Source organism: Mesorhizobium sp. (assembly GCF_005063415.1).
GTDB lineage: Bacteria > Pseudomonadota > Alphaproteobacteria > Rhizobiales > Rhizobiaceae > Mesorhizobium.
Genome location: NZ_SUEG01000002.1, coordinates 45,317 through 102,987, shown reverse-complemented (window position 1 = coordinate 102,987; position 57,671 = coordinate 45,317). Strand labels below are relative to the sequence as shown.

Sequence of the window (57,671 nt, the reverse complement as noted above, 5' to 3'; positions counted from 1 at the left end):
TTACCGATCCCCGGCGCGGCTGGTCGAAGCCATCGACACCCTGGGCGCGGGCGACACCTTCATCGCCAGAACGCTGTTCGGCCTGCTCAGCGAAGAGGCACCTCAAGACATTCTCGGCCATGCCGCGGAGGCCGCGGCGGCTACCTGCCAGTACTACGGGGCGATCGGCCATGCGACAGCAATCGATATAGGAAAGATGACGCCGGAGGTCCTCCGCGCAGCTCGGCACGTTCAAGACAGGAAAACCGTCTAGCTGCGAAATTCTGCGAAACAATTGACGCGAGAAATCGACGATGCTAGATAAAGTGATAACGTTCTCAGTCATCTAACTAAGCGCCACGTGAGAGCGTTTTGATGGATGAGACGTCGAGTGGGACCGCAGGCCGAGTTCGGCCAATCGTAAGAGGAGAAGACATGCAAACGAATTCGAGCAGGCGCCAACTGGTGAAATCCGGTCTGGCGCTGACGATCGCCCTGGTGACAGGACTTGGCACGCTAGCAGGATCAACGCAGGCAAAAGCGGCCGACAATCCTTATAACCTCATCGACCCGACAACGATCAGCGTCGGAACCATGGGCGATGCGAAACCCTATGTGTTCACCGACGCCAATGGCAACTTCACCGGCTTCGACGCTGAGCTCTTCCGCGATGTGGCGCGCCGGCTCGGGTTCAAGGAGGAGCAGGTTGTTTTTACTGGCCAGGAATTCTCGGCGCTGCTGCCGTCCGTCGCCAACGGTCGCTTCGACGTCGCTGTCGCCGCCATTGGCACGACCGCGGAGCGCAAGAAGACCGTGGATTTTGGCGACGGCTATCTCGCTGGCTACCTGTCGATCATTTCGGCTGATCCGGCTCTGACGAGCAATCAGAGCACCGCCGGAAAGCGCATCGGCGTGATCCAGGGAACGCTGCAGGAAATCTATGCCGAGAAGAACCTGAAGGGCGACATTGTCAAATTCCCGGACAACAACACTGCGGTGGCGGCGCTGAACAACGGGACGATCGATGGCCATTTCACCGACTATGAGTCGGCCAAGCAGTATGTGGAGCGCTATAAGAACCTGAACATAACAATGAACGTGCCGTCCTTCGATGCGCCAGCCGGTTTCGTAGTCAAGAAGGGCAACGACGCCTTCCGCGAAGCGCTCAACAAGGCACTGCGCGAGGCCATGGACGATGGCACCTGGAAACGACTGCACGAGAAATGGTTCCCGGGTACCCCGATGCCGGATCAATATCTGCCCAAGAAGTAAATTCGCGCGTATTCGTTGTCGTTTCCGGCCGGGCCCGTGAGCAACGGTGCCCGGCCGAGTTATAGATGGACTTGATATGAGCTGGTTCGACAACTTCGCCCGCAGCTTTCTTGATTTCCAGGCGATGGCAGAAGTTCTGCCGAACATGGTGATGGTCGGCCTCAAGAACACCTTGATCCTGGCCCTTGCCTCGACGTTTTTCGGGACGCTGATCGGTATCGTACTCGCCGTGATGGGGATTTCCGAGAACCAGCCGCTGAAACTCCTTGCCAGAGTCTACACCGATATCTTCCGCGGGCTTCCTGCCATTGTCACAATCCTGATCATTGGCCAAGGCTTCGCGCGGTTGGGCCGAGATCTGTTCGGTCCATCGCCGTATCCGCTTGGCATTCTGGCGCTCAGCCTGATCGCCGGCGCCTACATCGGGGAGATTTTCCGCGCCGGCATTCAGAGCGTCGAGCGTGGTCAGATCGACGCCACGCGCACCCTCGGCATGACATATGGCCAAGGCATGCGCCTTGTGGTGATCCCGCAAGGCATCCGCCGCGTCCTGCCTGCACTGGTCAACCAGTTCATCGGCAATGTTAAAGACTCCAGCCTGGTCTATTTCCTTGGTCTGCTCGCCTCCGAACGCGAACTGTTCCGCGTCGGCCAAGACCAGGCTGTGCTGACCGGCAACTTGTCGCCGCTCTTGCTGGCCGGCGTGTTCTATCTCGTGATCACGGTGCCGCTGACCCATCTCGTCAACTATATCGACGCGCGCATGCGTGTCGGCAAACGAATCACCGCCGTGCAGAGTGGCCTCAAGGAAGTCGCCGAGCTTGCCGAAGCCGTCGTGCCGGGCGCAGCGACGTCGCCCGCAGCACAGCCCATTCGCTTCAAGGGTGGCGGCATCGAGGTGAAGAATATCGACATGGCCTACGGCGCCGTCCAGGTGCTCCATGAGGTCAGTCTGAAAGTGCAACCCGGGACGGTCACCTGCCTCATCGGTCCGTCCGGCTCGGGCAAGTCCACCTTGCTGCGTTGCCTCAACCGCCTAGTAGAGTGTCGAGCCGGTGACATTCTGCTCGACGGCGAAAGCATCTACAAACAGACCCCTGACCAACTCCGGCGGCGCGTCGGGATGGTTTTCCAGCAGTTCAATCTGTTCCCCGACCGCAGCGCGCTCGCCAACATCACCCTGGCTCTGCGCAAGGTGAAACGCATGTCGCGCGAGGAGGCTGAGGGCGCGGCCTTGGCGAGGCTGCATGAAGTCGGACTGCTGGAGCGCAAGGATCACCGGCCAGCCAATCTCTCGGGCGGGCAACAGCAGCGGGTGGCCATCGCGCGTGCGCTCGCCCTCGAGCCCGAAATCATGCTGTTCGACGAAGTCACCAGCGCGCTCGATCCAGAATTGGTCAAGGGTGTGCTCAATTTGATGGCCGATCTCGGTCGCGGCGGGATGACGATGGTGGTCGTCACCCACGAGATGAACTTTGCTCGCAAAGTCGCGAACCAGGTCGTGTTCATGGACGAGGGGCGGATCGTCGAGGCAGGACGGCCAGAGGACCTTTTCGACAATCCGCAGAGTCCACGTCTTCGGCGCTTTCTGTCCGAGGTACTGTGATTGCAATGGTGTGCGCAACCGCGGGGGTTGCAGTGTTCGGCCTTGCTGGACGGGCTTAACTGCCGCTAGGTCGCCGTCACAACGCGCGCATTGGCGGCGGGGTTTGCCGAGTGACTGAAAGATCGTCGAAAAACGCAACCATCATAGAGGTCGCTCGCCGGGCCGGGGTGAGTTCCGCCACGGCGGGGCGTGTGCTTGGTGACTACGGCTACAGCAGCCCCGAGGTCCAGGAGAAGGTGCGCGCCGCTGCAGCTGAGCTGGGCTATCGCCCCAATCGCCTGGCCAAAGGTCTGATCACCGGTAAGACGCAGACTATCGGAGTTGTGGTTGGCGACATCGAAAGCCCGTTCTACGCGAGCGTGCTGCGCGGAATAGGGGATATGGCGCGCCGTGGCGGCTTCGGGGTTATCGTTACGAATAGTGACGAAAATGCCGAACTCGAGCGAGAGGCGGTGCAGCTGCTGCTGGAAAAGCAGGTCGACGGTTTAATTGTCTCATCGACTTTCGTGGACGAACCGGATCATCTTCGTGAGGCAGTCGCAGCCCGCTGTCCCGTCGTGCAGTTCGACCGCATGGTTGCGGGCCTGGAAACCGATTCAGTCGTGGTCGACAATGTTTCCGTAACGCGTAGCAGCATCGCGGCGATGATCGGTGCCGGACACAGCCGCATTGGAATTCTGGCGGAGCTCGGGCCGGGCCAACGCGATGATGTTGGCTCGTTTGTGGCAAACGCCGATCTCTCCAGCGCTGATATTCGCTATCATCATCCAAGCTGGCAAAGGCTATTGGGTTACCTCGAAGCCCATCGCGCCGCGGGCATTACGCCGGATCCGCAGTTGATCCGCCGCGTGGCGATCTATTCTAGCGAGGCGGCCCGCAAGGAGGCACTCGATCTGCTGACAATGCGCAATGCGCCGTCCGCCCTGTTTACCGCCGATGGCGTGATGTCGACAGGTGTTCTGGAGGCGACATCGGCACTGAAGCTTGCGATCCCAGGAGACCTTTCGCTGCTTTGCTTCGACGATCTCGACTGGATGCAATTCGTGGCCCAGGGTATCACAGCCATCGCGCAGCCGGCGCATTTGATCGGAGCGGCGGCGGCGGAGCTTCTCTTGAGGAGGTTAGGGGAGGCCACTTTGCCTTTCGAGCATTGTGTGCTGGCGGCCCGCTTGGTGGAGCGTAACTCAATTGCGGTCCATCGCAACCGCGAGGCCGTCTGATCTCCGGCCGCGACGGTCCGGCTGGAGCTGAATTGCAGCGCCTCTACGCCGGGGTCGATGCCATGCAGGGAGATTGTGACTGCCTTGTCTCTCTTCGCTTACCTACAATAACACCGGCCGGTGCGGATCGGCTCGGCTGAATGACAGCCCAGGCGGACTGCAGGGCACGACTACTACTGCTTACGATGCCCCGGCGTGAGCTGCGCAAGAAAACGGGTGAGAACATCCGGGTTCCCGTTGCGGATCTCGATGTCGTTCTTGCGCCGGATAGCGCCGCGCACAAGTCTGGCGCCGAGATAGCGGAACGGCTCTGGAGGCAATGCCAGCCTCCGGTCGATCCCGACCAGACCGCTGGCGCTCCACCGGTCCTTGGGCTCGAGCACCAGACTGGCCAGGACGCGGCCGCCGATCGGCGTCTGTGCAATGCCGGTTCCGTTGAACCCATGCCATAGAAGATGTTGGGATGACCCCGCAGGCCTTCCAGGGCGAGAGCCAGTTGATCGAGTTCGGGGCCCTCTGTCGCTTTCACCCTGCAGATGCCATATTTCTACAGCTTGATCTGGCTTTAACAGCCTTCCGCCCTTAGGGATCGCACCATTCGCACCACGACGGGATCGTACGGGATTTTTTCGGATCTGCTGTAGTTCATTGTAAAGAGCGCCGCACGGTCATTGCAGATCGCAATGACGCGTACATAGCGGATTTGCCCGTCCCTGAGGCCGGAATAACTGGCCCAAGCCGGCTTAACGCGCCGATAGGTCACTTTCCAGCCCGCCTTTTCGTCCTCGACCATTCGATGCTCTATCTCGGCGCGGAAACTGGCCTTTCCGAGCCTTGCGCCCCAAACAGCAAGAAAGGCCCCGTTTTTGCCCTGAAAAGCTGCCCCCCTGGTCGGAACGCTGAGTCAGAACAAAGCCAGGGGGCACATCGAATACAAAGCCAAACTGCTTGACGCCGAAGGGCTGCCACTCTTGCGCATAAAGAAGCGTGGTGGAAAATAACAACGAGACGAAGCTAAGCAGCAAACGGCTCATAGTGTTGAATTAGGGTCGCGTAATATACCGTCCATACCTTGCCGGATCCTGGTCGCCAATTTTTTGCCAACGCGACCTAGCAATCGGCAAGCTGTCGCAGTCGTAGGCACCGGCGGCGTTAACTCTTCCCAAAGTCTTTCGCCGATATGGGGCAGTTAAGCCGACGAGAGGCAATTGCCCGCTGCGCAGCGCCTGCGCGACGCGTTTGGCCCGATAGCCCAACCTGTCGGCTGCCTCGACCGCGCGAAGCGCGGTTTCGTCGCCGACGTAACCATAACTGTTGAGCGCCCGCGCAGCCGTCGCCCGCGATACGTTTGCCGCGGCGGCCACCTCTTTCAGAGTGATCCCCTTCTGCGTCAAGGCTATCGGTCCTCCGGCGACCTGGGCGGCATGCCAGGAGCATCTGGCCCCCCAGCATTGCAGCCACCCTTCCGCATATCGGCGCGTTATCGAATGCCAGGGCCTCTTGTGCCCGTTTTTTTGCGCAAACAGGATTTTTCCGTGTTGCCGGGCCGACTGGGGTCAAGCACCTCTGGGCACAAAATGCCTTCCTGGCCAGATGGCGCCAGGTCGTTGTCGGTCAAAGTTCGGCGAGAAAATCGCGGCGGTCCAAGGGCAGCCCGGAATCGAGAGCGTCGAAGGCTTCGGCACGTCGAACAACATAGGCAGGTGGTCGAGCGAAGAGGTCAGTTTCCATTCGCGAGCGGCCCGAGAATTCGGATTCCCTGGCGGCGCGCGGCAAGTGCGAGCTTGCGATCGAGGGTGGCCAGCGGCAACTCGGTTTCGATTGCCAGCGCAAGATAGGTGGCGTCATAGGCGCTAAGCCCGTGCGAAGCTAGCGTCAGCACTGCGCCGTCCGACCCGCCGCCGGCGTCCTCCAGCGGCAATCGGCGCAGCCGTGCCATGGTGGTGGCAGCTTCGCCCGCCGCGGTGCGGCCACGCCGCTCGGCCATCAGTACGACGTTACGGGCCTCGTGCCAGAACAGGGAAGGGACAGGCGCCGTTGTTCCCGGCAATCCTCGCATCAGGGCGGCCGCCGCCTCGCTGTCTTCATCAGGAAGAATCCAGGCAGCCGCCATGGAAAGGTCGACAACGAAAGGCATCAGACGATGATCGCCATCAAGCGCGGCGCCCTTCATCGCGCCAAGCCCGAATTTCGTCCTGCGTCACGGGCTTGGCACGGGCGCGGGCAGCGCTGATCTCTTCGATCACGGCCTCGACATCGTTGCGCCGTTGAATCCGCGACAGTTTAGCGATGGGATCGTTGCCGCGCGAAATAATCACCTCCTCGCCGGCTTCGACCCTTGAAAGCAGTTCCGAGAGATGCGTCTTGGCCTCGCCAACTTTCACCGTGATGGGCATTTCCCTGTCCTTGTCCGCGTCGGGGCCCTCGTGGCGAGCCGTGTTCATTGCCGTTGAGCTGAGTGCGGATTGCCCAACAATCGCTGTTCTGCCTGAGATAGGCGCAATCCTGGCCCTTGGTCAAAGCTTGGTCAAGTCACTGGGCCGGGACACTGCCGATCCCTCGGTTCGCCTCGCTATAATGAGTGGATCGCGCCTCAACCCAAAGGGCATCACAAAGCAAAATTGCCCCTCAGTCGCCGCGCTACACCCGAGCCGACATGCCGCCTGGCCAGCACAACTATCCGTTTTGCGTCGAGCCGATAAGGTGGTCCATGACCGGTGGCCCTTTCTAGACGCTACTGTCCCTGTGCCAGCTCTCTCGCTCCAGACGTTTCAGATCGGCGGCCACCATTTCCGCCACGAGGTCGCTGAACGTCCTCTTTGGCGACCAGCCGAGCATTGAGCGGGCTTTCGCGGGATTTCCCATCAGGAGATCGACCTCCGTCGGACGGAAATGGCGTGGGTCGACTCGGACGAGAATCTCTCCTGTCTTGCCATCTCGGCCGATCTCGTTCACCCCCTTACCTTCCCAGACGATGACGCGGCCGACTGCCCGAAAGGCACGCTCTACGAACTCTCGAACCGAGTGGGTTTCGCCCGTGGCGAGGACGAAGTCGTCTGGCTCGGCGTGCTGAACAATCCGCCACATGCCCTCCACATAGTCGCGAGCATGCCCCCAGTCGCGTTTCGCATCCAGATTTCCAAGATAGAGGGCGGACTGGAAGCCTCGCTCGATACCGGCAACCGCACGTGTGATCTTGCGGGTCACAAACGTCTCGCCGCGCGTGGGGCCTTCATGATTAAACAGTATGCCATTGGAAGCGAACATTCCGTACGCTTCACGGTAGTTGATCGTGATCCAATAGGCATAGAGTTTGGCCGCCGCATAGGGAGAGCGCGGGTAGAACGGCGTCTTCTCCGTCTGAGGCACCTCCTGGACTTTGCCGAACAACTCGGAGGTTGACGCTTGATAAAAGCGCACCCGCTCTCCCATCTTCAGGATGCGGATGGCTTCAAGCAGCCTGAGTGTGCCAAGGGCATCGGCGTTGCCGGTATATTCAGGCGTCTCGAAGCTTACCTGGACATGGCTTTGGGCCGCCAGGTTGTAGATTTCGGTGGGGCGAGTCTCCTGAATGATGCGGATGAGATTGGTCGCATCGGTCAGGTCGGCGTAGTGGAGAAAAAAGCGTGCGTCTGGTTCGTGCGGATCGACGTAGATGTCGTCGATGCGTTCGGTATTGAAGGAGGAGGATCTGCGTTTCAGTCCGTGGACAGTATAGCCGTTCTCCAGCAGCAGTCTGGCAAGGTAGGCACCGTCCTGACCGGTCACACCAGTTATGAGCGCAATGCGATCTGTCATCGGGTCCCATCCAATCGTTTGAGGGCTGTGGTGGCGCCGTCGACCGACGATCTGCCCCCACACTCCTCTAATGAAGGGCGAAAGCGCCTTGTTCGACCAGAGTGTCATTGTGGGAGGCACGCCAGCAAAAGGAGGTAATCCCCACCGCTCAATGCCCGTCACAGCTACTTCCCGTGCGTCCCCTTTCTGCTTGGCTGGCCTCTTCAGCCTATGCTCCTATGGCATGGACGTAGCCGCCCTGCCGCGAACCGTCAGTTCACAAGCGCTTGCGCCACTGCTTCTCCGCGAGCTGCTTGCCGGCCATGCTGCCGTCGGCAATGCCGAACATGTGGGTCGGCTGACCAGTCCGGCGCGGGCGATGCCTGCTGAGAAACGGTTCGTGTCCGGCCTGCATCTCGGGTCACCTGGCAAGCGTGGCGTCAGGTTGTTGCCGACGATCCCCCCCACCGACGGCGGCTTGTCGAAAGTTCTCGAAAGGCTTGTTATCGCGTCAGCAAAAATGACAATTCGTGGCCCGCAGGAGAAACATGGAACAGGGTGTAACCCTGGCTCTTTATCGCTTCCACTGTTCGGTAGGTTTGCTCCACCGGAGTGCGGTGCCACCAGTGGTGAAACTCGACGAGAATCTGTCTCGGTAAAACATCAGATCCAAGCACCTCTGGAAGAACGTCGTGCTCTGCCCCCTCAACGTCGAGTTTCAGCACATCTATAGTTGCCAGTCCGAGCATATCAAGGATAGTAGAGTAACGCCTCACGTTGCAGACAATGCTCTTGCCTGTAACCATCTTCGTGGAAAAATTGCTGCGTGTATCATCTTCGGATACAGAAAACGTCTGCTCCCCGTCGAAATTAGATATTCCCAAGGGGTAGATCCGCACAGTCGGGGGTAATTCCTGAGCGGCAATCCAGTCAAGACTGGCCGGAGTCGGATCAAACCCAAAGACCTTTGCACCGAATACTTTGCTGATTTCCTGATCAAATGAAATGTCGTCCCCTAAGCCAAATGAAAGAACAATAGGGGCGGGAGTACCTAGAAGAGGCTCGACCGCTACCACCCAACCTCCATATACGGAGCCGAGTTTTTGTGTAGGAACAGAGCATTCGGGCCGGAGAAGATGATCGAATCCTAAGGCCGCTCTTACAACGCGCTTACAATACCGGAGCCAATCTGGATTGTACATCAATAGTGCCTTTGGCTTATTTATAGTAGCTGTTCCGCTTGACTGCGCCGTCCTCACCGTGTCCAAAATGGACCAGAGCGCCAGATAGGTTCAGTCTGGCCTAACGCGGAGCGGCTATCCCCCTGTGAATTTTACATCAATTCCCTCACGCGACCAGAGCGCCATTGTGGCAGGCGCTCCCGCAAAAGGAGGTAATCCCCATCGCTCGGCGTTCGTAACAGATGCCGCGGGAGGGTCGCGTTGGGCTGGGCCAACGTCTTCGCCCTACTGCATAGGAAGTAGCCGCTCCGCTGCGAGCGCCGGCTCACGAGTCCCTACGCCGATACGCCGATGCCTCGTCCGTGGGCTGTGCCGGCTACTGCGGAGCCGAAGAAGTGGTAATCCTGTCGTTGCGGAGCTGAACGCAGGAAGGGCGGGCAGTTCGAATCGGCCTTGGCGGTTGCAACGAAATTGACCTGGGTTCGCCGAGCGGAGAGATCGGGCTTGTTGAACAGCGCGGCGCGCGCAATGTATTTGGGTACCTCAAAATGGCAGAGGTGATAGGGCCAGTGGAAGCCGTAGAGGGGCCTTCTACAGCTTGCCGGATGCTTATGTTTTGATCCCTTTGCATTGAGGTAATTCGCCGCTGTTGCGAACACCCCTCAGCATGGTTGTTGTTGTTTGGCCAAGATGACGCTTCCAGCCCGGCGATGCACGCACGATAAATTCGAGACCATCGTGTCGCTGGCCGGCTTCACATCAGTTCCTACTGGAGAAGCCCTTTGGCAAGTTCGCGCAAGTCCTGGAACGCAACAACAGCGTATGAGGCCAGAAAGCTGCACAGATAGAAGCTTGGTGGGGCGCCGTGCTCCCACCGGAGAACCAGGGCGCCGAGTTCAAGGCTCGGTCGCGTTTGTGCTAGCCATGCCAAGGTCGCGGCCAAGGCGAGGCTACCCAGAGCATTGGTCGGGTAATGCAGCCCCAAGTAGACTCGCGCAAGCTCTACCACCAAGGTGCAGGCCAGGGCGAGGAGTCCGAGTTCGAAGTGAACGAGAAGAATGGCGATCGCTAGACCCGCGAACAGAACCGCTCGCTCGCTGGGGAACCCGGGGGTGCCGGCGAACGGCGCTGAGCGCAGAACGGCAGCGTCGCCCAGAACATTCGGGATATGAAGCCCAAGTGCGGAGTCAAAAATCGGCTTTGGCGTCGTCGGCAGATTGCGCTGCAGGAAATGCGCTACGAGCGCCGCGAGGACAGCTGCGCAGACGCCGCTCACCAGCCTTGCCCTCGATTCCGGCCCGTCATGGGCGAACCAGCAATACCAAAGCAAGGACACAGCTATAGCGCCCTCGGTTGTTGGGTAGACGGCACCGAAAGCGAGCCGGCTGGCGAAGGGCTGATTGCTCGCTACGGTGTTGACGGCCTTTGCGAGGGGCCTGTCGATCCAATCCGGGTTAAGGGCCAGGAAAGTCGTACCCACAAAGAGGAGGCAAAGCGCGGCAGCATGCGTCAGGCAATGTAAATCGGATAACGTTCGCGCCATCGGTTCGGCCATCTCAACTCTCGGGGTTCGGTCGGCGGAACAACTGGAGTCCTGCTAACTAAGCGGTCGCAGAAACCTCGCGACGCAGGGAGGCTACAGAGCGGCCGAAGAAGGCAAGATCCTGCTCCCGGCGCAGTGCGTCGCAAAGCCGCCCGACCGGAAGCTCGATGTCGTCATAGCCGAGCACCTCGTCCCGCTTCACGTCGTGCAGCAGCCGGCAGCCCTCGGCGAGCCCGATCGGCACAAGCCGCTCGGCGTGCACCGTCCGCGCGTTCTCGCAGAGCCCGTAGGTCATGTAATGTCCAAGGCCATCGAGGATCTCTCCGGCACTAAGATCCCGCTTGGCGGCGGCCACCACATCAACGGTCGGCGCGCCCAGGGGCGCAATCGCAGCATCGCGGAATATTGCGGCCCTCGCCACCGTGGATGGCACCTCGAAATGACACAGATGATAAGGCCAATAGAAACAGTAGAGCGGTCCGGGGCCCATCTTGTAAAGTGAGAGATAGTGCTTCTCGACGGCATCCTCTGTGGTGCCAAGAACGAAGATACCGGGGTTGGGCATGGCGCCGACACAATAATCAACTATCCCCGGCCCCTCGAGGAGCTGATTGAGCGGATACCAGCCGACCGCCCCCTGGATCGGGCTACCAGGCTCGACCACAGGCCCGTACATGCCGCGCTTCGCCACCCGCATGCCTGTGGCGTTGGCTACGATGGCGTTCTCGAACGAGATCTTCGTGCCGTCCGCGAAGGAGGTGACCATCGGGGCCTTCATCCCCCACTTCTTGGCAAAACCCTCCTGGGTCGTCGGATTTCGGTAGGGATCGTGCAGGCCCTTGATGTTCCCGCAAAGCACCGGACGTATGCCCAGGCCCCTGACCCAACGGTAGAGGTTCATGATTACACCGGGCTGATCCCCCTCCACGTTGGTGAGGACCACTCCTGCCCGGTCGGCATACACTTTCAGGATCGGTCCGATCGTGCCGTCGAGCTCGGCATTCATCAGGGCGACATGCTTGCCGTGCCGGATCGCGCGCATTGTGACGTGGGCAGCGAACTCGATCGCGCCTGTCGCCTCGACGATGACGTCGATGCCGTCGGCCTCGCAAATGTGCATCGGGTCCGCCGTGATCGCGCGGCGACCGCGCGCCACGAGATCCTCAAGCGCTTTGGTGCTGGTCGCCTCCGTCACATCGTCTTCGCCTGCAGCGGCATAGGCATCTCGCGCCTTTTCCACGTGCCTGTTGGAAATCGCCGCGAGCTCCATGCCTGGCACATATCGCAGCATCTGCAGCGCGATGCCTTGGGCCATGAACCCGGCCCCCACCAAACCCACGCGAATTGGCCGCCCCTGAGCCTGGAGCCTCTCCAACTCCCTGTCGACAATGAACATTTACGTTCCCCTGTGCTGCTCCCGAAAGTCGGGCGGCGAAAGGTTAGCGGTCATAATCCGGCCAGCTTCGGTCCTTGTCAGAAATCTGCGCCGGCGCATCCACCGGCCACATCACGGCGAAGGCAGGATCGTTCCAGCGAACACCGCGCTCGGCAGCCGGTGTGTAGAATTCGGAGACGAGATATGTCGCCTCGGAGTGGTCCTCCATGGTGAGAAAGGCGTTCGCGCAGCCCTTCGGTATGACCAGCATCCGTTGGTTCGCCGCTGAAAGTTCCACCGTGAGGTGCTCCTTATAGGTGGGCGATTGGGGCCGCAGGTCGATCAGCACGTCGTACAGGCTGCCCCGGATGCAGCGAAGCATCTTGTCCTCGCCATGGGGAGCCAGCTGGTAATGGAAGCCGCGCAGTGTGTGCTTGTGCCTGTTGTATGAAATATTCATCTGCACGACACGATCCGGAAGCCCCTGCTCGGCAAACTCCCGCGAACACCAGCCGCGTGCGAAAGAGCCCCGCTCGTCTTCGAATTTCTGCAGTTCCACCAGGGTGGCGCCGGGAATATCGGTCTTTATGAAAAGCATCGTAGATCCATTAGTCAAATGAGTGTCACGTCGGGTCGCATCTCCGACGATCTCTCCTGAGGGTTGCTCGCGCCGGCGGTCCGCTTGTGCGATCGCGGGACGGCATCAGACTTGCGCCGGATGCAAGAGGCGCGAGCCGTGGACTTCATAGCCAATAGGCACATAGGCTAGGTGTGAGAGTGCGCGCCGTACACTTTCCCGGCGTTCCGGCTTGACCGCGAACATAAGAAATCCGCCGCCGCCGGCGCCACACAGCTTGCCGCCTTCCGCACCTGCATCCCTGGCGAGGTCGTAGTGGCCGTTGATCTCCGCGTTGCTCACGCGGGACGCCAAACTCCGCTTCATCTCCCACCCTGCGTGAAGGACGGCACCGAAGCGTTCTATGTCGATGACGGGCTCCGAAAAGATCTCCTGAAGCATGAAGGCATCGTCCCGCATCCGCCTAAGCGTATCGAGATTGCTTGACGTTTTCGCCTTCTGCTCTGTCAGCACGGAACTGGCCGGTCGCTGATGCGATGTCCAGAACATCATCAGGTTGCTGAAGAGATGTTCGACGGCGCCATTGCGCACCCGCTGTGGCTCGACCGTTACCGCGCCGCCCGGCTGGAAGCGGAACAGGTTCATGCCCCCGAACGCGGCGGCATACTGGTCCTGCTTGCCAATCGGTTCCTTGAGGATGTCCATCTCGATGTGACATGCCTCTTCGGCCAGTTGGCCAGGGGTGACACGTTCTCCCCGGAATGCATGCAGGGCGTTGAGCAGTCCCACCGTGAACGAGCTCGACCCCCCCATGCCCGTCGAGGCCGGCATGTCTCCGACCGTCGAGATGTAAATTGGCGGTTCGATCTCCAGGAAACGCAGGCATTCGCGAGCGATGTTGTTCTTGATCTCCCCTATGGTGTTTACCTGCTCCGTCTGTGAATAGTTCAAGCGGATGGGTTCATTAAAGATCACGCTGTGACGCTTAACGGTGACATAGATGTACTTGTCCACTGCTGCGCTGAAGACCGCGCCGCAATCGAGATTGTAGAAATCGGGCAGATCAGTACCGCCGCCAGCAAAACTGACGCGCAAAGGGGTGCGCGTCAGGACGAGAGACGGTAAACGCTGTGCAGCGCGATCGATGATGGTCGGAAGGTCCAGTCCTGAGCGACGCTCCACGACTTTGGTCCCGTCTAGCTGTTCCATATTTTGCCCTCGAAAATCGACAGAATGAAAATTAGGCAACACGCGGCTGTGCGGTTCGCCAGCGCAACTGATCATCGAGCATCCCCGCCTTGAGCAAATGATCGAGCCAGCGCAGCCGCGTGAAGCGCTTGTCGGTAAAGTCTTCAAATGTAAGTGCGATCGAGCGGAACGCCTCGTAAAGCTCCTGCGCTCGCATTCGCGCCGTCCACTGAAACTCGAAATCCGGGAAAGTCCGTGAGAACTTGCTGAAGTCCGCCTTGTAGGTCCTTTGATCCGCGCCCGGCTTCGGTGTCATTGTGAGCTGCGCGCCGGGGACGGCCTCAACGGCGATCTCCGCTATCTCGCTCACCTGGAGATTGAGGCTTTCAACACCCATGTTGAACGCCTCATTGTGGATGTCCTGTAGCGGCGCCTCCAGCATCAATTTGAAATAGCGCGCGACATCCTGGACATGAACCACGGGCCGCCATGGCGTGCCATCGCTATGGACTTCGACACGTCCAGTGGTGAAGGCGCTGCCCATGAAATTGTTCAGCACGGTGTCGAAGCGCATTCTCGGCGAGAGACCATAGACGGTGCCGTTGCGGCAATAGACGGGCGAGAACCGGTCGTCCGCCAGCGCGCGCAGCGCTTCTTCGGCAACAGCCTTTGATCTTGCGTATTCTGTTTGCGGCGCCAGCGGGGCGGTTTCGTCGACGACGGCGGCTTCCGACATGCCATACATGATGCAAGAGGAGGAAAATAGGAACCGCCGGACGCCGGCCGCCTTGGCCATCGTGGCCAGACGAACTGTCCCGTCCGCATTGATCTGCCTCGTCCAATCCGCGTTGAGATTTCCGATCGGGTCGTTCGAGAGTGCCGCCAGATGGATCACCGCGTCAAAGCCCTGCAGATCCGGGGGTTCGATGGCGCGCAGATCCTTTGTGATCTCGGGCACACTGGTATTGTCCGTTCCCAGGGTGCACGCACGAAAATATCCGATGTCCAGCCCGACCACCTCATAGCCCGCCGCCTGCAACACGGGCACCATGACAGAACCGAGATATCCATTGTGTCCGGTGACGAGAACGCGTGTTGATTCATTCATGTCTGCCGTGCTCCGCTTTCGAAAGGAGTTGACGGGTGAGGTCCAGAAGCGAGCATTGCTCGCTTACTTGCGCGTATAGGCAGTCTGCGGCTTCGGCCGCTTGACGGTCACAATCGTCATCGCCGACAAACAGTGTGCGTGTGAGGTCGAGATCAAAGTCGCGCTGTGCCTGATACAGCATGCCGGGTTTGGGCTTGCGGCAGTCGCAGCCGTCGTCCCAGCCATGTGGGCAGTGGTAGATCTCCGCGATCTTGCCGCCGACGGCTTCGGCCTCGGCGCACATGCGCTGGTGAAGCGCCTCGAGATCAGCGGCGGTCATCGCTCCGCGCGCTATCCCTGCCTGGTTGGAGATGATGACTATGCGGTAGCCGGCCTCGTTCAGAAGGGCCAACGCCTGCTTTGCACCCGGAACCCACTCCCACTGGTCCCATGAACACACATATTGAGCCCGTGGCGGTCTGCAGTTGAGTACGCCGTCCCTATCTACGAGCATGGTTTTTTCGCGGCTCATAAAGCGCTCCGTCGCGGGTAGACGCTCGATCGAGCCCACGCTGTAGTAGCGGTGCTCGCTTACGAAGCCGGCGAGGCGATGCTGCGTCGCGAGCGGCGTGTAGATGGCCTCCTCGAAGAGGGTGTCCTCGTCGGGCAGGAGTTCGAGGGCGAGATCGGTCAGTATGGCATAGCTGATCTCGACTCCCTGCAGCCCGGGCGTGGTGCGGAGCCGATCGAAGACGGTCACATTGTCGTTCGCATCAAGGATCACGCTGCCGCGTGAATAGCCGTCCTTGTTGCTGTAGACCGTGATCATTCCAGGCTTGCCGGCCGCACAGAAGCGTTGCCACAACCGCTCCATGCGCATCGGCCAGTAATTGTCGCAATACAGCAGCAGGAAGCACGGATCTATGAGGTGACGGCCATTGGATACCCGGCTGCTGGTGAGGTCGTCGGGACGGGTGACGGCATATTCGATACTGAGGCCGAACCTGCTGCCGTCGCCAAAATGGTCCATCACTACATGGGGCAAATACCCGAGTAGAAGAAGAACCCTTTCGAACCCCTCCTGCCGCAGCTGTTCGATCTGGTATTCCAAAAAAGGGCGGCCGCGCACCGGCACCATTGGTTTCGGGCGATCGATTGTGATCGGCCGCATGCGCGTGCCACGCCCGCCGGCCAGGATGACCGCCTGGCGCGGCCGGCTGTAGGTGCGGCCTTCGACATCTGCCTTTTGCAGGCAGGGAGAGCTCGGCAGGACAATATTCATTGACCGCGCTCCGGTCGGTCGGCGATGAGGTATCGCGTGATGGCATGACAGATCGCGGCGTGGACGTCCTCGACGAGTTCGTAGGTGCCTTTTTCGGACCTCACCCATACTGGCTGGTCGACGAGCTCCTTAAGCGTGCCGCCGTCAAAACCGACAATGCCGATGGTGGCTACCTTCCTTTCGCGAGCGAGTTCGACTGCCCGCACGAGATTAAGCGAGTTCCCGCTGGCTGAAATCACTATGAGCACGTCACCCGGCTTGGCGAAGTTCTCCATCTGGCCGGCAAAGATACGCTCGTAGCCTTCGTCATTGCCGAGCGCCGTCATCCAGGAGACGTTGTCTGTCAGCCCTATGACCCGGATTGGCTGCCTTCCCGAGCGTTTCGTGGCCTTACCGAGGTCATTGACCCAGTGGGAGGCGGTCGCTGCGCTGCCGCCGTTGCCGGCGACGAAGACTGTGCCGCCCGCATCGCGTACGGCGCGCAGCAACTGTATCGCCTCCTGCACGGCGTCCGTATCGATCTGCGCCAATGCGATGCAAAGCGATGCCAGATAATCCTGCGTGAATTCTTTAGGCTGCAACCAGAGGGCATCATCCCGCGAACATTTGCGATATGCCACCACTCCCTGATCGATCGCGAGCTCTGTCATGCCACCCTCGATTGCTGCAATGGTGAGCCATCATCACAGCGTGCGAGCACTTCGAGTTCAATTGCTATTCCGGACGGGAAGCTGGGGGGCGGCGCTCATCGGAGGTACTTAAAAGGAATATCCCTTGTTCTCTCCGTTGCGGCCGGCACGCCGGCAGGTCGCCATATCGGCGTCAAGATCGTCACGGTGTCGCCCGACAACAATGCCGTAGGCAACCCGCGGCGCTGCGGCGCACCAGCTTCATGCGCCTGGTATCGATGATGCCAAGTGGATGGGCGTGGAAGCGGAGCGCCCATTCACCATCCTCGGTTTCGATGGCGGCGACCGCTTCGCCGGCCAGCGCCTTGGAAACGTAGACGAAGCCGCCGTTCCGCCTGATCTCGCCATGTGGCGCACGCTGCGCGCCGCCGCCTCGGCCGGATAGTCGGGCTCGGGCGGTGTCGTCGGCACGAGTCGAGGCGCGGTAATGCTGCGCCGGGGTGTCCATGGCCAGCGTCTCATGCGGACGCTCCTCATTCTAGGCGTGCTGGAAGGCCTCGAAGGCCTTGCCCTGGGCCATTCTGTCGGCCTCCGGCGCCTCGGCCAGCGGCAGCATAGTCAGGTGGAAGCGCTCGTGGCGGCCGTTCTGCTGCGGCTTGCCGGGCGCGATCCGCTCCAGCGTGATGCCGAGCTTGATGAAGCGCATCGCAAGCGGCGTCAACCCGGTGACGCCGGCCGACGCGAAGGGCGGGCCATTATCGCTTCTGAGCCGATCCGGCAGGCCATGCTCCTCAAACAGCCGCTCGAGCACCGGCCAGGCCTCGTCATGCCGTCGAGCCCGTCGCTTCGAGCGCCAACAGGTAGCGGCTCGACGCATCCATCACCGTCAACGCCTCGCAGCGCCACCCGTCACGGGTCCGGAACCAGCTTTGTGATCGCCCGTCCACACCGCGTTCGGCGCCTCGGCTTGCGGCGATGGTCCGTTGCCGCAGGCCCGCAGCCGTGCCCGCTTGCGGACGCTGACAAGGCCGTGCCGCGCAAGGATCGCCCCAGCCGTCGAGGCCGATGGCCAGGCCAACTCGGGAGCGATGCGCTTCAGCCGTGCAACGATCTTCTTCGGTCCCCACAGCGGGTGCGTCTCCTTGGCCGCAACAATCTGTTTCACCAGATCCAAAGCCGTCGCCCGGCCATGATTGAGCGGCGCCCGCGGCAGTCATGCAAGCCTTCCGGGCCGAGCGCACGATAGCGACCAAGCCATTTGTAGCCGGTCTTGCGCGATATGCCGAAGCCAGCACACAACTCGCTCATCGCCTCATCGCCCGCCAGGCAATCCACAACAAACCGAAGCCGCTCGTCCATGATGCCAGTCTCTTGCCAAACCATCGCTCTCCCGGCGGACAAGAAAACTGTCACCCATGCAATCGGTCCATTCTGTTACCTATCTATCCGGTTGGGACAGGATATTCCTTTTAAGTACCTCCGCTGAGCGCCGCCCCCCAGCTTCCCGTTCGGAATAGCAATTGAACTCGAAGTGCTCGCACGCTGTGATGATGGCTCACCATTGCAGCAATCGAGGTGGCATGACAGAGCTCGCGATCGATCAGGGAGTAGTGCGCGAGCAAGTGCTTGGGGTACCCGTGCACGCTCTGGGCTTGGCGCAGGCAGTCAACTGCGTCTTCGACTGGGCGCTGCGGCGGGAGAGCCGAACGGTTTTCCTGTGCAATGCCCACAGTGTCGTTACCGCCCGCCGCAATCGCGCCCATGCCGAAGCGATAGATAGCGCCGACCTTGTCGCGCCGGATGGAGCGCCGGTGGCCTGGATGCTGAGGCGGCAGGGACACGCGGATCAGCCGCGCATCGCCGGACCGGACCTGATGTGGATTTGTTGCCGGAGGGCATCGGAACTGGGCTCGGCAATGTTCCTGTACGGCGGCAGCCCGGGCACCCTGCAACGTCTCGAACAGTGCATTCGAACCGAGTTTGCCGGCATAAACATCGTGGGCTCTTACTCCCCTCCGCTCCGCCCTCTGTCGGCCGAGGAGGATGAGGCAGTGGTCAGAATGATCAATCAGTCCGGTGCGAGGATCATGTGGGTGGGGCTCGGATGTCCCAAGCAGGAAAGCTGGATGCAGGCGCATCGCGGCCGGATCAATGCGGTCATGTTAGGGGTAGGAGCAGCTTTCGATTTCCATGCCGGAGACGTCAAGCGGGCGCCGCAATGGATGCAGAAGAGCGGGCTGGAATGGCTGCACCGGCTCTTCCAGGATCCCCGCCGCCTGGCGATCAGGTACCTCGTGACGAACAGCCTGTTCATCCTGGCTTTGCTGCAGGCATCGCTGCTTCCCAGGCGCGGACTTCGTGACGGTTAGAGGAAGGCGGAACCAGTGAACACACTTGGACCGCCGTATTGCCGATTTGCGCCAACGCCTTCACGGCCGGCTGTTCTTTGGCGCTGCTGCTGGGAGGCGGCGCTACCATATCTGGACTGTGTGGTTTGCATTGCCTCGACAGGCACCTGACTGGAGGCTACCATGACTCTGAGCAAACAGGCCGCCAGTCTGGCTGTCCTGCATGTCACCGACGTCCTGCAGCCGCTGATCATCTTGCCCTATGCCGGGCGTGTCCTTGGGCCCATGAGTTTCGGGCAGTACGCGTATGCGCTCGCCATCGGACAACTCGCCGCCTCGGTCGTGGCCTATGGATTTCATTGGACCGCGCAGCGCAGGGTTGCTTCCCTTCGATACGAGCCGGCGGCGATCGCGTCACTCGTTGCTCAGGTCATGGCCACTAAGGCAGTGCTGTTCGTTGCCGTATGCCTGGTTGGCCTTGTGCTGGCCGGCGACGTCCTGGCGCTCAGTAGGCCGACATTCCTGTGCGCGATGCTCTCGGCCGCCGGCGGCATTATTTTTCCGGCCTGGCTCTTCGTCGGCCTGGAACGCGCCTGGCAGGCGACCGTCGCGGTGGTTGTTGCTCGCGTTCTGGCGCTCGTCTGTTTCGTCGCCATGGTCGCATCACCTGACCAGGTCGCGCTCGCCGTTGCCATCCAGAGCGCAGTTCCCGTCCTCAGTGGCGTCATCTGCTTACCTTTCATCCTTCCGATTGGGTTCGGCGGTTTCAGGTCCGTGACGCTTTCGACGATTGGAATGCAGCTGCGCAACGGCTGGAGGGGATGCCTCTTCTTAGCCGTGGAGTCTGCCCTCGTCACCCTCCCTGTCGCCCTTGTCGGGCATTTCGAAGGTTATGTCGCAGCCGGACAATATTCTGTCGCCGAAAAATTCCTACTAGCCGCGCGGATATTTTTTAAGTTGCTTATGGATACCTTCATACCGAGGGTTTCATACTACGCTCATTTCGACCCTGCTGCCGGAATACGACTAATAAGGAGATCATTATTCACCATAGCAGGCGGGACGGCGATGACTATTGGAATGTTATTTGTTGCTCCATATATAATATTGATCCTCTTCGGAGATGAATTTTCAGGAGCGATACCTATCGTGCGCGCAATGGCCATTATACCATTGCTGATGAACATAAATACATTCACGTCAAATATATTCATGTTCAGTTACGGCTATGAAAATGAATGGGCCGTCCTTAACGTATCCGGTCTGCTAGTATTCCTGGTGGCCACATATTTTTTGTCTTTCGTCATGGCGGAGCAAGCCATTGTTTACGCGATGGTGGCGAAGGAAGTCGTCGTGCTGGTGGTTTCAGCCGGCTTCTTCCTCATTGGCGGAGCGGCCGTCCTTCGCACGGCGGCGGCTTGCGACGCAGGCCGGGTGCGAGGATATCCCCCTGCGTCCCAATCCGCGCCGTTGGAACACGAGGCGGATCATTTCCGGTCGTAGGAGAGTCTGTATGTTCGCCACCGATCACTTTGTCGTTCAGCCGTCCGGGCCGCCTCACCAGCCGATCCCACCCAAGGATCGCGACGAGCTGACCGCGAAAGACATCTTGAGATTTGTTCGACGCAGTTGGCGCCTTTGCCTCCTCTGGATCGTTGTGAGCCTTGGTGTCGGCGGCGCATATACGGTCCTTTCGCCTGGATATTACACCGCCTATGCGACCATCCTCCTTTCATCTCCGCCGGCTCCGCAACCGGGCGAAGCTCAGGCGGATGAGCGGGTCTATGTAGAGAGCCAGATACAGGTCATTCAGTCGGACGAGGTCGTCGGACGCGTTGTTGACCACACTGGCTTAGCGGAAGACGAAGAGTTTGTGACGGATGACAGCTTGCGCACCCGGATCTCCAGCTATGTGCGGGGCCAATTGGCGTCTCTCTTCGGCACCGAAATGCCGACGGCGGAGCCAAATATTAGGTATGAGGCGATGGTCCTTGTGAGGCGCGCGTTTTCCGTTGTTCAGATGGGTTCCTCCACCGCCGTCGAGATCGGGGTCACCTCTTCCGATCCTCAGTTCTCGGCCATGCTCGCGAACGCGATCGCCGACGGTTACATCGGAAATCAGCGCGAACGCCGGCAGGCGGCTCGCGCGGAAGAAACATCTGATCTGCACAAGCGGCTTGCTGAACTTCGGGAAAAGGCTTTTGTGACCGAATCACTGACGGAACTCCCATCGGATCCTGAATCTGCGGAGAGGGCACAAGTCCTTATCCGCGAGCAGCAGAGCGCGGCCGAGGTTTATCGCTCGCTTTACAATACCCTTCTGCAGCGGACGCACTCCGATTTCAGCGCCTCGTCGCTGATCCCGAGCGCAAGGGTCATCACGCCCGCCGAACCGCCTCGCCAACGCAGTTGGCCGCCAACGGTCCTGATGGTAGCGCTCTCCGTTATGGCCGGTGGGGTTGCCGGTGTTGGTCACGCATTGATCAAGCAAGCAATGAACCACCGCCTGATAACGGTCGAGGATGTGCACAGGTCAACCGGCCTTGATCGGATTGTAGGAATCCGCAGAATTCCCCGCCGCAGGTGGAATGTTGTGGGGCCATGCGAGCAGTCTTTGCAGCCCGTCTACTCAAAGGACGCTCCCGAGCTTCACAGCTCGCTCAGCAAGATTGCCAGCCGTATGCGCGGAGTTCAGGGCCGCCAAGTGAACAAGATTGCCAGCCGTATGCGCGGAGTTCAGGGCCGCCAAGGCGGATTTATAATCGGCGTTGCTTCACCCCTCGCCAAGTCCGGAAGCTCCACGGTGGCGGTTCATCTCGCAAGGGTCATTGCGGCGACCGGGCAAAAGACACTGCTCGTTGATGCCAATTGGCAAAAGCCATCAATGGACCAGCCAATGCTGAACGCGGAGCCAGGCCGCAAGCTCGCCAGGGCGTTTGCCACCATTCCCGCGGATCAGGAAGGGCTGCAGGTTCTGGTTCTCAGGCCCACGGGGTCAATCTCCGAGTTGAATGCCTCGCTCTCCATCTCCGCTGCACTCCAGCATCTGCAGCAAGAATACAGTTGTATAGTGGTTGATTTTCACACCACCGACCGCACCGCTGATCTGGAAGCGGCCATGGGCGTCATCAGCGAGGTCCTCCTGGTGCTGCAGGCACGCCGCACTTTCGCGGATCACCTCGAGGGAATCCTGCGCATCATCCCTGCAGAGAAACTCTCGGCAGTAATTTTGACCAGGATGAACCGTGCGGCTTTCAGTCCTAACCGGGAATACAGGCCATGACCTCGCCAGCGACATTGTCGCGCAGGAAGGGTTCAAAGCCGGTCGATCTCGTTTGCAGCCATTCCCCTGACGTGCTCGACTACACCCTCTTTCTCTCCGGCATTTGGCTGGCCTGCGCCCTCGCAATATCCCTGCGCCTGCTTGGCCTTTTCTTCATAGTGGTCCCGGTCGGTGTCTGTCTGGCCTATGCCTTGCTGCGGCAGACGGTGCCGCCTCGTCTGCTCGCGGTCTACACCGCCTTCTGCCTCTTCATTGCCCTGCTGTCCAGATACAGGCTGATGCCGGATTCCTGGCAGGTTCACTTCCTTCAAGAAGCAGTCATAAGGCAAATCGTCCCGATTGTAGGATTCTTCGCCGTCGCATGGGGGTCCAAGGCTTATTTCCGCCGCAGGCTGATGAGCGGCAATGCCTTTTTTGGTGCACCCGTTTTCCTGTTCCTGTCTCTCGTTGTCGCGCCGGCGGTGATGTTTCAGCAGGACGTGCAATATCCGCGCGCATCTGGGCAAGCCGCGATACTGATTCTTTATGGTGCGCTGATCAACAACATGGTCATTGCCGTGTTTTTCATTGCAGGCGGTATTTTTCTGACGAACGACTGGCGCCGATACGGCGGCATTTTGCTCCTTTTGGGAATAGCCCTCGCCAGCCCCTTGGCTCAGTTCAAGGTGCTTGTGGTCACGATGATCGTCATTCTAATTGGCGTGCCCGGCCGGTTGATGGCCGCAGCTTTGGCGACCGCACTGACTTCGGCCTATGCAGTCGGGTTGAACTTCATACCTCAAACCTTTGCTCTGGACCCGAACTCCGGGATCAGACTCGCGTTCATTTCGGACGCACTCTCATCCCTTGCGGATACATACGGGTTTGGCATCGGATTTGGGAAGGAATCGGTCCGATGGCGATACGAGTTTCCCGGATTCGAGGATATTACCTTTCTTCCCGACACCAGGAATATTACGCATGCCAGAATGCTTGAGATACTCTCGACAGGAATTCACAATTCGTTCTTTCAAGCTATATTGCGGACGGGGGTCATTGGTTTCATTTTGATCGTGTCTGCCATTTTGGTGGCCTTCCCGCCAAATCGACTGCCACGCGGTGTTCGCAATCATGCGTCCACAGTCTTCATCACGATTTTCCTCGCCATGTTCGTCAATCCGGCCCTGGAGAGCCCTCTACAGATTGTGGGAATTGCTTTCTCATACGGCTATTTGATTGCGCTTCGCGCCAGCGTTCCGGCCTTGGCTGTGGAACTTCCTCCAGTTGAACCGGATCGAACGCAGCATTGTGCTTGTTCATACATTGGAACGAACATGGATGCGGCCCACCCGACATAGGCGGGCTATCGGAAGGGAACGCGTTGTACCGATTTTGGCGCGGCAGGAGCAGGAGAGCCGTCCGCTGATGTGCCCGCTCATGCGGCGGCGCCGTGCCGGTTCCATGAGGAGTGCCTCGAAAGAGCCAGCGAGCCAGCCATTTTGCCTCGGCCTCGGCTATGCCTCCTCTGGTAGCATAGGGCCATCCACTGCGCAGGTTCGCCCGCGCCGGAGAAACCCGTGCTATGTCGCCCGTAGAGATACGGGGCAACCCGTTGGGTGACCCATGAAGCTGTTGAGATTCTTGTTGTCGGCGCTGTCGATGACCATGGCTTCGACCCGCCTCGCTTCGCTCGCTGGCGCCATCGCTCTGATTCCGACAGCGGCACTTGCCGACTACACGCTACAGCCCGGAGATACGCTGGAGGTATCGGTCCCCGGTATTCCTGATTTCAGGCAGCGACTGCTGATCGGAGTGGACGGCGAGGTGAGCTTGGCGCTGGTTGGAGCGGTTCAAGTCAGTGGCCTTTCCATTCAACGAGCGCAGGCTCCCCGTCAGCGAAGATCTCGGGCTTGCGCCCGGCGACGTTGTGGAGGTCGTTTTGCCAAAGGCCGACTTTTCCGGGGCCGTCGCGTCGTCGCCACGGGCGTCCGGGATGCCGAATTGAGATTCGGACGGGGCGGACTGCAATGCGCGTCTTAATGGTTCATAATTTCTACCAGATAAGGGCCGGAGAGGATAGCGTGGTTCGGGAGGAGCTCGCGTGCCTCAAGCAGAATGGGGTCGACGTCGAGCTGTTCTCCGCCACAAATGACGATATCGTGCGGGTCGCGCGGAGGATTTCCACCGCCCTGGGGGCTATCTACAACCCTCATTCACGGCGGGCCCTGTCCCGAAAATTGGCGGAATTTTCACCGGATATCGTCCATATCCACAATTTCTTTCCTCTCCTGAGCCCCTCCATCCTGGATGCGTGCCGCGAGGCCGGCATGCCATCGGTAATGACCTTGCACAATTTCAGGATTCTCTGTCCCAGCGCCTTGCTTTATCCCGATGAGAGGCTTCGGGAACGAAGTCTGCGCCACACCTGCTGGTGGACTGTTCCGAAGAAGGTCTACAGGAATTCCCTGGCGGGCACGCTCGCCCTTGCCGCAATGGTCGAGTTTCATAAGAGAGCCGGCACCTGGTCCCGCAAGGTCGACCGCTTCATTGCCCTCACCGACTGGGCCAGGCGCAAGCTTGTGGAAGGCGGCCTGCCGGCCGAACGTATCGTCGTCAAGCCGAATGCCGTTGCCAGGCCGCAAATTTTCGGTGACCTTCGCCGCAATGGAGGGCTGTTCGTCGGACGACTGGATGAGCACCACAAGGGAGTGGCCACGCTGCTCGAGGCGTGGAAGGAGATCGACTATCCGCTGCGGATCATCGGCGACGGGCCGTTGGCTCCGCTCGTCGAGCAATCTGCGGGCGAGCGCGTGGAATATCTCGGGCGTCAGTCGCGCGAGACGGTGCTGAAGGAGATGCAGACTGCAGCATTCCTGCTCTTTCCATCGAAAGGGTATGAATTGTTTCCCATGACCGTCATCGAGGCCTTCGCAAGCCGCCTGCCGGTAATCTGCTCGGAGCTGCCGTGGATCAAAGGGGTCGTGGAGCCAGACGTCACCGGCCTTGTCGTTCCTGTCGGTAATGCCGGCGCCTTGGCCGATCAGGTGCGCTGGGCGCTTTCAAACCGATCTGCCTTGGAGCAAATGGCAAGCCGGGCCTATGCCGCCTATCAGGAGCAGTACACGCCCGAAGCAAACTTCAATCGGTTGATGGCCATCTATGAACCCCTGGTCAGGCGCCCGGTCCGAGCCTTCGCGGCAGTGTCGTGAGGTGAGCCGGAACATGCGCCGGCAGGAGCCGACCACAGGGCGAGACCAAGCTTCACGCGTCAATGAGCGCAGTGCGGGCCGGGTACTCCCATTTGTCGTTTATCGATTTGCTGCGAGGATCGGTCCTGCCGCCTCGCATATTTCGGAGAAGTCCTCTTCCTTTTCATTGCTGAAACACGGTGCCACGGGGGCTGCAGCCGCGCCGGCACCTATTTGTGGCGGTTTGATCGAATGCGCATTGTCTTGACCCGGCGTGAACCTTTGGATTCACCTGATGGCGTGAGCATCTTCATTGTGGCACTTGCCCAGGCGTTGCTCGAATTGGGCCACCAGGTGCAGATCGTGGTCGGCACCTTCGAAAGCCGCGCAAAATTCCAGCGACTTCTTTCGCCTCGCCTCGAGTTGCCGATAATCGGATTGAGCCGCACGCCGTTGACCGGACCGGCTTCAGTCGCGGCATGGCTGCGGGCGATCGGTATCATCGATCGGTTCCGGCCGGATCTTGTCCTCCACAGCGAGGCGATGCCGCTACCGCTGCGTGGCACGATCGTTCAGATCGTTCACGATCTCGAGAGGCGGAAGGGGGCGCTCGCGCCAGCATGGCGAGCCATTAGACGCTCGAGCATGCGGCGCTGCCATTACGTCGTCGCCTCAACGACCGAGCTTCAGGAGGAACTGGTGCGAGATCTTGGGCTGCCAAGCCACCAAATCCTGAAAATTCCCAAATGCATCGATCGCCAGTCATATGCGTCTCGTGGGCTGTCAGAGCGCGAGCGGGCGATCCTCCATGCCGGCACCTCGCCCTACAAGGTGCCGGAGGCGACGATCCGGGCATTCGGCGCCCTCAACGACCCATCCGTAACGCTTTACGTGACGGGTGACATCACAAGACCGGTGCGGGAGGCGGTCGATGCTCTTCCTGAACCGATAAGGGAGCACGTAGTCCTTCTCGGCATGGCAGAGGGAGCACGCGTTCGCGAGCTACACAGCCGCGTTCGCGTCGCCGCTTTCCCCACGCGTTATACGGTTCCTGTCGCCTCAGCAACGGTGATGGAGGCGATCGCCAGCGGCACACCCATCGTCGGGACCTCAAGGCTCAGCCGGGATCTCCTCGCGGATGGCGTGAATGGGGCAGTGGTCGAACCACAGCCCGAGGTGATGGCTGCAACACTAAAGGCGGTCCTGGACGATGATGACCTTTGGTCGCGCTTGTCGGCAGGTGCCCGCCAGTGGGCGGGACGGTTCGATGCACAGGGAGTCGCAAAGCAATATCTCGAGTTCGCGGATCTGTACGGACATGGGAGATGACAAATGGACTGCCGAGCCGCGGCAGCATTCAGGCTCGCAGATTCTCGGCGGCTTAGTCGGGCACCTTGGACCCTCACTGAAAGCTTCTTATGATTGGGGAATGCGATGATCATCGGCTACTGTCGTATCAACACCTTCGAACCCGCTGCCAGACTGGAAGCGCAAAAGCTTTATCTTGCCCGCTTGGGAGCCGAGAACTACTTCTGCGAGAAGACTAGCATATTCGGTTCGACGCCGGAGCTGGAGAGGGCGATCGAATGTGCTAGGAAAGGAGACGTGATTGCGGTCACGAAGCCGTACCGTGTTGCGCGCACAACCCGCGAAGTGCTGGCGCTCATCGAAAGACTTGGCAGCAAGGATGTCGGTCTTCGCATCGTCGACACACCTATCGATACGAGCACGACGACGGGACGCATGATTCTTGCATCAGCGCCTCTCTGGACGCTTGGGATGTCGCCGTCGCGGTCAATGCTGTCAGACCTGCTGCTCTTTTGGCGTCGTCGTCGGTAAGCCGGATTCGACGCACCAGCGCATTCTCAGCTCACTGCCAGTTGAAGGCGAGCCGCAATGCCGGTCTGGGATCAAATACCTTGCGCTCGATGGACCAACCGGCATGCACGGCCGCACTTTGCCAGATGATGTTGCGGGGATTGGCGAGCGCGTAGACGCAGCAGTCCCTAACACTGTGCTTTTCAGCGCCTTCTGATATCCGGGTATGGAACGACAGGCCGTTGGATGTCGGGGCGTCCCTGCCGTCCCGCGGCTCATTGTAGGTGTCCCGGCTCCGGCAGCGGTTGAACTCGCAACCGCCACTGCCGACCTTACCCTGCGGAACGGCCGAGAAGGCGCCGTTGCCCTGTTGAACGGCATCGACGTCATCGACCCGACAATTGAAGCTTCCCTCCAGCATGACGCCAACGCCTGTGGGGCTGTTGTTGTAGAAGACGAGTCCACGTCGAATTGTACAGCGGTCAGAGTGAAAGGCGGAAATGTTGTCCTCGGTCCAGGAGGCGGGACCGTTCTCGGCCGAGAATTCTTCCAGGCTCGAATCAGGAGAGCGGTTGAACTGCACATTCTGTCCACGGGGGAACGGCCCGCGCGCGTCGTGGAGTTCGAGGAAGCTCATCTGGGTGCCTGGAGAGTCGAAGACATAGATATTGGAGGAGCCGCGGGACGCCTTGACACGGATGATGATCGCATCGGGGCAGCTTTCCAGCTCTATATTGTTGCGGTTCTGACTTCGTCCGGTCACCGAGGGGGGAGCGCCGACATGATCGATCTCGAGATCCTGCAAGCGTATTCCGGCGGCTCCGCGGGCGTATATCCCACTGCCCATGGCATGACGAATGCGGCAGCTGCGGACGATGACACCCTGATGGAGTGCCGTGATCCCGTTGCCATAGGGGGCGTAAATGTCCAGATTTTCAATGATCTGCCCATCCGCGCGCGTGAGCACGGGTCCGCTTGGACGCGGAAGGGAGACGGCACCCCCGAACGATTTAACGCCCGATTGCCCTTGGGCCAGAGGCACCGCTGCACCGACGACACCCGAGACAGGCAGCGCCAGCAGCCCGGCAAGGAGACGGCGCCGATTAAGGCGCCGGGGTTCAAGAGACTGCCGGCCGCGCGACATGGAATCTATCAGCCCGCTGTGGCCAACGAGATGCAGATGGACCCCTACCTCTCGGCAAGGCCGCTTCTTCGGCCAGGTTGTCGTCAGGCATCCCCATTTTCCCCTGTGCGCCAGCGGCGCAGGTTCGCGAAGAATGCACATCGGCGGCAGGCTTATGCACGCACAGCACTCCACACACCATCTCTCCATTCCGCCCGCCGCGAAAGCCCTTCATAAGGCTTAATACCGATGGGCAAAGTGCCATCTGCCGGATTTCCTGCCATTGTTTGAAGCTGGCGATAAGCGGAGCGCGAACCGATGTCGGTCGAGGCGGATGTCTTTGACTATGTGATCGTCGGAGCCGGGGCGGGAGGCTGCGTCTTGGCCAATCGTCTGGCGGCTGACGGGACCACTAAGGTCTGCCTGCTCGAGGCGGGGCCGGCCGACAGCAACATCCTTCTGCACATTCCGGCGGGACTCTACAAGACATCCTCGGATCCGAAATATGCTTGGCAGTTCGAAACGGAGCCTAGTCCGGGGACGGCCAACCGTTCTATTCCGATGTCGCAGGGCAAGACATTAGGCGGTTCGACCGCAATTAACGGTATGAACTACAACCGCGGCGCGGCTGCCGACTTCGACGAGTGGGCCCACCAGGGCAATCGAGGCTGGGGCTACGCCGACGTGCTGTCCTATTTCAAGAGAACCGAGCGGAGGCTTGGGGCATGCGATCCCTTCTATCGCGGAACGGACGGACTTCTTCCAGTTACAGATTGCGATTGGCGACATCCACTATGTGATGCATTCATCGAGGCGGCGCTCAATGCCGGTATCCCGCGCAATTCCGACTACAATGCAGCAAGCCAGGCCGGCGTGGGCTACTATCAGCGCTATATCGATAACGGATGGCGCGTGAGCGCAGCGCGGGCTTTCCTACGGCCGATAGCCAGAAAGAAGAACTTGGATGTCCGCACGAACGCGCAGGCCACTGCCGTCCTGTTCGAGGGAAAGCGTGCCATCGGCGTTCGATATGTACGAGGAGGGCCGGGTCATCCCACGAGCTTTGTGAAGGCCCGTCGAGAGGTGATCCTCTCCGCTGGCGCGGCGAACTCACCAAAGCTGTTGCAGCTGTCAGGCGTCGGTGCTGCGAGTATGCTCTCCGGCCTTGGAATTCCGGTTGTGCACGAATTGCCCGGTGTCGGTGCAAATGTTCAGGACCACTACATAGTCCACCTGATCGCCCGGGTGGAGGGCATCGAAACGGTCAGCGGACACGGCTTCGGCCTCCTGCGCGAGGCAGCGAAATGGATGCTGGGCCGCCCGAACTTTCTCGCCGTCAGCCCGTCGCTCGTCTACGGGTTCGCCAACTCGCGGGATCTTCACTCCACGCCCGATATCCAGCTTGACCTTGCCCTGGGCAATTATACCGATCACGGCGGCGCGCGGCGGTTTCCGGTCATGAAGCTTGGCTATTATCAGTTGCGGCCGAAGAGCATCGGACATGTTCGGGCGGTCTCGGCAGATCCGTCTCAAGCTCCGCTGATCCAGCCCAACTATCTCGCCGATGATCAGGACCGACAGGTCGTTATCAACGGCATGAAGACTGTGCAGCAGCTGTTTCGGGCCCCCGAGCTCAGGCGCTACAACTGTACGGAAGAGCTTCCCGGCCCGAAAATAACGGACGACGCGGACCGGCTGCAGTTTGCCCGCGAAATCGGGCTGACAGCCTATCATTTGTGCGGATCGTGCCGGATGGGCCCATCCAACAGTGTTGAGTCTGTCGTGGACGACCAGTTGCGGGTCCACGGCCTCGAGGGCCTGCGGGTCGTTGATGCTTCCATCATGCCATCCGTTCCCTCGGCCAACACTTCGGCCGCTGTCTTTATGATCGCGGAAAAGGCAGCAGACATGATCCGGGGTCGGCAATACCTCCCGGCACTGGAGCACCATGCGCCGGGCCAACCTGCGGCGGCCGAATAGTTGAAAGTCGAATGACAAGTGCCGGGAGAATTCCTTGAAGAGACGTACACTGGTTGCCTCTGAATTCAATGCCAAGGATCGGGCTCACTTTGCCTTGGCGTATGAGTTTTGCCGCATCGTTGCCGAATGCGAGGATGCCGATCTGATCGCCCCTGGCATCGACAACTACCTGACGAGACGCTTTCACGCCATCTTGCCAAAGCACGACCCTCACAACGTGCAGCGTGACTTCAACAGACTGACGAACGCGTTTCGCAAAGGGCTGGGGTTAATGAATGCGCCAAGCATTGAGCATGTTCGGCTCACGCAAGATTATGACCTTTTCTTCTTCGTCGCTTGGAGTCCGCAAAGCCTTGTAGAATTGTCTCGGATCCACGACTGGCGCGGCCGCTGCAAGGTTGCTGTCGCGTATCTGTTCGAGCTCTGGTCGAGCACTCTCGATGAGGACCGCCGATATCTTAAGCTCCTGGACCAGTTCGACCATGTGTTCGTGTTGCACAGCGCGTGCATACCGCGCCTGCCTCAATACACCCGCACGCCGTGTTCCTTTCTTGCCGCGGCTGTCGACGGCCTCATTGCAACGCCGTATCTATCGCCGGTCAAACGCGTGATCGACGTATACTCGATCGGCAACCGAGCCGCGAAGATACACGGACAGCTTCTGAAGCTGGCCGAAGAGCGGGACCTCTTCTATCTCTACGACACGCTCGCAAGCACAGATTCCCGGGTGAAGGCCTGGCATGAGCATCGTTTGCTGCTCGCCAATATCATCAGGCGCACGCGCTATTTCATGGCTTTCAGTCCAGCGACGCTTGCAAACTCCAAGGCCGTCACGATTGCCGGGGAGCAGGTGCTGCCTGCCCGTCTTTTCGAAGGGGCTGCGGGCGGCGCCGTCATGCTTGGGACCGCGCCGCAATGCGCCGAATTCGGCGCGCACTTCGACTGGCCAGACGCCGTGATCGAGGTATCACCAGACTCGAGCCATATCGCAGACGTAATTGGCGAACTCGACGCAAACCCCTGCCGTACGGAATTGTTGCGCCGGACAAGTACGGTCCGTTGCCTAGAGATGCACGATTGGGTCTACCGTTGGGATCACATCCTTGCCACGATCGGCATGGAGCCGCCCCCACGCCTCCACGTTCGCAAGCTCCAGCTGCGACGGATCGCCGCCGATGCAATGGCGCTCGCCTAGACGATCAGGCCCGAAAATGAGACCCGGTTTCGGGTTCGGTGCTCAAGCGGTGCCCAAACAAAGAGAAAGGGCGGCAGTTTCGAACCGGTCGCTTCCGTCGGAGCGTCCGCCGCTCCAGGCCTGCGCGCGAGAGCATATCATTTCGAGGTACTCGAAAGGCTAACAGGCGCCGGAAGCGGGCAAGGAAGGTCGGTGTGTCCGCCGGCTCCACCCTTTGGGGTTAGAGCTTATGCGGAATTGGATTCGCGCAGTGTCGCTGTCATTCTCTGGCCATTCCCCGTGCTACCGCAGCCACCGCAATCGAACTTCGCGTGAAGGGGCAATGATCGCAGGCGACGGGTGCCACGTCACGCTGGGCACTCCGGTGGTTTTCAGCAGAGGAGGGGGATCGTCGCGATGTTGGTCGATGAATGCGGCTTCGAACGCAGGTGAACGTCATGGCACTTCTTCATGAAGGCCCCCGTGCGGGCGCCACGTCAAACGCACCGCGGTGGAACGTGCCCCTCAAGGTCAATGTTCTTCTGCAGTCGTTTCCGCTTCTCGAGGCAATGTCCGTCGTGCTGCTCAGCATCGTCTCGGGAATGGTATATGATCTTGTGAGTTTCGGACATTTCGGCGAGTACGGCCGGAACTTCGGGCTCGGTGTTGTTGTAGCCGCCCTTTTTTCGACTTCCGCATATGCCCGCGGCCTGTATCTGAATCTGAGTTCCGAGCTGCGGTCGCTGGCCTCTCAGATCAAGGAAGTCGCGCTGATCTGGACGGCGGTCTTTCTTTGCCTGTCGGTTGTGGCGCTTGCACTCAGGGTGGGAGACATGTTTTCGCGCCAAGCCGTCATGCTGTTCTTCGTGACGGGACTTGGCGGCATCATCTTCATGCGCTTGGGCGCCGGACGACTGTTTGCCTCCTTGACCAGGTCGGACATGCTTGCCAAACCGCAAGTAGTGATCGTAACGCAATCGGACGTGCGCGTGCCAAGTGGCGTTGTCCAGGCAATCGAGGCTTCCGGATGCGAGGTCTGCCAAACGATTACATTGCCGGCTGCATCCAGCGAGAGCTCGTTCCTTGAGTGTATGGATAAGCTCATTGAACATGTGCGTCGGCGTTCTGTCGACGAGATAGTCCTTGCTGTCAGTTGGGCTGACATATCCCTGATTGAGAAAATCACGGCCCACCTTTGCGTGGTCGCGGTACCCGTAAGGCTCCTTCCGGACCACGTCGTTAGCGCGCTCTTGAAGCGACCTGTCGTCAACCTGGGGGGGACGAGGGCGATAGAGTTGCAAAGCGCGCCCCTGACGGCGCCTCAGCTCCTGATGAAGCGGCTCTTCGATCTTGTGCTGACCACTGTCGCCCTCCCATTTCTTCTGCCCCCTTTGGCCGTTGTAGCGGCGCTGATTGCGCTCGAATCCAGGCCGCCGGTGCTCTTCTGTCAGCGTCGGGCCGGGTTCAATGGCCGCACGTTCAAGATCTATAAGTTCCGAACGATGACGATCCTGGAGGACGGGCCCGTTGTCCCTCAAGCCTGCAGGGGCGATCCCCGCGTCACCCGCGTTGGGCGCATATTGAGAAGGTTCAGTATCGACGAGATTCCACAGCTATGGAACGTGCTGAAGGGCGACATGTCGTTGGTAGGCCCACGGCCGCACGCGCTGGCGCATGACAGCGAATACAGCCAGATCATCTCTCTCTATCCGGCTCGGCACAAGGTGAAGCCGGGGGTCACCGGCTGGGCACAAATAAATGGCTGGCGCGGCGCGACGCCTGATGTCTACATGATGATCAAGCGTGTCGAACACGATATGTGGTACGTCAACAACTGGTCGGTCTGGCTCGACGTAAAGATCCTGCTTCTGACCATCCCCCGCATCTGGACGGGGCGAAACGCCGTCTAGCCCAACTTTGCCAATTCGAGACCGCTGGAGGCGATTTTGTGTGGCAAGTGATTGATTTGCAAGGAGTGGCAGCTGGCCGACGACCCATCGATTAACTGCCAAGCGACACCTCACTCGGAAAAGCGAACCTCTTCTTCGACGTTATCAGTTGAATACGACTTTGGGTGAGGCTCAACACCATGAGATGTGCGGCTCTACTACCAAAGGCGCTGTTACAGAACAACTGAATGCAAGCGATGATCAGTGCGAAAAACAGCGACCGCTCAATGCATAACCTGCGACTTCACGCAAAGTGCCCGCACGGCAACGGCGTTGGCAAGTTACCGCGTTGGGAGCGGAGAGGAATGCTATGACTCTAGCGATTGACGAAGATCGTGTCTGTCTGGTCGTGAGTTCCACTCGAATCGAACGATCTCCACGCCCAAACAAACGAAGATGACGGCTTCTGTGAGTCCGCTACAAACCCGAACTACTGACCGAACTGCGGGGCCTCTCGTTGTCGAGTATGCTACGGCGAGGTTAGTTCCCCAAGGTCGGCTTGCATGCATCAAAGGGCAAAATATCCTCCTCAGTTCAACGCAGGGGCTAGTTTTTGCGCTCAATGACACTGCGGCCGATATCTGGCGCTCGCTTGAAGAAGGAGTGCCGGTCGAGGCTATCTTGGGCGAGATGGCAGCCCGTGGCGTTGATAGGCAAGAGGCCGATGGCTATGTCGAGGCTGCCCTTCAAGACTGGGAACGGCTCGGCCTAATCCAGCCTGCTCCACCGCCGTGCCCAATCGCAGCTCATCAATACATCTGCCAGGTCGTTGCTGTTCCAGGCGTGTGTGTGCGCATACTGTATCCGGCGGCCGTTGCCTGTCCGGCCGCGACCGTGTTTCAGCATCTCGAAGTTCGAAACAGGGCCCCCGACGTTCTATTCCATCTGGTTGAGCGTGGGCAGCGGATCCACCTGTTCCGGGATGGCCACTGGACTGATTCCTGTGGTCGAGACGAGATACCCATTATGGTCAAAGGGCAACTGCTGGCCGAAGTGCTTGGGCACAGTGAATATGAACTCGCCCTGCATGCGGCGGCGCTGTTCAAGAACGGCCGCACGCTCCTCCTTTGTGGTAACCCTGGCTCGGGCAAGACGACCCTGACATTGGCGCTGGTCCACGCGGGTTTTGGCTTCGCGGCAGACGATGTGACACTTCTCGACTCGGCCGGACAGGGTATCGGCCTTGCTTTTGCGCCTTCAGTCAAATCGGGATCATGGTCCATTCTCGGACAATATTTCCCCGAACTCGGCAGGTCTCAGGTTTACCGGCGTCCCGATCGCAGGCGTGTGCGTTTTCTTGTGCCTAGGGATCATGTCCCTCCCGTTCCCCGGCCCGTGGGCTGGGTGGTCTTGCTCTGTCGGACGCAGAATGCCAAACCTTCCCTGCGGGTGATTGACCCGACCGAGATCCTGGGTGGCTTGCTGAACGGCGCCTTTGCGCGGAATAAAGAGCTAAGCAGCACTGCGTTCGACGTTCTTTGCCAAGTCATCCGATCGGCACAGGGCTTTTGCCTGACGTATGCCAAATTGGGTGACGGTTTGGAACTGCTGAAGGCGGCGTGCCGATGAAGCCCACCAGGGATGCGTTCGAGGCCCTGATCGCGGGACTTAACGGCCGCCTGGTGGTAACCGCCGACTGGCTGGCGGTGATTGCACTCGCCAACCACACTCTGCTTACGCCCGTCTTTTTCGCCACTCTTGCGCACACGGGCCAGCTTGACCGGCTCCCCGAAGAGGTGGGCCAGTATCTTCAGTTCATTTACCGCTGCAACCGGGAACGCAATTTGCGCTTGCGCAGGCAGCTGAATGAAGCCGTTGCTGCCCTCAATCAGGGGAGTGTCGTTCCGGTCCTGCTCAAAGGGGCCGTTCCCTTGTTCCTTTCGTCGAGCGGCAGGGTTCCCGACAGAATCATGAGCGATCTCGACTTGGCTGTGGAAACGACCAAAGAAGAGGCTGCTCGGGCTTGTCTTGCCAAGCTTGGCTACGCCGAAGTCACGGTCGCTGGTGGCATGGCGCGCCCGCAAGATGTCGGTCTCCTGGAGCTCCGGCCGTACCGGGAGATTGACCGCGAGCCCCCGAGGCTTGCACGCCGCCACGGCCTTAGGGCGAAAATCCCCGCCCCACAGTCGAGGGCCCTCCACTGGATCATGCATGATCTCATCAAGGAGGCGGATTACTGGCGCGGAAGGACCGACTTTCGCCACCTTTATGATCTGGCACGGCTGGCGGAACAGCATAAGCTGGATTGGGCGGTGCTCCGAACATCCTTGCCCGATCAGAGCGCGCGGAATGCGTTCGATACTCAACTCTTGGCCGTGAGTCACTTCTTTGGCGTCAGAGCACCGGCGCAATATGTGCGGCGTCCATTGGTTCGCTTTCAACACTGGCGGCGCGTCTTCCCCTTGTACCATCCCGTCCTCGGCGTTCCATTGCGCCTGGTCGGCAATTCGCTGTGGGGTATGTGGCGACTCCTACATGGCGATGGCCTGGGCCGACGGAGTCCGCTCGACTTTGGACGCCGCGCAACCAGCATCCTCCTTGACGGCGATCTCGGGTCAAAAGTGTAGTAATACTTAATTTCCTGAATTGTATCCTGACGGCGCCTTGTCTTCACGAAACGCATATGTCATGTTAGCGCGTTAGATTGCGTTAGATTGCGTTAGATTAAAGGTGTTATTCACGGGCTTGGAGTACATTCGATGAAGAGCGGAACGTATTCAAAGTACTCTAAACGAGAGACAGACAAACTTGTCCCCGAAGAACAGGCACGTCGTGAATTTCTAAAGAATGCCGGACGTTTTGCTACTGTAACACCACCCTCCATTGCTCTGTTGCTTGGCACGAGCTTAAACTCGCACGCTATTGCCGCATCGCATGGCGCACGTCCCGGACATGGATGGGGCCGCAACTTTGGTCCTCCTGGCCGCAATCGTTAGAATGATTGCTTTGGTCGTTCTGACCGATCCGCGTCTCTGCGGTCTATCCTGATCCCGTCTAAGGAAGGGTCGACCGCAATTATGCCAGCAGCGCATGCCGAGACTGAACGAGTCCGTTAGAGGTTGCTCAAGTAAGACAGCACGGTCCGCTCGCCGGTAGCAACGATCACCTCCGCCGGCATGCCGGGCCTAAGTTCCGCCGGCAACGGTCTGCACCTCGCCGATCGCGACCGGCGTCGAGCGAGGCTTGAACGAAGGCAGTCGAATCTCGGCAGGAAGGCCCTCGGCTCGAGCTTGGCGACTTGTCTCGGCAGTCGTGACCAGTTGCTGCCGTCGCTCGTCGGCCCGAACGTAGCGCCGGCACCGCGGCGGCCCGTCTGCGGCGGCCCGTCTGCGATGGAGGGCGCGCCGGACCGCCGGCGTCAGAGGCACGCGTCAGGCAATCGTTCCTGGAATATGCGTTCCAGGCGCACATGGGCGCTGCGCGCGGACACGAGCCCTTCCTCGGGGATACCGGTGCACCATGACCGTAACAGCGGGCCTATCCCGAGCCGCCGGCGCTACCGTCGGCCGTTCCCAAAGCGGCCTGCTGGCATGCTACGAACGGCTCGCGATGGCGCAAGATGTCGACGAGAGCCGAAATACGATCGGGTAGGCTGGCGTGGAAAAGGCGGGGCTGTGGGCTCTGGATGCCCGCGCATCTGCCTTCCTGCTGGTTAGGAGAGGGACAGCCCGCCAGGCGGTCAATTGTAGGTTGGCCGACAGACGGGTGCTCTCGCGGCGCAAGCGGACGCGTTTGACTGGAGAGAAGCAAACACCGGTTTCCTGCGGCTATAAGGCTTGCCGCGGCGCATAGCGCAATCGGCGGCTCCTCGCAATGACGATAGAGCTGTTCCCGACCCGCTACGCAGATCTGGCCTTTAGCGATCCGACCGGATCGTAATGCCCGCATGGATGACCTCGGAATTGCACGAACTTATCTCAGTGCCGAAGCGTCCGCTGCTTCGAGGATCAGAGTATCCGTTCCATGAGAAGCCATGTCGCGTAATCGCGACGCCGGCGACCCAGGCGCCGGCAATGACGCAGTCGACACGTCATAGCCCTCGGGCAGCTCCAGGATGAAATCGTGAGCGCCGGCGAGCGATGCCGCACCATGGGCATAGCCGGATCGGCGAGCGCGATGTTCTGGCGAATGGACCGGTTGAAGAGCACGTTCTCTTCAAAACGACGCCGATCTCGCGTCGAAGCCAGGTTGGGTTGACCACCGCCACATCGACGCCATCGACCAGCGTCACAGGCCAGCTCGCTTCGACACACCATAGGCCTGTGCCGCAAGGCTTAGGAAAGACGTCGCTCGATGACCGAAAGAGCCAGTTCCTCTCGACGCCACGGCGTCAGACGGGCATTCTTGTGGATATTCATTTAGTAAGCCTCCGGTGAGTGCTGAAGCTTGGCAACTCCAGTCTCCTCGGTTCGGTCCCATGGACAACTACGGAAAGCTCACAACTCGAGTCTGTTCCATCCCGATGACATCGGGATGGAACTCCATTGAGCGTGTTCTTCTCCGAAACTGGGCTCCCCTTTTGGTACGCTGACCTTCGGTTCGGGATCATGGCTTTGAGGTACTGTGATCCAGTCCTTGTTTGGCCAGGGCAGCCCCTCGCGGGATGTTAGTTCCCCGCGTAGTCCGTCAGGTCACATAGAACGAGGCTGCGGTGAGCGACAGATGTGGAGAAAGGGTGGCGAACTGTGTTTGAGATGCGCCGCCGGCCCCGTCATTGTCAAAAGAGAGAGCCCCGGTTTCACTGTTGTAGATGATATGATCGGAGCTGTCATGCGCGGCTGCACCAACAAAGAAAGCTTTGAACGGAAGCCCTCCCGACTGAAGCCCGGCAAAAACGGTATCGCTGAGATGGAACGTATCCTGAGAGCGCTTGAAGTCGGTGATCTTGTCGACATTGCCGGCTCCAAGGACCGTATTGAACGAGAAGGCATCGTGGCCTCCGTAGCCGGTCAAGACGTCGTCGCCGAGGCCGCCGTTGATGACATTGTTGCCGGCATTGCCCTGGATGGTCTGGGCGAACTCGTTGCCGGTGAGGGTCATTGCCTTCGTGTCTGACGCGTTGTTGGTGGCGAGAAGCTCGATCTCCGAGCCGGCCGAAAGCGCATAGCTCACCGACGCGAGCACACTGTCGTTGCCGCCGCCCACCGCCTCAACCACCTTCTCGTTGGCATTATCGACATAGTAGGTGTCGTTGCCGCCATAGCCGATCATGGTGTGGCCGCTGGTTCCGTGGAGTATATCGGCGCCGCTGGTGCCGTACAACGTGCCATCGCTGGTGCTGCCGGATGGAGCGACAGTCCCGGTCCCATACCCGGTCTCGGTCCCGGTCGTGCCGGTGGTTGTGGGAGTGGCGCTCGCGCCCGTGACAGTGTCGGTCGAGCTATCCCCTGCGTAGTCCCAGGTGAACTGGTTATCTACGTGTGCCACTGGGGTGGCCGTGGGATCCTCGTGCACGTCGGCCACGACCGCCTTTGACGCGTCCCAAATGATGTTGTTGGGATTGCCAGGGTTGGTGTAGCTCGAGTTCAGGATGCTGACCCCACCGGAGCTTACATTCCAGATCAGTCCATTCGACGAGGGAAGCCCGCGGCCTTGATCCTCATCGATACCGTCGAACGATCTCGTGTGATCGAAGGTCACATCGCTCGCGTAGGAAGAGAACGCGCCATTGCCCTGATGGATGGCATCAACGTGATCCACCCTGCCGCCGGTCGATGCGTTCTCGAACATGACGGCCACGCCGGTCTGAGAGTTGTTACCGTCGATCACCCCATTTGAGATCGTCGTATTCGGGCTGCCGTATACCGAGACGATGTCCTCAGGATGCGAACTGCCGGCGTCGTTGACGGCATAGAAGTCGGTTAGCGAACTATTGCCCGAGTTGTTGAACTGGACAAACTGACCGCGCGGCATTGGGCCATGGAAGTCGTAGCCATCGACGTGTGAAAGACTCGCGCCGGGCGAGTTCAGGAGATAGATGCCAGTCGAGCCTTCCCGCACCGTGGTGTTATGAACGGTCAGGTTCGAGGCGTTTTCTGCGTTGATGTTGTTGATGTTCGGGCTCGTCTCGGGGTCGATTCCCGCCGGGGGGGCGGCGTTGATGACCTCGGTGTTCTCGATCGTGACGCCGTTTGCGCCCGATACCATCACCCCGTCGCCTTCGACGTGATGAATAAGACAATTGCGCAGGATGACATTGTCGTGCGTAATCGTGACCGCGTCCCCGTTGGTGACGTAGATGTCAAGGTTTTCAATCACCTGGCCATCATACTCGGATTTGATCGGTGTGGTGGTGTGGGTAAGACCCGCCGACGCGGAAGCGGTGGAAATGGGAGCCTCGGTCGTCATGTGTTTCTCCAGTGAAATATTAATAACATAAGTATCTCGAAGGACATTCATCGACAATAAATGAGTATCTATCGTCTTAACGAAACTCTGGCAATACAACCAGAAATTTCATTTGGAGATATAATGCTAACCTTCATGACCATAATACGGCGCGGATAAGGCTATACTGAGACTCTCCCAGGCGACTGGCGCTGCGTTCAAGTTTGCGCCTACCTCGAATTGCAAATGTCTTCTAGTATCTCGGATCACGTGTGACCTTACCCCCGAAGAGCAGGAGACGAGGTCATGCATCCTAGTCGGCCAACACAGAATGAGCGTTACCGCCACGGCTCGAACTCCTGAACTTGATTGAAATTACGGCCTGACCGACCTGTACGCTGCCATCGGCGTGAGCAGCTGCCATCGGCGTGAGCAGCTGCCATCGGCGTGAGCAACTGCAGCGGCTTCCCGCACTCGTCACGCGGCGGAGGCAGATTGCGGCGCAATATGGTGAGCGCCTTTGCGACATGGCCGAACTGGAAACGCCTGCCGAGCCTTGCTGGACTCGCAGCAACTGGCAAACCTACTGGGTGAAATTCCCGCACTGGTTCGACCAGCGGGCCGTCTGCCCGGAAGGGAACGCGGGCCTTTGCCCTGTTACGATACCGATGCGTGCGGGAGCACCTCGCCGAGATCAGCCGGAGCGTCGATGACGGCGCGCATGCGGTGCTCATCCTGATCAGGCCGGATCGCAGTGACGCCGAAACTGAAGGTGCCGGACAACATCACTCTGATGTTCCTGCCGCCGCGCTCACCGGAACTGAATCCAGTCGAAAAAGCCTTAGGTTGAAGGGTCGGGATACGCCTCGATGATGCTGCCCTACGCCTAAAGAGGGTATTTTGGTGTAAGGTTTTTCTGGCGTAACGTTAAAAAAGAAACTGTGCGGTTGGCGCGTGGAACATCTATTCGACGCGTGTATCTCAATCGTGCCGAGAGAGAAGCGTGATGACAAGACAATCTTTCATGACCGTCCTTGTCGGGCCGAGCGAGTTAATTCGAGAAGGGCTTAGTCGAATCCTGAATGCGGCAGATTTTCGTGTTCTTTTCTCCGCGGCTTGTGTTCGCGATCTTCTGCAGAAGCCGCTACCGAAGCACCGGTGCATCTTGCTCATCATAGATGTCGGCGGTACTGATGCGGATGCTGAACTCGCACAAATTGCAGAATTTAAAGCGATCTATCCGACCAGCCATGTGGTCGCGCTAGCCGATCACTGTCGATCGACCGAGATAGTTTCAGCTTTTCGTGCGGGGGCTGATGGGTATCTGACAAAGATCGCTGCTCACGACACCTTCATCAAGGCTCTCGAATTGGTTATGCTGGGGCAAACGGTATTACCTGCGGAAACTTCGATGGTAATTCAAGATATAAGGCAAGGTTCGAAAGAGGAACGGGTAGCTGAACCGATAGCTGACGAGTTACCAAAGGTGGAAGATAAAGTGGAGAGTGACGATCAAGAAAAGGTAATTTTGTCGAATCGCGAGAACTGTATTCTGCGCCGTTTGATCGAAGGGGAGTCAAACAAAGCCATCGCGCGCGAAATTAACATTGCCGAAGCTACGGTGAAGGTACACGTCAAAGCCATACTTCGAAAGATTCGGGTCCGCAACCGAACACAGGCTGCAGTTTGGGCGATGAATCATGGTATGCTTACTCCAGCCTCTGGCAACGGCGCGTCGAGGGACGATACGGTGGTACCTCAGCGGTCTCACCATCGGCATGATCTACTTGAAGAAAAAAATGGATACCTCGTTTTCGACAATCATCCTCCTACATGACCTGCGACAGATCTTCGTTCTGGCAACGGAGTTTTACTGCCATTTAGAATTCGAGGGGGAATCAAAATGGGCCAAACAAAAACTGTCTCTGGATTGTCGTTCAGCGAAGCCCGCATCGGAACGGTTGAAGGCGGAGAATCCGGGCTCCTGGTGTGGAAACGCGACCAATTGGTGGCGGTCCTTACCCAGATCGACGAGGAAGCCTACTCCACGAAAGGCAAATGGTTTCTCGAAAGTGGGTTCGGGCTGCTGAGCGGGCAGCACAAGAATTTCGATTCGATCGAGGAAGCCATAAGATGGGTAGGAAGACACACCTTCCCCGAGCCAGCTCAGTAGCAGAATTAAACCGCCGATCCGCCTTTCACAATATACACTTGATAAGGATGTAATTGATGATAAGGATGTAATTGATTGGCCGATCAGTCGATGCAGCCGCGGGATCACCAAAGCGGGCTTCGGCTCACTCCTCGGCCAGAGTTCCTTCTGCGATAAGATCGTTTACCTTGTAGGCGACTTCCGTGCGGTTGGTCGCCTTTAGCTTCTTCATGATATTGCGGATGTGGACCTTCACCGTGCTTTCGCGCAAATTCAGTTCGTAGGCGATCACCTTGTTCGCCTTGCCACGCCGGAGCGCTTGCGCAATCTCGGCCTGCCTAAGCGTGAACATGCCCGCCAAGGGCTGCGTGTCGCGGCTGCCCGAATTTATCAGGTGCCGCACAGCAAGGACACTGCTCGCCGGCACGAAGGTGCCTCCCGCCGCCGCAAGGTTGATAGCCTCGACACAGACATCGATTCCAACAGAGGTCGGAATGTAGCCGCGTGCACCGCATTCGAGAGCGGTCAGTATCTGGGCGAGGTCTTCGGTGTCGGCCAGGACGACCACAGGGACTGACTTGAACTCGCACGAGATATGCCTGATTTCGTCAGCAATGCCACGATCGGTGACCTTCCGACTGCCAGGGTTGAAGAGTATGGCTGCAAGGGGAGGGGCCGAGCTCTTTCTGACGCGCCATTCCGTAACGGAACCCAAGGCAGCGACATCCATCCCGAGTTCGTGCTCCACGAGAGCCGATGCGAGACACTCGCGGTCTAGAGCCCTTCCGTCCAGGATGAGGAGGCATTCCCTGCCTGTCGGCCCGTGGACGATTTCCGTTCCGCCCGAAGGGACTCCGGACCGATTGGCCGAAGTGTAAGTATGCAGTCCTTCTGTGGAATCCATATCAATACCCGCTCTTTCCCGCACAAGCCGCCTGGCGCCGGCCGAGATAGTTTTCCGCATTCTCTGGCGTTGAAAAGTTTGGTACTCCGCCTTGTGAAAGGTCGAGGCTCGATTACCCCATTTGAGTCGTTTGCAGCTCCTTGACCCCCAGCGAGACCCAGCTTGGGTAAGTGTAAGATTTATCCATAAGCAGTCTCTAACATAGATTGCTTTTTTCGTAATTTTCAGGGGAACCGATGCCATGCTGGTGCCTCCGGCGATTCAGGTAGCCGTTGACATGGTCTGGGCACAGCAGCACGCCGTCTCGGCGCGCCGTGTTACCGTCGGGCAATGATGATCTCGCTGTGACGCACTTTGCTCAGCACGAACGGGGTTGCGTTCCGCTCGGCCCAACCTTCGACTGCCTCGAGCCGGATGCGGCTGTCCTCGAGATACGAAGCCCCGCCAAATTGTCCCGCGCACCCGCCAAGGACCAGCCCCCCGAAAATGTCTTCTGGACCTGCTCCGGCGACGGCGAACGATCGTTTTTCAGGGGATTGATGGTCCATGCGCTGCCTTGAAGAGAGATAGCCACTACCTGAGATACTCGCCATCGAATCCGGCCATTTCGACCAGCTTCTTGCGGTTGATCACTTCTACATGGCCTGACTTGAAAGAGACGAGATCGGCCTTGCGGAGCTCCCTTAACGTTCGGTTGACGTGAACCGCGGTAATTCCGAGGATGTCGGCTAGTTCATGCTGGGCAAGGGGACACGCATATCTTCCATGGGCCGACAGCCCAACCATGGAGAGCCTCTCCTCCAACTCGAGCAGGAAATGGGCGGTGCGCCTCATCGCGTTCCGCCGCCCGGTATCCATGAGATGTTCGGCAAGGATGGCGTTCAGGCGCCCTAGGGAGCGGGCGATCTTCTTTCCCATTCGGCCTTCCGACAGGATGGCCGCGTCCAGTTCCTTACTGGAAATTTCATAAACAGCGAGTTCGGTTATGGACGCCAGCGACGCAAGGCGGGGTCCGTTCAAGCCACGGAAACCGACGACATCCCCCTTGAGGGGAGTGTCTATGATCTGCCGCTCTCCGTCCGGCAGTGCGTGATAAAGTATGGCCCAGCCCGATTTTACAATGAATATCTCACTGTTGTCGTCCTCCTGGCGGCATATCACCGAATGGGGTTTATAGATTTTTGCGGTAACACCGAGAAAATTGTTGTTCCCCCACTCATTCTTCGACAACGTCCCCCCTATGGGATGAGAGCACATGAACTGCAATAGTGTCTGCATGGAGGATCGCAAGTTTGCTTCCGTTTCCGCAAGACTGACAATAGTATCTCCCGGATAGAATCGACAGAACGACCCCTTACCCTAAGGGCGGGTTGGCCTACTGTCCTCGTGTGTTTGAATGAGGTGACTGCCTCTAACTTAGAGTGTTCGGGGGCGGTCAAGTCTCCGGGTAAGGCCGGACAACATGCTCCGAAATGCCAATCACTTGCGGCGCAGCAGTGCGGCTTGCTTGTGCAACGCAAAGGCTGATCCGATTTGTCCCGCGATGCGATATGTGACAGTTACAGATCAAGCAAAACGTCGCCTTGCGGGCGGCTGCAGCACGCCAGGACGTAGCCTGCCGATTTGTCTTCCGATGTCAGCCCGCCCAGGTCCTCCATGAGGACTTCGCCGGACAGCTTGGCGATCCGGCACGTACCGCAAACTCCCTGCTGGCAAGCGGTGGGGACGTAGACGCCACATTGGCGCGCCGCTTCGAGCAGGGTCTCTCCGGTCGCGCAGTCATGCGCAGTGCCGGAACGCGCGAAGCGGACCGAAGACGAAATCTTTGAATCCGATAGCGAACGCGAGCTGTTGCCGCCTCCGAAGCTCTCCTCATGATACTGTGAAGGGGCGAGGCCGATTGCGTCGAGGCAGCCGCGCGCCGCCTTCATGTAGGGTTCCGGCCCACAGGCAAAAACCGTGCGGCTGTGAAGATCGGGAACCAAGGTCAGGAGCATCTCACTATTAATTCGCCCGGTTGGACCCGTCCAGGCCGGGTCCTCCTGACTGCAAATGCAAGTCACATGAACATTGGGAAAGCGAGCGGCAAGTGCGTCCAGTTCTAACCGAAAGATGATGTCGTCCGGCGTTCTAGCACTGTGAATGAAGCGGATATCCTGGTCGGCTGCGCGGTCGGTAAGTGCGCGCAGCATAGACATGACGGGCGTTATCCCGCTGCCACCCGAAAGGAAAAGGGACTTGCCATGCGGCAGATCGTCGAGATTGAACGAGCCGAGCGGCCCTTCGATCTCGATCCCATCGCCCGGCTTCAAATTGTTATGGAGCCAATTCGAAACGAGCCCGCCCGGCGTCCGTTTCACGGTAATCTGCAGGTCGAGTGGTCGCGTCGGCGGTGACGAAACAGAGTAGGAGCGCGTCACCGCGGCACCTTCGATCCTCAGGTGCACAACAACATACTGGCCAGCGCTGAAGCAGAACATCCGATCTGAAGCGGGTGTGAGAACGAATGTTTTCACATCATGCGTTTCGTCGATCACGCGCCGGCAGAGCACAAGCTGCGGGGTGGTCTGTGCCCACTGCCGGTGACGCTTGGTTGGGGCGAAGCCGGGGGCTCCTAAGGCCGCGTGTGCATTCATCATTCAACTCGGGTTTGAAGTCGAGCCAAGATGCCATTTCAAAACCCGCTGAACAGCCGCGCAATCCTACCTTTATGATCGGCAATTTCGATTAAACTTCCAGTGACATTACAGCGACCTGGAGAGCTCGGATGCCTTTGCGAATGATGGGTTCGTGTTTGCGGCGCGCGAGTATCGCGGTGTGGACTGGCTGGTGCAGCGTAGGCGCTCCCTCGACGAGGAACGATGGAAGCTCGGCAGTGAACCTGCGCGCATCGTCGCTGCGCATGTAGCAGGTGCCGCCCGTTCGCCGCAGCATGATCTCGGCCAGAGTTTCCGATCCCGTCGAAAGCCGGCAGATCGCCAGCTCGGCCAGCAGCTCTGCGTGCGTCTTTTCCAGCACGGCTGTGTAGCCCGGGCGAATATAAGTTTCAGGGTCGACGTCGGACAGCGTTCTGGCAGCCGTCGAAACCATCACATATTCTTCGACCATCAGATGTTCGTAGGCGATCTCAGGCAGGTAGCGAGGCGCATAAAGCACGGCGATATCCAGATTTCCCATGCTTAGGTCGCTGACCATCTGGTTCGAATAGTCCGACTCGACATGGATCGAGGACTTTGGAAGGGCCTGGCATAGTGTCTCGACCCATCCGGGCAGGACCGAGCGGGTCATGCCCACCTGTGCGGCGATGCGCAAGGTGCCCTCGAAACGGTTGAACGCTCGCACGTCGTGTCGAGCTTGCGACCAGGTCGACAGCAGGGATCTGGCATAGGCTTCGAACCGCCGCCCCGCGGCTGTCGGCTCAGCACCGGCACGCCCGCGCTGGAAGAGCTCGGACCCGATCGCGCTCTCCAGATTCTTGATGCGGGTGCTGATCGTCGACTGCGTCAGTCCCAACCGGTCGGCGGTACGGTTGAAGTTTCGCGACTCGATGATGTCGAGAAATGTTTCGATGTGATCTAGCTGCACGTGACCTCCGATCGAAAAAGTCGATCATATTGCGCAGGATCATAAGCTTGATCAAACAATACTCAAGGCGGAAGCTGCACTCGGTGAAATCGGCCGGCAGCATCGACCAGGCTGAAGCTACGGAGCTGAGCAACGTGTTCATAGTCGACTGCGATTGTCACAATTACTGGTCAAGCGCGACCGTATTGGAGCCTTACCTTTCCGGCCTATGGAAGGACATGTTCGTTGAAGGCGAGAAGACAGGTCCCGTTGGCGCCTTCCCGCATGGCCATCGTCCCTGGTTTCATCCGCAGGACTTCTCCCGCAAGGACGTCCGTCCGAAAACGGAAGCCGACAACTATCTCATCATGAAAGAGAAGCACCTCGACAAGTACAAGGTCGATGTGGCGATCCTTACCGGCGATGAGCCGATCGAGGCTTCCACCCTCGCCAATCCCTATTATGCCAGCGCGCTCGTCAGCGCCTATAATGACTACCAGATCGACCAGTGGCTGCCGAAGGACGACCGCTTCATGGGCTCGATCATCATCGCGCCACAGGATCCGAAGCTCGCGGCCGCCGAGATACGCCGCCTGGGCAATCACCCGCGCATGGTTCAGGTTCTTGCCTCGCAAGGCTCCGTCAAGCCCTACGGCGACCCGTTTTACCATCCGATCTATGAAGCTTGCGCCGAAGTGGGGCTGCCCTTTGCCATACATCTGGGCGGCCATGGCGGCGTGAATTCGACTGCAATTGCTCCGGCCCCAACGACGTTCTTCTGGGAGACCCATGCCATCCTGCACATGTCGGCGATTTCGCATGTCGCAAGCATGATTGCGCATGGCGTCTTCGAAAAATGGCCGGACCTCTACTTCGTGGTCATCGAGTGCGGCGTCGCCTGGGTGCCGTCGGTACTGTGGCGCCTGGACGCCGATTACAAAGCCCTACGCAAAGAGACGCCATGGCTGAAGATGCTGCCGTCCGAATATTGCCGGCGCAACATCCGCTTTTCCACGCAGCCGCTGGAGCAGCCCGCAAATATTCAGCATCTCTGGTCCACTCTCGAGGCAATGGACGGCGAAAATACGCTGATGTTTGCCTCTGACTACCCGCATTGGGACTATGACGATGCCAACACGCTGCAAATCCCTCCTGCCTGGAAGAGCAAGATCATGGGGCTGAACGCGCTGGAGGTCTACAAACGCATCCCCCGCGCGCAAGCGGCGAATGCCGCCTGAGGAAGCAGACGATGCCCGAGAAGACATACATCTGCCGCGTCGACGAGATCGAAACCGGATCTCCCTTCATCGCCAAGATCCGCAGCCTTTCGGTCGGGGTTTTTCGCATCGGAGATTCATTCCACGCTCTGCTGAACGTTTGTCCGCACCGTGGCGCTCCGCTTTGCGAGGGGCCGCAATGCGGAACAACTGCACCGGTCGAAGAGGCGCAATTCATCTATCACCGCGAAAACGAGATCGTGCGCTGCGCCTGGCATGGCTGGGAATTCGACATCAAATCAGGCGCGGCCCTGGTCGATCCCTCCGTTCGCGCGCGCACATTTCCAGTCACCGTCGAGGCGGGCAGCATCTATGTGACAGCCTGATCGAGGTGCGGATTTGAGCAGTTAGAAGAAGGGGTGATCGCGGCTAACGAGCAGATTTCTTCACAGGGTGCGTGACGAACAATAACGCGGAAAATCCGCAATGGGAGAGTCAAATGTCAGAATCTGAATACAAGCTTGGTATCGCTCAAAGCCTGATTGGCCGCGGCAAGATTTCTCGTCGCGACTTCATTCATCTTGGGCTGGCCGCTGGGCTGACGGTCACCGCTGCAGACAAGCTCTTCGTCAGCACGGCCCGGGCCGAACCGCTGCAGGGCGGCTTCGCCAAGCTCGGCATGGCACATGGCGCAACGACGGATTCGATCGATCCGGCCGGCTACCCGGACACCTTCACACAGACAGCGTTCTCGGGCTCGATGTCCAACAGCCTCACCGAGGTCGACGCGAAGGGCAACGTCCAACCGGACCTTGCCGAGAGCTTTGAATCGTCCGATGGCGCCAAAACCTGGGTCTTCAAGCTGCGCAAGGGCGCAACCTTCCACAACGGCAAGAATGTGACGGCGGACGACGTCGTGACTTCGCTGCGCTATCATATGGGCGACGAAACCAAATCGGCAGCGAAGCCGCTGCTTGAGCCCGTGGCGAGCATCAAGGCGGATGGCCCCGAATCGGTTGTCTTCACGCTGAAAAGCGGCAACGCCGATTTCCCCTACATCATGAGTGACTACCATCTGGTCATCATGCCGGCCAAGGACGGCAAGGCGGATTGGGGATCGGGCGTTCGCACCGGCGCTTTCGTGCTTGAGAATTTCCAGCCCGGAGTTTCGGCCAAACTCAAGCGCAATCCGAACTACTTCAAGAACGGCAAACCCTATCTCGATGAGGTGGAGTTCATCGCCATCACCGATCTCGCCGCTCGCATGGCCGCGTTATCGACAGGGGAGGTGGACTATATTGGCCGCGCCGACCTCAAGACCCTCGGCATGTTGAAACGCAATCCGAAGGTGGAGATCGTCGAGGTCACCGGCTATGGCCACTATACCTTGCCGATGAATGTCACGGTGGCGCCGTTCGATAATCCGGATGTCCGAATGGCTTTAAAGTGGGCGATCAACCGTCAGGAGATCGTCGACAAGATCTTTCTCGGCCACGCCACTGTGGCCAACGACAACCCGATCGCGCCGGCGATCAAATTCGCCACGAACCCGCAGCCGCAACACAGTTTCGATTCGGAGAAAGCCAAGCATTATCTGAAAAAGGCCGGGATGGAAAAACTGAAGGTGGACCTCTCGGTCGCCGATGCCGCTTTTGCAGGCGCTGTGGACGCGGCTGCGCTCATCCGCGAGACGGCAGCCCAGTGCGGCATCGACGTAAACGTCGTGCGTGAGGCCGAGGACGCCTATTGGGACAATGTCTGGCTCAAGAAACCTTGGTGCGCTTCCTATTGGAGCGGTCGCGCGACGGCGGACTGGATGTTCACGCAAGCCTTCGCCGCGGACTCCAGCTGGAACGAGTCGTTCTGGAAGAATCCCCGCTTCAACGAGTTGCTTGTCCAGGCGCGCGCCGAGACGGACGAGGCCAAGCGGGCGGCAATGTATGCCGAGATGCAGCAACTGACGCATGATGATGGCGGCAGCATCGTGCTGGTCTTCAACAATTTCGTCAGCGCCAAATCCAATAAGCTCGCACATGGCGAAGTGGCGCCGAACTGGGAGAATGATGGATTGAAGATGGCCGAACGCTGGTGGATCGCCACTGCGTGAGAGTGCGGGCCGGACCCGCGATGGCTACTGGGCTTCGGCTTGCAGCCGCGTGCCCTGCCGGGTGTGGCAGGGCAGCGACGGCAACGGGAAACGCGTGCACATGAACCCGGTCGCAAGAACGGTTCTGCAGCGCCTTGGCCTCGGCCTGGTCACGCTGTTCATCGTGTCCATCATTATCTTCTCTGCGATTGCAATGCTGCCGGGCGACTTCGCCAAGGCGATGCTCGGGCAATCCGCGACACCCGAAACGGTCGCCGCCTTCCAGCGAGAAATTGGCATCGACCGTCCGCCTGTCGAGCGTTACTTCGTCTGGGTCGGGCAGATGCTCCACGGGGATTTCGGCTCTTCGTTCGCGAGCCGCACCGGATATCGGCGCACCGTCGCCGAGATCATCGCGCCACGCCTCTACAATACGATGTTCCTCGCATCGATGACCGCGCTGATCGCAGTTCCGCTGGCCCTAGGACTGGGCATCCTCGCTGCGCTCTATCGCAATGGCTGGTTCGACCGGCTGGTGAACGCAGTGACGCTGACAACCATTTCGTTCCCGGAGTTTTTCGTCGCCTATATGCTTGCCTACCTGGTCATCTCGCGCGACACATTCATTGGATCCGAGTTCGCACAATCCCTGCCGCACTGGCTCGCAGTGTCACTGAACTGGATACTCAACGCAGTTCCCAAGTTCCCGACATTGTCGAACGTGAACGACCAGACGCCGTTCTGGGACCACGTCTGGAGAGTAGCCTTGCCGGCGATCACGCTTACGCTCGTCATCGTCGCCCATATGATGCGCATGACACGAGCGGCGATCATCAACATGCTCGCAAGCCCCTATATCGACATGGCGCGTCTCAAGGGAATGTCGCCCATGGCCATCGTACTCAGGCATGCCTTGCCCAACGCATGGGCTCCGATCGTCACGGTGGTGGCCTTCAATCTTGCTTATCTCGTCGTCGGAGTGGTCGTGGTCGAAGTGGTGTTCGTCTATCCCGGCATCGGCCAGCTGATGGTCGACGCCGTCAAATCAAGGGATGTTCCGGTTGTCCAGGCTTGCGCCCTGATTTTCGCGGCGACCTATATCCTCCTCAATCTGACTGCCGACATCATTTCCATCGCCACCAATCCCAGGCTCTTGCATCCACGATGACCAGCTACGAACCCATCGCTCAGATTCACAGGCTGAGGCGCTCGCGCGCCACCCGGGCCAAAACGGCGCTGAAGAAGGCACCCTTCAGTGCCTGGTTCGGCATCCTCGTGATCATCGGCTATGTCATCGTTGCGGTCTTCGCGCACTGGATCGCCCCATACGGCGAAACGCAGGTCTTCAGCGAAGCCTTCGCACCGTGGAGCCAGCAGTTCAAATTGGGAACCGACCAGCTCGGCCGCGATATGCTCACGCGCTTGATTTACGGTGCGCGCAACACCATCGGTATCGCTGTGGCGACCACACTGCTGTCCTTCGCGGTCGGCGTCTCGCTAGGCCTTCTAGCCGCATTGTACAGAGGATGGCTCGACCAGATACTGTCGCGTGCGGTGGACGTGTTGATGTCGATCCCAAGCCTTATCTTCGCCCTGGTGCTGCTTTCGATCTTCGGCTCGTCGATCACCAGCCTGATCATCATCATTGCGCTGCTCGATTCTACCCGTGTCTTTCGGCTCGCACGCGCCGTCGGGCTTAACGTGGCAGTGATGGAATATGTCGAAGTGGCGCGATTGCGCGGCGAAGGCCCGAAATGGATCATCGCCAAGGAAATCCTTCCCAACGTCATGCCGCCGCTGGTCGCGGAGTTCGGCTTGCGATTTTGCTTCGTATTCCTCACGATCGCGGCACTGTCCTTCCTGGGCGTCGGTATTCAGCCACCGACCGCCGATTGGGGATCGATGGTGCGCGAGAATGCGACCCTGATCACCTACGGCGATGTCACGCCGCTGCTGCCGGCCGGCGCGATTGCCCTCCTCACGGTCTCCGTGAATTTCGTCGTCGACTGGTTCCTGCACGCAACAAGCGGATTGCGGGATGAAAAATAGCGCTCCCGGATTGCGCGAAAAAGGCAAGGATCTGCTTCAGATCCGCAATCTGCATGTGGAGGGTTTCTCTGACGAGCGGTGGCATCCCATTGTCCGCGGGGTCGATCTGGCGCTGAAGCGGGGGGAGGTTCTTGGCTTGATCGGCGAGTCAGGCGCCGGCAAATCCACCATTGGCCTTGCTGCAATGGGTTATGCGAAGCCGGGCTGCCGGATTACACAGGGCTCGATCCTGTTCGACGGGATTGATCTTCTGGCACTCAGCGAAACAGGGCGCCGCCGCCTCCGAGGCTCGCGCATCGCCTATGTAGCGCAAAGCGCAGCAGCCTCTTTCAATCCGGCCCACCGCCTCCTCGATCAGACTGTCGAAACTGTGGTGGCGCATGGGATTGCCAGCCGAGAGAAGGCGAACCGGAGTGCGGTCGATCTCTATCGGCGTCTTCAGCTTCCAGATCCGGAGACCATCGGCTTTCGCTATCCTCATCAGGTTTCCGGCGGACAGTTGCAACGGGCGATGACCGCGATGGCGATGGCTTGCCGTCCGGACCTCATCGTCTTCGACGAGCCAACGACGGCGCTCGATGTGACGACGCAGGTCGAAGTTCTCGCCTCCATTCGCAACATCGTGGAGGAATTCAACACCGCTGCAATCTATGTGACGCATGATCTGGCGGTGGTGGCGCAAATGGCGGACCGCATCATGGTCTTGCGCCACGGACTTACCGTGGAGGAGGCAGACACGCGCCAGATGCTCGCCTCGCCCAGCCAGGAATATACCAAGACGCTCTGGGCCGTGCGCAAGCTCGCCAAGCCCGAAGTTCCGGCCGATGACTATCTGCTTACGATAGACAAGGTCACGGCGGCCTACGGCCGGGCGGTTCAGGTGCTCCAGGATGTCTCCATCAAAGTTCCACGTGGAAGAACGGTGGCTGTGGTCGGCGAATCCGGTTCCGGGAAATCGACGCTCGCTCGCGTTGTCACCGGCCTGCTGCCGCCGCTTTCGGGATCGATTTCCTTTGCTGGCCAGGCCCTTTCCAAGACCCTGAAGACGCGCCCAAAAGAGATCCTGCGCCGCATACAGATGATTTATCAAATGCCCGACAACGCCCTAAATCCGCGCCAGACGGTCGAAGAAGTCATAGCTCGTCCGCTTGAATTCTACCTCGGCCTCAAGGGTGCACAGCGGGATCGGCGGATCGGCGAACTCATGCACATGGTCGAGATGAGCGAAACTTACCTGGATCGTCTGCCGGCCGAACTGTCGGGGGGTCAGAAGCAGCGCGTTTGCATCGCCCGGGCGTTGGCTGCCGATCCGGAACTCATCATCTGCGACGAAATCACGTCCGCGCTCGACCAGATTGTGCAAGAGGAAATCCTGAAGCTCTTAATGCGGCTTCAGCGCGAACTCGGCATGAGCTACATTTTCATCACCCATGACATTGCCACTGTGCGGGCGATCGCCGACGAAATTGTGGTCATGCACCAGGGTAAGGTCGTTGAGCAGGGATTAAAAAGCGAAATTCTCACGCCGCCGCATGCCCCTTATACCGAACGGCTTTTATCCTCCGTGCCGGAAATGGATCCGGACTGGCTCACAAGGCTGCTCGCCAGCCGGAGGATGTGATCGTCGGGCAGAGCCTTGCGTGTCTTGCCTTGCTTTTTGCCTAGCCCGCAGAATCGCTCGGAATGGCCAAGGCCACTTTTCTTGGAAAAGGCGAAGAATTCTATACACAAGTCGCCGTCTATCTGAGACTTCCTTCTATCTGAGAGGATCTCTTTCGGCTTAGATGTCTGCGGCTGCTTGAGAACTTCGTGGGCAGCTTTGGGGGCAAACAGTGATTCACCTCGACGACTTTGCTTGGCGAGCAAGGCTGATCGCCTCAGCCCAGGCGCAGGATAAGGATCGCGCCATCAGAGATACGACACCATCATCGAGCGGTTCGAGCCGCCGCCGCGGCCTCCGCGGCCGCTGCGCTCAGATTTCGCCCAACGCGATCTCAAGCTCGTGAAAAGGAATTGCCAATGCTCGTGATCCATTCGACGCCTCTGACGACCCTCGTCGCGCTAGTCACGCTTGGCTTTTTTTGCGGCGCCGGCGCGCGCGCCGATACCCTTCCCCCGGTCGCGGGCGACCCGCCTGAAAGTGTTTCGGCTGTCATCGGAGAGATCCAGTCGAAAGCGGCGTACGCGCACACGAGTTGGGGCATGCGCGTGGTCGATCTCGACACGGGGGCCGTGCTTGTCGACCAGGCGGGAGACCGGGCGCTGACTCCTGGATCGATCATGAAGGTATACAGCACCGCCACCGTGCTGGATATGTATGGTGCCGAGTACCGGTTTCACACTCCGGTCCACAGGACCGGGTCCGTCTCGGACGGTGTGCTTGGCGGTGATCTGATCCTGGTCGCGTCCGGCGACTTCAGTTTCGGTCTACGCGAGCAGCCGGACGGCACCCTCGGCTACAACAATATGCCGGAAATCGACCACAACTATGCTGATACCGGCTTTGCAGGCGGCGCCCTGGTGAAGGGGAGCGACCCCCTCGCGGCGCTGAATGGCCTGGCCAAGGACGTTCGCGGTTCGGGCATCACGGAGATCAAGGGCGACGTCATCATTGATGCGCGTCTCTTCGAAACCTATCGCGACCCGACAGACGGAATCATCTCACCCGTCTGGCTCAACGAAAACGTCATAGACATCATGACGGCGGCGGCCAGCGTTGGTCAGCCGGCCAGGATCGATTGGCGACCCAAGATTGCATCCGTCAAGATAGCGAGCGACGTGATGACCGTTGCCGAGAATCCGAAGCCCATCACGATCGAATTGGCGGGTCCGGGAGAGATACGGGTCACCGGCGAAATAGCCGTCGGAGCTCCACCCGCCTTGAACATATGGCCTGTGACCGACCCGGCTTCGTTTGCCCGGACCGCTTTTATCGAAGCTCTGCAGCGCGCCGGAGTGACAGTTGGTGCAAACGCGCTTGGGCCAAATCCAGCGGACAAACTACCGGACACGGCGGTCTATTCTGCTGAGAACAAAGTGGCGGAACACGTCTCGCCTCCACTCTCAGAGTTCGTCAAAGTGGTTCTCAAGGTTAGCTACAATCGCGGAGCGCATCTGATGCTGTGCCTTGCAGCTGTAAAAGCCGAAAGCCGCGACTGCGTGGTTGGAATCAGCAAGGCGCTTGACCTTCTCGACAAGCTGGGCGTATCGCGGCAGAGCACCTACGTCTTCGACGGTGCCGGATCCGATGACCACGCCAAGACAGCTCCTGCAGACCAGACCACGGTGCTGGCGCGAGTCGTCAAAACACCTTGGGGCCAGGCCATCCGGGATGGGATGGCTGTCCTGGGAGTGGATGGAACGCAGGCTCAGAACGGCCTTGGAAGCCCAGCGGCCGGGCATATCCAGATCAAGGACGGTACACGGGTTACGATTACGCCCGGAGACCATCAGGGAATCATCATCGCCAAGACGCAAGTCGGCTACATCGACACGAAAAGCGGCCGCGAGCTCGCTTTCGCGATCTTCCTTAACACTGCGCCTTTTGGCTCGATCGACGATTTCATCGCCGCCGATCACGACATTGCTGCGATCGCCGCTGCGATCCAGCAAGCTTACTAGGCGTCGGGACCCGGACGCCGCTGAACTGGACTGCGTCTGGCCGGCTGCTCGTCGGCCATTTGCCGGAAGCCGAACGCCGCGCCATTTTCACCCGATGCGCAATCGCCTCTCCGACCGGACGCGCCGAAACAGACGAGAATGTGCTGGCTCGCGCGGCCGCCGCAGCATTGGAGCAGGGCCTGTCGATACAGGCCGGTGAATCTGACTTTTCAGTTGCTTGCATTGCGGCTCCCATCCGTGGCAGCCAAGGAGCCTGCCGTGCGACGATCTCGATCGTCGTCCCGGATGTGAAGTTGAAGCAAAAGAACCCCGACTTGATTACGATGGTCAAGACCAGTGCGCGCCGCATCGAGTCGCGGCTCGGTTGGCGAACTGTCCGGCCACAACTATCAGGCCTTCCGCTGGTCCTTCCCGTACCGATTTGTACTAGCTTCCCGCCAGCGACAACCCGCGGGCGCGCTCGCATAGCTGGACAAGCAATTCACTGCGTCGGGCTTCCGGCGTGTCGACCGGCAACACGAAGCAAAGAGTCTTGTTGATCGCCCCGTTGCCATCGCGGATGGGCGCGGCCATGCACCAGGTGAAGCGGTCGGCCAGAGCAGCCGTCTCACTGAAACCTTGCTGGCGCGCCAGAGCTACATCGCCGAAGAACTCGGCTGGCGCAATGACGCGGCCGTCGGGAAGCTTGTAGTCGCCAGGCGGAATGAAGTCCTGTATTTCCTGCTTGCTCATATGGCCGAGCAGCAGCCTTCCGGACGCCGTCCACGGGATCGGCACCTCGACTCCAACATCGCTTGAGATCCGGAACGGGCCGGGCGAGTCCCGGCAATCAAGGACGACGTATTTGTTCCCGCGCAGGCCACACAGTTGAACGGTTTCGCCCGTCTCCTCGCCTAGTCTGTCCAGGGTTTCGATGATGCGCCGATAGTGGGCATTATGATGTGAGTAGGCCCAGCCGAACAGATGCATCGCCTTTCCGAAATAGACATAGCCTTCCGTCCCGACGTTCTCGAGCATTTCGGCTTCCAGCAGGCTGTTGACGATCTCATAAGTGGTCGAACGCGGCGCGCCGATCATCTTGGCGATATCGCCGACGCGCATCGGCGCGCGCTGCCGCAGAAGCGCTTCAAGCAGCGTGATAACGCGGTCGATCCCGCGGCGCCGTTCGCCATTGCGCGGCTCAGCGCGGACTTCCGTTTCGATCAAACCAGTGACGCCATCGCTCATGTGGGCCGCACCCCGCGCAAAATCATTTCGGCCCTCGTCTCAAGACGCTTGAAAGATGTCAAGGCTCAGTCTAGCATCCGATCTGTCCGATATACAGGCCTATTGTCTGGAATATCGGACAATAACGAGCCAGGCGCAGAAATTCCTGACGAGAAAAAGCGCGGTTTCCGAAATGCGGCAACCGACGGGTTTTCTCGTCTCGACCTCGCACGTCCAGGCATAACCTCAGAAGGGAACAATCATGACCAAATCATCGTTTTTCGCATCCGCCAGCGCCCTTTGCCTCGGTCTTCTCCTCAGCGTTGGCGCCGGTTCGCAGGCCAACGCCGCCGCTAAATGCATCAAGGGCGACCGCAAGGCGCCGTATACGATCGGCTGGGCCAACATCTATTCAGTGCCGACCTGGATGAAGCAGACACAGGGCACGATCGAAGCCGAAGTCGAGACTTTGAAGAAGCAAGGCTTGGTCGACAAGCTCGTCGTGACCGACGCCCAAGGCGATGCCAATGTCCAGATTCAGCAGATCCAATCGATGATCGATTCCGATGTCGATGCCATCATCCTGATCGCTGGCTCGTCGACTGCGCCGGCGCGCGTGCTGGCGGACGCCTGCACCAAGGGCATCGCGATCATCAATTTCGACAGCCTCGTCGACACCGACCAGGTGACCGCCAAGGTCAACACCGATTCCTCACAGTGGGGCGATCAGGCGGCCAAGTTCCTGATCGACGCCATCGGCGGCAAGGGCAAAATTTTGATCCTCAATGGCCCAGCCGGCGTTTCGGTCAGTGACGACCGGCGCAAAGGCGCCGATGCCGAGCTTAAGGCTCATCCCGATGTGAAGGTGCTTGCCGAAACGAACACGCCCTACAATGTCGCGCCCGCCCAGGAAGCCGTCACCAGCCTGCTTTTCGCCAATCCCGAAATCGACGGCATCCTGTCGCTCGGCGGCGCTCTGTCGGCGGG

55 protein-coding genes and 3 pseudogenes (1 of these 58 cut by a window edge) are annotated in these 57,671 nt (G+C 59.4%); 31 read left to right on the top strand and 27 right to left on the bottom strand.

All coding sequences use genetic code 11. The features are described 5' to 3' along the window. The 4 genes from E5W70_RS01555 to E5W70_RS01540 form a co-directional block, all read left to right on the top strand. Positions 1–253: the end of a PfkB family carbohydrate kinase gene (locus E5W70_RS01555; protein ID WP_292653705.1), read on the top strand. The gene continues 614 nt to the left of window position 1, outside the view; 253 of the gene's 867 nt are visible here — the last part of the coding sequence; its start codon lies off the left edge, out of view; it ends in the stop codon at positions 251–253. A gap of 161 nt (positions 254–414) precedes the next feature. After that, entirely contained in the window at positions 415–1,251 is an 837-nt protein-coding gene (locus E5W70_RS01550) for an ABC transporter substrate-binding protein (protein ID WP_292653704.1), read from the top strand. A 76-nt stretch (positions 1,252–1,327) separates the two neighbouring features. Next, entirely contained in the window at positions 1,328–2,857 is a 1,530-nt protein-coding gene (locus E5W70_RS01545; protein ID WP_292653703.1) for an amino acid ABC transporter permease/ATP-binding protein, read from the top strand. Between the two features lie 110 nt (positions 2,858–2,967). Further along, on the top strand, positions 2,968–4,077 hold the full coding sequence (locus tag E5W70_RS01540) for a LacI family DNA-binding transcriptional regulator (RefSeq protein WP_292653702.1): 1,110 nt from the start codon (positions 2,968–2,970) through the stop codon (positions 4,075–4,077). A 173-nt stretch (positions 4,078–4,250) separates the two neighbouring features. On the opposite strand, the gene E5W70_RS01535 is transcribed toward E5W70_RS01540, so the two are convergent. From E5W70_RS01535 to E5W70_RS01445, 19 genes are all read right to left on the bottom strand, one after another. Continuing rightward, positions 4,251–4,460 carry a hypothetical protein gene (locus tag E5W70_RS01535; RefSeq protein ID WP_292653701.1) on the bottom strand — a complete coding sequence of 70 codons (210 nt, stop codon included), beginning with the start codon at positions 4,458–4,460 and terminating at the stop codon, positions 4,251–4,253. Positions 4,461–4,642: 182 nt separating this feature from the next. Next, positions 4,643–4,870 carry a hypothetical protein gene (locus tag E5W70_RS01530; RefSeq protein ID WP_292653700.1) on the bottom strand — a complete coding sequence of 76 codons (228 nt, stop codon included), beginning with the start codon at positions 4,868–4,870 and terminating at the stop codon, positions 4,643–4,645. A gap of 250 nt (positions 4,871–5,120) precedes the next feature. Further along, positions 5,121–5,471, bottom strand: a complete 351-nt coding sequence (locus E5W70_RS01525) for a LacI family DNA-binding transcriptional regulator (RefSeq protein ID WP_292653699.1) — start codon at positions 5,469–5,471, stop codon at positions 5,121–5,123. A gap of 326 nt (positions 5,472–5,797) precedes the next feature. After that, positions 5,798–6,250 carry a type II toxin-antitoxin system VapC family toxin gene (locus E5W70_RS01520; protein ID WP_292653698.1) on the bottom strand — a complete coding sequence of 151 codons (453 nt, stop codon included), beginning with the start codon at positions 6,248–6,250 and terminating at the stop codon, positions 5,798–5,800. Continuing rightward, entirely contained in the window at positions 6,231–6,473 is a 243-nt protein-coding gene (locus tag E5W70_RS01515) for a type II toxin-antitoxin system prevent-host-death family antitoxin (RefSeq protein WP_292653697.1), read from the bottom strand. The genes E5W70_RS01520 and E5W70_RS01515 overlap by 20 nt, the downstream gene beginning before the upstream one ends. Before the next feature lie 331 nt (positions 6,474–6,804). Further along, positions 6,805–7,875, bottom strand: coding sequence for a GDP-mannose 4,6-dehydratase (gene gmd / locus E5W70_RS01510; RefSeq protein WP_292653696.1), 1,071 nt, complete (start codon positions 7,873–7,875; stop codon positions 6,805–6,807). A gap of 256 nt (positions 7,876–8,131) precedes the next feature. Continuing rightward, positions 8,132–8,269 (bottom strand): hypothetical protein, encoded by a 138-nt coding sequence (locus E5W70_RS01505; protein WP_292653695.1) that lies wholly within the window; start codon positions 8,267–8,269, stop codon positions 8,132–8,134. A gap of 88 nt (positions 8,270–8,357) precedes the next feature. Further along, positions 8,358–8,930: an FkbM family methyltransferase gene (locus E5W70_RS01500; protein WP_292653694.1), complete on the bottom strand. Its 573-nt coding sequence runs from the start codon at positions 8,928–8,930 to the stop codon at positions 8,358–8,360. Between the two features lie 871 nt (positions 8,931–9,801). After that, positions 9,802–10,590, bottom strand: coding sequence for a hypothetical protein (locus E5W70_RS01495; protein WP_292653693.1), 789 nt, complete (start codon positions 10,588–10,590; stop codon positions 9,802–9,804). A 46-nt stretch (positions 10,591–10,636) separates the two neighbouring features. Continuing rightward, complete coding sequence (locus E5W70_RS01490; protein WP_292653692.1) at positions 10,637–11,893, bottom strand: NAD(P)-dependent oxidoreductase; 1,257 nt, start codon at positions 11,891–11,893, stop codon at positions 10,637–10,639. A gap of 124 nt (positions 11,894–12,017) precedes the next feature. Continuing rightward, positions 12,018–12,551, bottom strand: a complete 534-nt coding sequence (gene rfbC, locus E5W70_RS01485) for a dTDP-4-dehydrorhamnose 3,5-epimerase (RefSeq protein WP_292653691.1) — start codon at positions 12,549–12,551, stop codon at positions 12,018–12,020. Positions 12,552–12,656: 105 nt separating this feature from the next. After that, the gene (locus E5W70_RS01480; protein ID WP_292653690.1) at positions 12,657–13,739 is read right to left on the bottom strand and encodes a GHMP kinase; all 1,083 of its coding nucleotides are present in this window, start codon (positions 13,737–13,739) and stop codon (positions 12,657–12,659) included. A 31-nt stretch (positions 13,740–13,770) separates the two neighbouring features. Then, on the bottom strand, positions 13,771–14,826 hold the full coding sequence (locus E5W70_RS01475) for an SDR family oxidoreductase (protein WP_292653689.1): 1,056 nt from the start codon (positions 14,824–14,826) through the stop codon (positions 13,771–13,773). Next, on the bottom strand, positions 14,819–16,087 hold the full coding sequence (locus E5W70_RS01470; protein WP_292653688.1) for an HAD-IIIA family hydrolase: 1,269 nt from the start codon (positions 16,085–16,087) through the stop codon (positions 14,819–14,821). Before E5W70_RS01470 ends, E5W70_RS01475 begins: the two co-directional genes overlap by 8 nt. Further along, positions 16,084–16,737, bottom strand: coding sequence for an SIS domain-containing protein (locus E5W70_RS01465; protein WP_292653687.1), 654 nt, complete (start codon positions 16,735–16,737; stop codon positions 16,084–16,086). Before E5W70_RS01465 ends, E5W70_RS01470 begins: the two co-directional genes overlap by 4 nt. 181 nt (positions 16,738–16,918) lie before the next feature. Beyond that, entirely contained in the window at positions 16,919–17,224 is a 306-nt protein-coding gene (locus E5W70_RS01460) for a hypothetical protein (protein ID WP_292653686.1), read from the bottom strand. A 30-nt stretch (positions 17,225–17,254) separates the two neighbouring features. Continuing rightward, positions 17,255–17,527, bottom strand: coding sequence for an integrase core domain-containing protein (locus E5W70_RS01455; RefSeq protein WP_292653685.1), 273 nt, complete (start codon positions 17,525–17,527; stop codon positions 17,255–17,257). A gap of 75 nt (positions 17,528–17,602) precedes the next feature. Next, complete coding sequence (locus E5W70_RS01450) at positions 17,603–17,881, bottom strand: hypothetical protein (protein ID WP_292653684.1); 279 nt, start codon at positions 17,879–17,881, stop codon at positions 17,603–17,605. Further along, entirely contained in the window at positions 17,878–18,075 is a 198-nt protein-coding gene (locus E5W70_RS01445; protein WP_292653683.1) for a helix-turn-helix domain-containing protein, read from the bottom strand. Before E5W70_RS01445 ends, E5W70_RS01450 begins: the two co-directional genes overlap by 4 nt. A 221-nt stretch (positions 18,076–18,296) precedes the next feature. On the opposite strand from E5W70_RS01445, the gene E5W70_RS01440 reads away from it, so the two are divergent. The 8 genes from E5W70_RS01440 to E5W70_RS01410 all read left to right on the top strand — a co-directional run bounded on the left by E5W70_RS01440 (position 18,297) and on the right by E5W70_RS01410 (position 27,353). Next, positions 18,297–19,085 carry a WecB/TagA/CpsF family glycosyltransferase gene (locus tag E5W70_RS01440; RefSeq protein WP_292653682.1) on the top strand — a complete coding sequence of 263 codons (789 nt, stop codon included), beginning with the start codon at positions 18,297–18,299 and terminating at the stop codon, positions 19,083–19,085. 162 nt (positions 19,086–19,247) lie between these two features. Continuing rightward, the gene (locus E5W70_RS01435; protein ID WP_292653681.1) at positions 19,248–20,567 is read left to right on the top strand and encodes an oligosaccharide flippase family protein; all 1,320 of its coding nucleotides are present in this window, start codon (positions 19,248–19,250) and stop codon (positions 20,565–20,567) included. Positions 20,568–20,577: 10 nt separating this feature from the next. After that, the gene (locus E5W70_RS01430) at positions 20,578–22,347 is read left to right on the top strand and encodes a Wzz/FepE/Etk N-terminal domain-containing protein (protein ID WP_292653680.1); all 1,770 of its coding nucleotides are present in this window, start codon (positions 20,578–20,580) and stop codon (positions 22,345–22,347) included. Beyond that, complete coding sequence (locus E5W70_RS01425; protein WP_292653679.1) at positions 22,344–23,684, top strand: hypothetical protein; 1,341 nt, start codon at positions 22,344–22,346, stop codon at positions 23,682–23,684. The genes E5W70_RS01430 and E5W70_RS01425 overlap by 4 nt, the downstream gene beginning before the upstream one ends. Positions 23,685–23,949: 265 nt before the next feature. Further along, positions 23,950–24,366, top strand: a complete 417-nt coding sequence (locus E5W70_RS33045) for a polysaccharide biosynthesis/export family protein (RefSeq protein ID WP_366509640.1) — start codon at positions 23,950–23,952, stop codon at positions 24,364–24,366. Between the two features lie 41 nt (positions 24,367–24,407). After that, the gene (locus E5W70_RS01420) at positions 24,408–25,535 is read left to right on the top strand and encodes a glycosyltransferase family 4 protein (protein WP_292653678.1); all 1,128 of its coding nucleotides are present in this window, start codon (positions 24,408–24,410) and stop codon (positions 25,533–25,535) included. A 279-nt stretch (positions 25,536–25,814) separates the two neighbouring features. Beyond that, complete coding sequence (locus tag E5W70_RS01415) at positions 25,815–26,843, top strand: glycosyltransferase family 4 protein (protein ID WP_292653677.1); 1,029 nt, start codon at positions 25,815–25,817, stop codon at positions 26,841–26,843. Between the two features lie 105 nt (positions 26,844–26,948). Then, a complete protein-coding gene (locus tag E5W70_RS01410; protein ID WP_292653676.1) occupies positions 26,949–27,353 on the top strand; it encodes a recombinase family protein in 405 nt (134 codons plus the stop codon). 31 nt (positions 27,354–27,384) lie between these two features. On the opposite strand, the gene E5W70_RS01405 is transcribed toward E5W70_RS01410, so the two are convergent. Then, positions 27,385–28,299: a right-handed parallel beta-helix repeat-containing protein gene (locus E5W70_RS01405; protein ID WP_292653675.1), complete on the bottom strand. Its 915-nt coding sequence runs from the start codon at positions 28,297–28,299 to the stop codon at positions 27,385–27,387. A 474-nt stretch (positions 28,300–28,773) separates the two neighbouring features. Here E5W70_RS01405 and E5W70_RS01400 point away from each other — a divergent pair, with 474 nt between their 5' ends. From E5W70_RS01400 to E5W70_RS01375, 6 genes are all read left to right on the top strand, one after another. Continuing rightward, positions 28,774–30,435 carry a GMC family oxidoreductase N-terminal domain-containing protein gene (locus E5W70_RS01400; protein ID WP_292653674.1) on the top strand — a complete coding sequence of 554 codons (1,662 nt, stop codon included), beginning with the start codon at positions 28,774–28,776 and terminating at the stop codon, positions 30,433–30,435. A gap of 34 nt (positions 30,436–30,469) precedes the next feature. Beyond that, positions 30,470–31,630: a glycosyltransferase gene (locus E5W70_RS01395; protein WP_292653673.1), complete on the top strand. Its 1,161-nt coding sequence runs from the start codon at positions 30,470–30,472 to the stop codon at positions 31,628–31,630. Positions 31,631–32,067: 437 nt separating this feature from the next. Then, positions 32,068–33,519, top strand: coding sequence for an exopolysaccharide biosynthesis polyprenyl glycosylphosphotransferase (locus tag E5W70_RS01390; RefSeq protein WP_292653672.1), 1,452 nt, complete (start codon positions 32,068–32,070; stop codon positions 33,517–33,519). Between the two features lie 435 nt (positions 33,520–33,954). Then, a complete protein-coding gene (locus tag E5W70_RS01385) occupies positions 33,955–35,127 on the top strand; it encodes a PqqD family peptide modification chaperone (protein WP_292653671.1) in 1,173 nt (390 codons plus the stop codon). Next, positions 35,124–36,125 carry a nucleotidyltransferase family protein gene (locus E5W70_RS01380; RefSeq protein WP_292653670.1) on the top strand — a complete coding sequence of 334 codons (1,002 nt, stop codon included), beginning with the start codon at positions 35,124–35,126 and terminating at the stop codon, positions 36,123–36,125. Before E5W70_RS01385 ends, E5W70_RS01380 begins: the two co-directional genes overlap by 4 nt. Positions 36,126–36,257: 132 nt before the next feature. Beyond that, complete coding sequence (locus E5W70_RS01375; protein WP_292653669.1) at positions 36,258–36,494, top strand: hypothetical protein; 237 nt, start codon at positions 36,258–36,260, stop codon at positions 36,492–36,494. Positions 36,495–37,587: 1,093 nt separating this feature from the next. Here the strand turns inward: E5W70_RS01375 and E5W70_RS01370 are convergent. Together E5W70_RS01370 and E5W70_RS01365 are read right to left on the bottom strand one after the other, a co-directional pair. After that, positions 37,588–37,783 (bottom strand): annotated as a pseudogene (locus tag E5W70_RS01370) (metal ABC transporter permease); the annotation flags it as partial. Between the two features lie 401 nt (positions 37,784–38,184). Next, on the bottom strand, positions 38,185–39,906 hold the full coding sequence (locus E5W70_RS01365) for a right-handed parallel beta-helix repeat-containing protein (protein WP_292653668.1): 1,722 nt from the start codon (positions 39,904–39,906) through the stop codon (positions 38,185–38,187). Between the two features lie 340 nt (positions 39,907–40,246). Between E5W70_RS01365 and E5W70_RS01360 the strand changes: the two are divergent. From E5W70_RS01360 to E5W70_RS01345, 4 genes and pseudogenes are all read left to right on the top strand, one after another. Then, positions 40,247–40,478, top strand: a pseudogene (locus E5W70_RS01360) (hypothetical protein); the annotation flags it as partial. Between the two features lie 88 nt (positions 40,479–40,566). Beyond that, positions 40,567–40,720: pseudogene (locus E5W70_RS01355) on the top strand (IS630 family transposase); the annotation flags it as partial. A gap of 189 nt (positions 40,721–40,909) precedes the next feature. Beyond that, positions 40,910–41,722, top strand: coding sequence for a response regulator transcription factor (locus E5W70_RS01350; protein WP_292653667.1), 813 nt, complete (start codon positions 40,910–40,912; stop codon positions 41,720–41,722). A gap of 66 nt (positions 41,723–41,788) precedes the next feature. Further along, the gene (locus E5W70_RS01345) at positions 41,789–42,058 is read left to right on the top strand and encodes a hypothetical protein (RefSeq protein ID WP_292653666.1); all 270 of its coding nucleotides are present in this window, start codon (positions 41,789–41,791) and stop codon (positions 42,056–42,058) included. 124 nt (positions 42,059–42,182) lie between these two features. Here E5W70_RS01345 and E5W70_RS01340 read toward each other — a convergent pair whose 3' ends face one another. From E5W70_RS01340 to E5W70_RS01325, 4 genes are all read right to left on the bottom strand, one after another. Then, a complete protein-coding gene (locus tag E5W70_RS01340; RefSeq protein WP_292653729.1) occupies positions 42,183–42,869 on the bottom strand; it encodes a response regulator transcription factor in 687 nt (228 codons plus the stop codon). A gap of 645 nt (positions 42,870–43,514) precedes the next feature. Beyond that, positions 43,515–44,171, bottom strand: coding sequence for a Crp/Fnr family transcriptional regulator (locus E5W70_RS01335; RefSeq protein WP_292653665.1), 657 nt, complete (start codon positions 44,169–44,171; stop codon positions 43,515–43,517). Between the two features lie 329 nt (positions 44,172–44,500). Beyond that, positions 44,501–45,577, bottom strand: a complete 1,077-nt coding sequence (locus E5W70_RS01330) for a hybrid-cluster NAD(P)-dependent oxidoreductase (protein ID WP_292653664.1) — start codon at positions 45,575–45,577, stop codon at positions 44,501–44,503. Between the two features lie 91 nt (positions 45,578–45,668). Then, complete coding sequence (locus tag E5W70_RS01325) at positions 45,669–46,526, bottom strand: LysR family transcriptional regulator (RefSeq protein ID WP_292653663.1); 858 nt, start codon at positions 46,524–46,526, stop codon at positions 45,669–45,671. A 134-nt stretch (positions 46,527–46,660) separates the two neighbouring features. Between E5W70_RS01325 and E5W70_RS01320 the strand changes: the two genes are divergently transcribed. From E5W70_RS01320 to E5W70_RS01285, 8 genes are all read left to right on the top strand, one after another. After that, on the top strand, positions 46,661–47,743 hold the full coding sequence (locus E5W70_RS01320; RefSeq protein ID WP_352694505.1) for an amidohydrolase family protein: 1,083 nt from the start codon (positions 46,661–46,663) through the stop codon (positions 47,741–47,743). 11 nt (positions 47,744–47,754) lie between these two features. Beyond that, positions 47,755–48,108 (top strand): Rieske (2Fe-2S) protein, encoded by a 354-nt coding sequence (locus tag E5W70_RS01315; protein ID WP_292653661.1) that lies wholly within the window; start codon positions 47,755–47,757, stop codon positions 48,106–48,108. Between the two features lie 113 nt (positions 48,109–48,221). After that, positions 48,222–49,829 carry an ABC transporter substrate-binding protein gene (locus tag E5W70_RS01310; protein WP_292653660.1) on the top strand — a complete coding sequence of 536 codons (1,608 nt, stop codon included), beginning with the start codon at positions 48,222–48,224 and terminating at the stop codon, positions 49,827–49,829. A gap of 100 nt (positions 49,830–49,929) precedes the next feature. Next, the gene (locus tag E5W70_RS01305; protein ID WP_292653659.1) at positions 49,930–50,976 is read left to right on the top strand and encodes an ABC transporter permease; all 1,047 of its coding nucleotides are present in this window, start codon (positions 49,930–49,932) and stop codon (positions 50,974–50,976) included. Further along, positions 50,973–51,857 carry an ABC transporter permease gene (locus E5W70_RS01300; RefSeq protein ID WP_292653658.1) on the top strand — a complete coding sequence of 295 codons (885 nt, stop codon included), beginning with the start codon at positions 50,973–50,975 and terminating at the stop codon, positions 51,855–51,857. Before E5W70_RS01305 ends, E5W70_RS01300 begins: the two co-directional genes overlap by 4 nt. Beyond that, positions 51,847–53,478: an ABC transporter ATP-binding protein gene (locus tag E5W70_RS01295; RefSeq protein WP_292653657.1), complete on the top strand. Its 1,632-nt coding sequence runs from the start codon at positions 51,847–51,849 to the stop codon at positions 53,476–53,478. Before E5W70_RS01300 ends, E5W70_RS01295 begins: the two co-directional genes overlap by 11 nt. Positions 53,479–53,876: 398 nt before the next feature. Further along, positions 53,877–55,478: a D-alanyl-D-alanine carboxypeptidase/D-alanyl-D-alanine-endopeptidase gene (gene dacB / locus E5W70_RS01290; protein ID WP_292653656.1), complete on the top strand. Its 1,602-nt coding sequence runs from the start codon at positions 53,877–53,879 to the stop codon at positions 55,476–55,478. Between the two features lie 59 nt (positions 55,479–55,537). Continuing rightward, positions 55,538–56,017 (top strand): IclR family transcriptional regulator C-terminal domain-containing protein, encoded by a 480-nt coding sequence (locus E5W70_RS01285; RefSeq protein WP_292653655.1) that lies wholly within the window; start codon positions 55,538–55,540, stop codon positions 56,015–56,017. Here the strand turns inward: E5W70_RS01285 and E5W70_RS01280 are convergent. Next, positions 55,905–56,705: an IclR family transcriptional regulator gene (locus E5W70_RS01280; protein ID WP_292653654.1), complete on the bottom strand. Its 801-nt coding sequence runs from the start codon at positions 56,703–56,705 to the stop codon at positions 55,905–55,907. The two genes, E5W70_RS01285 and E5W70_RS01280, sit on opposite strands and share 113 nt — an antisense overlap. 241 nt (positions 56,706–56,946) lie before the next feature. Between E5W70_RS01280 and E5W70_RS01275 the strand changes: the two genes are divergently transcribed. Beyond that, positions 56,947–57,671, top strand: a 725-nt coding sequence (locus E5W70_RS01275) for a substrate-binding domain-containing protein (RefSeq protein WP_292653653.1), incomplete at its 3' end; no start/stop codon positions are given.

Bases quoted from the DNA above. Each gene is read 5' to 3' on its own strand.
- E5W70_RS01550 (WP_292653704.1), top strand. From the start codon at position 415: ATGCAAACGAATTCGAGCAGGCGCCAACTGGTGAAATCCGGTCTGGCG.
- E5W70_RS01545 (WP_292653703.1), top strand. From the start codon at position 1,328: ATGAGCTGGTTCGACAACTTCGCCCGCAGCTTTCTTGATTTCCAGGCG.
- E5W70_RS01530 (WP_292653700.1), bottom strand. From the start codon at position 4,870: ATGGTCGAGGACGAAAAGGCGGGCTGGAAAGTGACCTATCGGCGCGTT.
- E5W70_RS01520 (WP_292653698.1), bottom strand. From the start codon at position 6,250: ATGAAGGGCGCCGCGCTTGATGGCGATCATCGTCTGATGCCTTTCGTT.
- E5W70_RS01515 (WP_292653697.1), bottom strand. From the start codon at position 6,473: ATGCCCATCACGGTGAAAGTTGGCGAGGCCAAGACGCATCTCTCGGAA.
- gmd (WP_292653696.1), bottom strand. From the start codon at position 7,875: ATGACAGATCGCATTGCGCTCATAACTGGTGTGACCGGTCAGGACGGT.
- E5W70_RS01505 (WP_292653695.1), bottom strand. From the start codon at position 8,269: ATGCAGGCCGGACACGAACCGTTTCTCAGCAGGCATCGCCCGCGCCGG.
- E5W70_RS01495 (WP_292653693.1), bottom strand. From the start codon at position 10,590: ATGGCCGAACCGATGGCGCGAACGTTATCCGATTTACATTGCCTGACG.
- E5W70_RS01490 (WP_292653692.1), bottom strand. From the start codon at position 11,893: ATGGCCCAAGGCATCGCGCTGCAGATGCTGCGATATGTGCCAGGCATG.
- rfbC (WP_292653691.1), bottom strand. From the start codon at position 12,551: ATGCTTTTCATAAAGACCGATATTCCCGGCGCCACCCTGGTGGAACTG.
- E5W70_RS01480 (WP_292653690.1), bottom strand. From the start codon at position 13,739: ATGGAACAGCTAGACGGGACCAAAGTCGTGGAGCGTCGCTCAGGACTG.
- E5W70_RS01475 (WP_292653689.1), bottom strand. From the start codon at position 14,826: ATGAATGAATCAACACGCGTTCTCGTCACCGGACACAATGGATATCTC.
- E5W70_RS01470 (WP_292653688.1), bottom strand. From the start codon at position 16,087: ATGAATATTGTCCTGCCGAGCTCTCCCTGCCTGCAAAAGGCAGATGTC.
- E5W70_RS01465 (WP_292653687.1), bottom strand. From the start codon at position 16,737: ATGACAGAGCTCGCGATCGATCAGGGAGTGGTGGCATATCGCAAATGT.
- E5W70_RS01460 (WP_292653686.1), bottom strand. From the start codon at position 17,224: ATGGACACCCCGGCGCAGCATTACCGCGCCTCGACTCGTGCCGACGAC.
- E5W70_RS01445 (WP_292653683.1), bottom strand. From the start codon at position 18,075: ATGGACGAGCGGCTTCGGTTTGTTGTGGATTGCCTGGCGGGCGATGAG.
- E5W70_RS01440 (WP_292653682.1), top strand. From the start codon at position 18,297: ATGACAGAGCTCGCGATCGATCAGGGAGTAGTGCGCGAGCAAGTGCTT.
- E5W70_RS01435 (WP_292653681.1), top strand. From the start codon at position 19,248: ATGACTCTGAGCAAACAGGCCGCCAGTCTGGCTGTCCTGCATGTCACC.
- E5W70_RS01430 (WP_292653680.1), top strand. From the start codon at position 20,578: ATGTTCGCCACCGATCACTTTGTCGTTCAGCCGTCCGGGCCGCCTCAC.
- E5W70_RS01425 (WP_292653679.1), top strand. From the start codon at position 22,344: ATGACCTCGCCAGCGACATTGTCGCGCAGGAAGGGTTCAAAGCCGGTC.
- E5W70_RS33045 (WP_366509640.1), top strand. From the start codon at position 23,950: ATGAAGCTGTTGAGATTCTTGTTGTCGGCGCTGTCGATGACCATGGCT.
- E5W70_RS01410 (WP_292653676.1), top strand. From the start codon at position 26,949: ATGATCATCGGCTACTGTCGTATCAACACCTTCGAACCCGCTGCCAGA.
- E5W70_RS01400 (WP_292653674.1), top strand. From the start codon at position 28,774: ATGTCGGTCGAGGCGGATGTCTTTGACTATGTGATCGTCGGAGCCGGG.
- E5W70_RS01390 (WP_292653672.1), top strand. From the start codon at position 32,068: ATGGCACTTCTTCATGAAGGCCCCCGTGCGGGCGCCACGTCAAACGCA.
- E5W70_RS01385 (WP_292653671.1), top strand. From the start codon at position 33,955: ATGACGGCTTCTGTGAGTCCGCTACAAACCCGAACTACTGACCGAACT.
- E5W70_RS01380 (WP_292653670.1), top strand. From the start codon at position 35,124: ATGAAGCCCACCAGGGATGCGTTCGAGGCCCTGATCGCGGGACTTAAC.
- E5W70_RS01375 (WP_292653669.1), top strand. From the start codon at position 36,258: ATGAAGAGCGGAACGTATTCAAAGTACTCTAAACGAGAGACAGACAAA.
- E5W70_RS01365 (WP_292653668.1), bottom strand. From the start codon at position 39,906: ATGACGACCGAGGCTCCCATTTCCACCGCTTCCGCGTCGGCGGGTCTT.
- E5W70_RS01350 (WP_292653667.1), top strand. From the start codon at position 40,910: ATGACCGTCCTTGTCGGGCCGAGCGAGTTAATTCGAGAAGGGCTTAGT.
- E5W70_RS01345 (WP_292653666.1), top strand. From the start codon at position 41,789: ATGGGCCAAACAAAAACTGTCTCTGGATTGTCGTTCAGCGAAGCCCGC.
- E5W70_RS01330 (WP_292653664.1), bottom strand. From the start codon at position 45,577: ATGAATGCACACGCGGCCTTAGGAGCCCCCGGCTTCGCCCCAACCAAG.
- E5W70_RS01315 (WP_292653661.1), top strand. From the start codon at position 47,755: ATGCCCGAGAAGACATACATCTGCCGCGTCGACGAGATCGAAACCGGA.
- E5W70_RS01310 (WP_292653660.1), top strand. From the start codon at position 48,222: ATGTCAGAATCTGAATACAAGCTTGGTATCGCTCAAAGCCTGATTGGC.
- E5W70_RS01305 (WP_292653659.1), top strand. From the start codon at position 49,930: ATGAACCCGGTCGCAAGAACGGTTCTGCAGCGCCTTGGCCTCGGCCTG.
- E5W70_RS01300 (WP_292653658.1), top strand. From the start codon at position 50,973: ATGACCAGCTACGAACCCATCGCTCAGATTCACAGGCTGAGGCGCTCG.
- E5W70_RS01295 (WP_292653657.1), top strand. From the start codon at position 51,847: ATGAAAAATAGCGCTCCCGGATTGCGCGAAAAAGGCAAGGATCTGCTT.
- dacB (WP_292653656.1), top strand. From the start codon at position 53,877: ATGCTCGTGATCCATTCGACGCCTCTGACGACCCTCGTCGCGCTAGTC.
- E5W70_RS01280 (WP_292653654.1), bottom strand. From the start codon at position 56,705: ATGAGCGATGGCGTCACTGGTTTGATCGAAACGGAAGTCCGCGCTGAG.